This window comes from Streptomyces sp. NPDC015032, from assembly GCF_043080425.1.
Taxonomy (GTDB): Bacteria; Actinomycetota; Actinomycetes; order Streptomycetales; family Streptomycetaceae; genus Streptomyces.
This window is the reverse complement of record NZ_JBIBVN010000022.1, coordinates 57672-101529: the sequence shown is the minus strand read 5'-3', so window position 1 is coordinate 101529 and position 43858 is coordinate 57672. Positions and strand designations below refer to the sequence as shown.

Sequence of the window (43858 nt, the reverse complement as noted above, 5' to 3'; positions counted from 1 at the left end):
GTCTTTCCCCCCCCGGGGGGGGGGGGGGGGTTTTTATTTTAAACCAAAACACCCCCCCCCCCCGGGTTGGGTTGGGGGGTGTTTTTAACCCAAAAACCCCCCCCCCCACCGCAGTACACACGCTTCAGAGCGCTCGCTCGGCACGGCTCCACCGGAACAGCGGTGCGGCGACGGCCGCATAGAGCATGGCCACCCCGGTCACCACCATGAACGACTGCCCATCAGGAGGCAGCATCAGGGCGGCGACCGCGGCAGCGCCCACGAACGCGACATTGAACAGCACGTCGTAGAGGGAGAAGACCCGGCCGCGGAAGGCGTCGTCCACCGAGGTCTGCACCACCGTGTCGGTCGCGATCTTCGCCCCCTGAGTGACGAGTCCGAGGATGAACGCCGCGGCGAGTATCGGCGCAGGAATGAACCAGAGCCCCAGCGCGGGTTCGAGGACAGCGGCCGCCGTCGCGCATACGGCCATCCAGCGGAACCGCCCGAGCCGTCCCACTGCCCACGGTGTCAGCACGGCCGCCGCGAAGAACCCCGCACCGGATATGCCCACAGCCAGCCCGAGGAGGGCCAGGCCCTCGGATTCGCTGTCGGACCAGGCGTACCGGCACAGCATCAGCACCATCACGGTCAGCGCCCCGTAACAGAAGCGCATCACGGTCATCGCGGCCAGCGCACGGGTGGCCTGTTTCCGCTTTGCCAGATGACGCAGTCCGTCGGCGAGTCCGCGCGCCGTGATGGCCAGAGCCTTCCGCAGCCGGATCCGGCGCCCGTCCCGATCCGGTCCGAGAAGCCCAGTGGCAAGGCTCAGGGAGGCCAGCGCCGAAGCGAGGTAGAGCGCCGCGCCCAGCAGCACCACCGCCGCGTCGGAGTCGGCGAGCCCCAGCCGTACGACGAAGGCGAGGCCGCCGCCGGCCGTGGCAGCGAGTGTGCCCGCAGTTGGTGAGAGCGAGTTGGCCAGCACCAGCCGGTCCTTGTCGACGACACGCGGCAGCGCGGCCGAGAGTCCGGCCAGCACGAAGCGGTTGACCGCGGTGACGCACAGCGCCGAGACATAGAAGAGCCAGTCGGGTGCGGACCCCAGGATCAGGAACGCGGTGCAGCAGGCGAGTGCGGCGCGCAGCAGATTGCCGTACAGAAAGACCTGACGGCGTGGCCAGCGGTCCAGTAGGACGCCGGCGAAGGGGCCGATGAGCGAGTACGGCAGCAGGAGCACGGCCATGGCGGAGGCGATGGCCCCCGCCGACGCCTGTTTCTCCGGGGAGAAGACGACGTGCGCCGCCAGCGCGACCTGGTAGACGCCGTCGGCGCACTGGGAGAGAAGTCGCACGGCGAGCAGACGACGGAAGTTCCGAAGGCGCAGCAGTACGCGCAGATCACCGACGACGGGCATGTGATCAAGGGTCACATACGTTGAGAGTCCCCGGCGGATGGGCGGTTTCCAGGCATCGTCGCAACACGTGGTCGGTCTGATCAGGCCGCACCATGTCTCTTCACGGCTTGGGCCGGGACCGACGGGCTTCCGCACGAGCCTGGGCGGCACGGGGAGTATCGCCCGTTGACCGGGTGCCGGTCGCGGCGGCTCTCGCGGCGGACCTTGGACGGGCTGCGGCCCGGTTCTGCCGTGATGGTGTGGATCGTGGCCTGTTCCCGCAACCGGTCGGCCATCTGGGTGCGGTCCGCCTTGCACCGAGAGCCGGGACGGCCCGGAGGGCGGTACCCACCGTATGGACCGGTGGTACCGCCCTCCGCCTGCCAGAGGCATGCCCGCCTCGGACGCCTCCGTTTCCCTGTCGTTCCGACTCAATGGTGCGGAAGGGAAGGAGCGGTGCCGCTCCGTACCGGACCACGTCGGCGCGCCGTATCGGGGCGTGTCAGTTGGCGACGTCGCCCTTGATGAACTTCTCGACGTTCTCGCGGGCCTCGTCGTCGAAGTACTGGACCGGCGGGGACTTCATGAAGTACGAGGACGCGGAGAGGATCGGGCCGCCGATGCCGCGGTCCTTGGCAATCTTCGCGGCGCGGACGGCGTCGATGATGACACCGGCGGAGTTCGGGGAGTCCCAGACCTCCAGCTTGTACTCCAGGTTCAGCGGAACGTCACCGAAGGCGCGGCCCTCGAGGCGCACGTACGCCCACTTGCGGTCGTCCAGCCAGGCCACGTAGTCCGACGGACCGATGTGGACGTTGTCCTCACCGAGCTCGCGGTCACGGATCTGGGAGGTGACGGCCTGCGTCTTGGAGATCTTCTTGGACTCCAGGCGCTCACGCTCGAGCATGTTCTTGAAGTCCATGTTGCCGCCGACGTTCAGCTGCATCGTGCGGTCCAGGATGACACCCCGGTCCTCGAAGAGCTTCGCCATCACGCGGTGCGTGATGGTGGCGCCGACCTGCGACTTGATGTCGTCGCCGACGATCGGGACACCGGCCTCGGTGAACTTGTCCGCCCACTCCTTGGTGCCGGCGATGAAGACCGGGAGAGCGTTGACGAACGCGACCTTGGCGTCGATGGCGCACTGCGCGTAGAACTTCGCAGCGACCTCGGAACCGACGGGCAGGTAGCAGACGAGGACGTCGACCTTGCTGTCCTTGAGGACCTGGACGACGTCGACCGGGGCCTCGGCCGACTCCTCGATGGTCTGGCGGTAGTACTTGCCCAGGCCGTCGTGGGTGTGGCCGCGCTGGACGGTCACGCCGGTGCTGGGAACGTCGGCGATCTTGATGGTGTTGTTCTCGCTCGCACCGATGGCGTCCGCGAGGTCGAGGCCGACCTTCTTCGCGTCGACGTCGAAGGCGGCGACGAACTCGACGTCCCGCACGTGGTAGTCGCCGAACTGGACGTGCATCAGACCGGGCACCTTGCCGGCCGGATCGGCGTCCTTGTAGTACTCGACGCCCTGGACCAGCGAGGCGGCGCAGTTGCCCACGCCGACGATGGCTACGCGAACCGAACCCATTCCGGTTGCTCCCTGTGTGTAATGGATGTTCCCGATGAAGCCCCGCGGATCTGCGGGGACCTCACTTTGAGGTGTCGTCGGACGGATCCGGCAGGGTGTCACCCCGGTGCCGGGGCAGGCCGTCCGTCTCTCCTGCTGTGTTCTGCGGAGCTTCGCTTCCGGGGGAGGATCGTCGCTGATCCCGTCCCGACCGCTCGCTCTCGATGAGCTCGTTCAGCCAGCGCACTTCGCGCTCCACGGACTCCATGCCGTGTCGCTGCAGCTCAAGTGTGTAGTCGTCGAGGCGCTCACGGGTGCGGGCCAGAGAGGCCCGCATCTTCTCCAGGCGCTCCTCCAGCCGGCTGCGCCGGCCTTCCAGCACCCGCATCCGCACCTCGTGCTCCGTCTGCCCGAAGAAGGCGAAACGCGCTGCGAAGTGCTCGTCCTCCCAGGAGTCGGGGCCGGTGTGCGAAAGCAGTTCCTCGAAGTGCTCCTTACCTTCTGCCGTCAGCCGGTAGACGATCTTGGCGCGGCGCCCGGTCAGTGAGGAGGCGGGGGCGACCGCACGGCCGGTGGCGGGCGGAAGAGCGGCCGGGGCGGTTCCCGGTTCCTCGATCAACCAGCCGCTGGCGACCAACGTCTTGAGGCAGGGGTAGAGGGTGCCGTAGCTGAAGGCGCGGAAGATGCCCAGCGAAGTGTTGAGGCGTTTGCGCAGCTCGTACCCGTGCATCGGGGATTCGCGGAGCAGACCGAGGACGGCGAATTCGAGGATGCCGGAGCGTCTGCTCACTCTCGTCTCCTCCTTGTCCGAGTGTCCTTGCGGAGCCCTGTGCCGAGCTGATGTACCGAGCTGATGTATCGACTCGATACATCACGACGATAGATCGGTCCCCACGCTGCGACAAGAGGGGTCATCGTGAACGGCGTCACATCGTGAATTCGTAGGCACCGACTTGCGTTGTTTGCGGTGAAGTTCGGCCCTAGGAGGGTTTTGACCGTGCGTAGTCTGTGCGGCATGCAGACCACCGGGAACCGTGAGACGGCCGCGCGCGTCAGTCTTCGCGGACTAGCCGGATGCGCTGCGGATGAGCCTGTCGCAGGGCTGGTCCGTCATTCGGGGGGACCGGATCTCAACTGCCGCTTCCAGGCGCTCTCGCCTGCCCGAGGAGTAGTCGTTCCATGAGCGAGCACCGTCGCAAAACGCCGCAACCGCAAGGTGGCGGGCGTGCAGCGACCAGACGAGCCGCCCAGCAGTCCTCAGGACGCCGCGCCGCTCCGTCACGCGGAGTAACTTCGGAGTCACCTACCGGTTCGCAGGGCGGGGAAAGCCCGTACGGCGGGCGTGCGGCGGCCAGACGGGCCGCCCAGCGAGGTGGTGGCCGCGGTGGCGGCGGTGGCCGTCGGCGCGGAGGCGGTGGCGACAGCGGACATGAGGGGCCGGGCCGGGGGCATGGCCGTGGTGGTCAGCGTCCCGCCAAGAAGCGCTTCCTCGACTACCCGCGTGCCGGGAAGTACGGCGCGCGGCGCTGGGTGCCGTCGTGGAAGCTCGTCTCCGGGCTCTGCATCGGCTTCCTCGGCCTGCTGATGGGTCTGGCCGGCCTCGCGTACGCGATGGTTGAAACGCCCCAGGTGAAGGACACCGCGAAAGCACAGAACAACGTCTATTTCTGGGACGACGGCACGCAGATGGTCGCCACGGGCGGTGAGGTCAACCGTCAGATCATCGGCTACGAGCAGATCCCCGAGGCGATGCGGAACGCGGTCATCTCGGCCGAGAACAAGTCCTTCATGCATGACAGGGGCATCGACCCCATGGGCATCGCCCGTGCGCTGAAAAACATGGCGACCGGCGGCCAGACCCAGGGTGGCTCGACGATCACCCAGCAGTACGTGAAGAACTCCTTCCTGTCCCAGGACCAGACCCTGAGCCGGAAGTTCCGGGAACTCTTCATCACGCTCAAGGTCACGAATGAGAAGGACAAGAAGGACATCATCCGTGACTACCTCAACATCTCGTACTACGGGCGAGGTGCGTCCGGGATCCAGGCGGCGGCCCGTACGTACTACAACAAGGACGCCTCCGATCTGAACCCGAGCGAGTGTGCGTTCCTGGCCACGCTGCTCAAAGGCGCTACCTACTACGACCCGGCGGGCGCTCCCGAGATCGATGCCGAGGCCTCCAAGGCGAAGAACACCGCACGGGCCGAGGAGCGGTGGAAGTGGATCCTCGACGAAGAGGTGAAGGACGGGCGTCTTTCACCCGAGAAGCGCGCCGAGTACACCAAGTTCCCGATGCCTGATCCGCCGAGGAAGAACGCCCAGCTGGGCGGCCAGACCGGCTATCTGGTCGACCTCGCCAAGTCGTACTTCCTCAACAACAACAAAGAGGGCGTCACGGCGGAGAAGCTCGCCCAGGGCGGCTACGAGATCCACACCACCTTCAACAAGAAGAAGGTCAAGGAGCTCGACGCCGCGGTCCAGAAGGTCTACGACGACAAGATCAAGCCGAAGCAACGTCCCGAGACGGACACCCACGTCCAGTTCGGCGGCGGGTCGGTGGATCCCAAGACCGGCGCCATCGTGGCGATCTACGGCGGTCAGGACGCGACCAAGCACTACACCAACAACGCCAACCCCACGGGTGCGCAGGTCGGGTCGACCTTCAAGCCGTTCGTGCTGGCGGCGGCGATGGAGTACGGCAAGCGCGACCCTTCGCTCCCCGCGGACCAGGATCTGTCGCAGCGTGAGCGGGTCTCGCCGCTGAGCATCTACAACGCCGACGACATGCTGAAGATCAAGAAGTACAACGGCCAGATCTGGACCGATGAGAACGGCAAGGAGTGGCTGCAGGCCAACGACGCCCATGAGTCGAAGGGCAACATCACCCTTCGTGAGGCGATGCAGTGGTCCGCCAACTCCCCGTACGTACAGCTCGGCATGGACGTCGGCACCGACAAGGTGAAGGACATAGCCATGGCCGCGGGGCTCAAGGACGACAACAACATGGCCGACTCGAATGTGCCGTCGTTCTCCATCGGTACGTCCTCGCCCAGCGCGATCCGTATGGCCGGCGCGTATGCGACCTTCGCCGCCAGCGGGCAGCAGCGCGAGCCCTACTCGGTCACCGAAGTGAAGTACGGGGGCAATGTCATCTACCGGCACAAGGAAGAAGCCAAGAGCGCTTTCGGTGCCGACATCGCCGACAACGTCACCGATGTCCTGAAGAACGTCGTCGAGAAGGGCACCGGTACTCCCGCTCAGCTGCCCGGCCGCGACGTGGCGGGCAAGACGGGTACGACGGACGACAACAAGTCGGCCTGGTTCGTCGGCTACACCCCGCAGCTGTCGACGGCCATCAGCATGTACCGGCTCGACGACAACGAGAAGAACGCGAACCGCAAGTTCGAGAAGATGTACGGCACGGGTGGTGAGAAGACGATCCACGGTGCTTCGTTCCCGGCCCAGATCTGGCACGACTACATGGCGGGTGCGCTGAAGGGCCAGCCGGTCCTGACCTTCCCGAAGCCGTCGCCGATCGGTGAGAAGGTCTACGGTGGCGGCGCGCAGAGCCCCAAGCCGACGCCCACCACGGAGAACTCGCCCTCGCCGTCCAACACGCCGTCCGAGTCGTCCTCGAAGACCCCGTCCCCGCCCACACCCGACCCCAGCGAAACCTGTAACCCGTGGGAGGACTGGAAGTGCCAGAACAACAACGGCGGAACCAACAACGGTGGTGCGAACAACGGCGGCATCGGCGAGCCCGGCACCAGCCCGTCGACGACTGCCCCGCCACCGGGCAGCGGCAACGGTAACGGTAACGGCAACGGACATGGTGGCGGCAACGGAGACGGCGGCGGGATCATCGGGGGTCCGGCCGGCTGACACCCGTCCGCCCGGACGGACCGGCGACCCGACCCGGTCATGAGGGCCGCCGCACCACACGGTGCGGCGGCCCTCGTCGTTCCCACAGTCCCGTACGGCAGGATGAGCGGCATGCCAAGCGCAGAAGACACGAGTGTGCACGAGGAACGGCCTGTCGTACGGCCCACGCACCAGGACGAGATCGCCGCGGCCGGCAGTGAGCTGATCGGCGGGCGGTCGGGACGCTGGGCACGTCTCGGCAGCACGGCACTCACGCCCGTGGGCGTCGTCGCGCTGGTGGCCCTCGGGATGTTCGCGCTCGGCATGGTGCAGAAGCTGCCCTGCTACAACTGGGCGTGGTTCAGGGGTGCCGGTTCGCAGTACACGCACGCCTGCTACTCGGATATTCCGCATCTCTATGTCGCACGTGGCTTCTCCGAGGGCCTTGTGCCGTACTTCGACCGGCTGCCCGGCGACATGCAGTACCTGGAGTACCCCGTTCTGACGGGGGTGTTCATGCAGATCGCGTCCTGGCTGACGCCGGGCGGATCCATTCAGCACCGTGAGCAGATGTACTGGATGGTCAACGCGGGCATGCTGATGATCTGCGCCGTGATCATCGCGGTCTGTGTCGCCCGTACGCACCGGCGCCGCCCCTGGGACGGGCTGCTGGTCGCCCTCGCGCCGGCCTTCGCGCTCACCGCGACGATCAACTGGGACCTGCTGGCCGTCGCGCTGACGGCTGCGGCGATGCTCATGTGGTCCCGCGGCCGGACGGCGGCGTTCGGCATCCTCATCGGGCTTGCCACGGCCGCCAAGCTCTACCCGGTGTTCCTGCTGGGCCCCGTCCTCGTGCTGTGCTGGCGGGCCGGTAAATGGCGGGAGTTCGGTGTGGCGACGCTCGGTGCGGCCGTGTCCTGGCTGGTGGTGAATCTGCCGGTGATGATCTACGCCCCCGAGGGGTGGAAGAAGTTCTACACGTTCAGCGAGGAACGGGGCATCGATTTCGGCTCCTTCTGGCTGATCATCACCCAGCGCACCGGGGAGCCCATCGAGGTCGCGACCGTCAACACCGTCTCGACCCTGGTGACGCTTCTGCTGTGCGCGGCCATTGGTGCGCTGACGCTGATGGCGCCGCGCAGGCCGCGTTTCGCGCAGCTCGCCTTTCTCGTCGTCGCCGCGTTCATCCTCGTCAACAAGGTCTACTCGCCGCAGTACGTGCTGTGGCTGATCCCCCTGGCCGCCCTCGCCAGGCCGCGCTGGCGCGACTTCCTGATCTGGCAGGCGTGCGAGGTCATGTACTTCCTGGGCATCTGGATGTACCTCGCCTACACGACGAGCGGGGACAAGCACCAGGGGCTTCCCACGGAGGGGTATCAGCTGGCGATCGCCCTGCATCTGCTGGGCACGCTGTACCTCTGCGCCGTTGTCGTACGGGACATCCTCATGCCGGAGCGGGACGTCGTACGACGCGACGGGTCGGACGATCCGTCCGGCGGAGTGCTCGACGGCGCCCAGGACGTGTTCGTGCTGGGGCGGGCGGCGCGTCCGCCGCGCCCCGCCGTGGCCGCCGTGGAAGGGCCGCAGGTGGAATGGGGCAGGGCGCACGGACCGGTCGCCGACTGAACGGGGCGCTCCCCGGATCCCCGGAAAGCGCCCCGTCGCCCTGCCGCTCGTCGGCGGTCGGCGCTACTGGTCGACGAGGCGGTCGAACTGAGTGGTCGTGTGGCGCAGATGGGCCACCAGCTCGTCGCCCACCTTCGGCTCCTGGGCGTCCGACGGGACGAACAGGATCGACACCTGCATGTGCGGCGGCTCGGCGAACCAGCGCTGCTTGCCGGCCCAGACGAACGGGGACAGGTTGCGGTTGACGGTGGCCAGACCCGCGCGGGCGACGCCCTTGGCGCGCGGCATCACACCATGCAGGGCCTTCGGGGCCTCCAGGCCCACACCGTGCGACGTACCGCCCGCCACGACCACCAGCCAGCCGTCCGAGGCAGCCTTCTGCTGGCGGTAGCCGAAACGGTCGCCCTTGACGACACGCGTGACGTCCAGAACGGCGCCCCGGTACTCCGTCGCCTCGTGGTCGCCGAGCCACAGCCGGGTGCCGATGCGGGCGCGGAAACGGGTCTGCGGGAACTGCTGCTGGAGTCGGCCCAGCTCCTCGGAGCGCAGATGGCTGACGAACATGGTGTGCAGCGGCAGCCGGGCCGCGCGCAGCCGGTCCATCCAGCCGATGACTTCCTCGACCGCGTCCGAGCCGTCCGTGCGGTCCAGCGGCAGGTGCAGGGCGAAGCCCTCGAGGCGTACGTCCTCGATGGCGGCGTGCAGCTGCCCGAGCTCCTCCTCCTTGACCCCGTGGCGCTTCATCGAGCTCATGCACTCGATGACGACCCGCGCGCCCACCAGGGCGTGCACGCCGTCCACGGAGGAGACGGACCGGATGACCCGGTCGGGGAGCGGCACCGGCTCCTCGCCCCGGCGGAACGGGGTGAGGACCAGCAGGTCGCCGCTGAACCAGTCCTTGATGCGGGCCGCTTCATAGGTGGTTCCGACGGCGAGCATGTCGGAGCCGAAGCGGATGGCCTCGTCGGCGAGGCGTTCGTGACCGAAGCCGTATCCGTTGCCCTTGCAGACTGGGACGAGGCCGGGGAACTGGCCGAGGACGGATTTCTGGTGCGCCCGCCAGCGCGCGGTGTCGACGTAGAGGGAGAGCGCCATGGCCGGTCCGGAACCCTTCTGGTGGCTGCGGTGTGTGGGAGGTGTGCGGAGTCGAAGCCCCATTGAAACGAATGAAGCCGGTTGCGTCAGCGGGACGACGCGTATCAGCGGCGCGACATGTAGATGTCGAGTGCCTTGTGCAGCAGCTTGTTGAGCGGGAAGTCCCACTCACCGAGGTACTCGGCCGCCTGCCCGCCGGTGCCGACCTTGAACTGGATCAGACCGAAGAGGTGGTCGGTCTCGTCCAGCGAGTCGGAGATGCCGCGCAGGTCGTAGACGGTGGCCCCCATGGCGTACGCGTCGCGCAGCATCCGCCACTGCATCGCGTTCGAGGGCCGGACCTCGCGCTTGTGGTTGGCGGACGCTCCGTACGAGTACCAGACGTGCCCGCCGACGATCAGCATGGTCGCGGCCGCGACGTTCTCGCCCTCGTGCCGGGCGAAGTACAGCCGCATCCGGTTGGGGTCCTCATTGTTGAGGGCCGTCCACATGCGCTGGAAGTAGCCCAGCGGACGAGGACGGAAGCGGTCCCGCTCGGCGGTGATCTCGTACAGCCGCTGCCACTCGTCGAGCTCCGCGTAACCGCCCTGTACGACCTCGACGCCGGCCTTCTCGGCCTTCTTGATGTTGCGTCGCCACAGCTGGTTGAAGCCCTTGTGGACGTCTTCGAGCGACCGGTTCGCCAGCGGCACCTGGAAGACGTAGCGAGGCTGTACGTCACCGAATCCGGCGCCGCCGTCCTCGCCCTGCTGCCAGCCCATCTTCCGCAGCCGGTCGGCGACTTCGAAGGCGCGCGGCTCGATGTGGGTGGCCTCGACGTCACGCAGCCGCTTCACGTCCGGGTCCTGGATGCCCGACTTGATGGCGGTGGCGTCCCAGCGACGGATGATGACCGGCGGGCCCATCTTCACGGAGAAGGCGCCCTGTTGCTTGAGATGCGTCAGCATCGGCTGGAGCCAGTCGTCCAGATTCGGGGCGTACCAGTTGATGACCGGGCCCTCGGGCAGGTAGGCGAGATAGCGCTTGATCTTGGGCAACTGCCGGTAGAGCACCAGGCCGGCGCCGACGAGCTGTCCGCTCTTGTCGAACCAGCCCAGGCTCTCCGAGCGCCACTCGGCCTTCACATCTGCCCATGCCGGGACCTGCATGTGACTCGCCGCGGGCAGGTTCTGGATGTACGCCAGATGCTGCTCTCGGCTGATGGTCCTCAGGGTCAGGCTCATGCGGGGCGCTCCTCGGCAGGTGTGTCCCCATCGGTCAGGGGCTCCGGCTCTCGCGCCGAAGCCTACTGCGACCGGGAAGCGCGGCGTCTGGCCCTATGGAACCTTGCCGGTCCGTCCCGGCCGGAACGGACCGGCAACGTCCTGGGCCTTCCGGGGAGCGGATGGACCCGTTCCCGCACGATGCCCGGCGCCAGGGCCCGAAAGGGTCCTCGCGCCGGGCATCGTGCTACCGGCTGTATCTGGTCGTGTCTGTCGCGGATCAGCCCACCAGGCCGCCGAAGAGGCCGCCGTGGGCCATGCCCAGGAAGAACCCGATGGCGGACGCGCCCATGCCGATGATCAGCGGGAACCGCTCGCGTGTGGTCACCGAGATGTACTGCCCGTACGCACCCGCCAGGATCCCGATGAGTCCGGCCCACGAACTGATCAGATGCAGGTTGTGGAACATCGCCGTCACGAAGGCGAGTGCTCCGAGGACGAGCGTCACCACCACCAGGGTTTGCTGGAGCGGGTGAGGCCTGCCGTCCGTGGCGAGAAGGGAAATCCGGGGACGGGGACGGGATCGTATTGCCTGTGCCATGGAGACCTCCTGGCCGGAAGGTGGCGCGTTGTGGCGCCACTCACATCCGATGTGTCCAGATTGCGTCTCCTGAGCACCGGATTTCAACCGGAAGCCGGTGTGCGGGTACTCTGTACGGTCTGCACCGGTGTCTGCCCAGGCCAGCACGTCAGCCCCTCTCGACGGAGGGTGTTGTCGGTGGTGGCTGTTCCACTCGGAGACACTGATGCTCACGCATCACGACCCTCCTGCCACGGAACGACCGTGGCCGCTGAGTCCAAAGGAGGTGGGTTCCACATGCGTCACTACGAGGTGATGGTCATCCTCGACCCCGATCTCGAGGAGCGCGCTGTCTCCCCGCTGATCGAGAACTTCCTTTCCGTCGTCCGTGAGGGCAACGGAAAGGTGGAGAAGGTCGACACCTGGGGCCGTCGTCGTCTCGCTTACGAGATCAAGAAGAAGCCCGAGGGCATCTACTCGGTCATCGACCTGCAGGCCGAGCCTGCGGTCGTCAAGGAGCTCGACCGCCAGATGAACCTGAACGAGTCGGTCCTCCGGACCAAGGTCCTCCGTCCCGAGATCCACTGAGCATCTAGCTCAGCGGTCATCGGGTCCGAGTAGCAGCAAGCAGCCAGAAGCAATCCCCGCCGAGAGGTTCACCCATGGCAGGCGAGACCGTCATCACGGTCGTCGGCAATCTCGTCGACGACCCCGAGCTGCGCTTCACCCCGTCCGGTGCGGCGGTCGCGAAGTTCCGCGTCGCGTCCACTCCCCGCATCTTTGACCGGCAGACCAATGAGTGGAAGGACGGCGAAGGCCTGTTCCTCACCTGCTCGGTCTGGCGGCAGGCGGCGGAGAACGTCGCCGAGTCGCTCCAGCGAGGCATGCGCGTTGTCGTGCAGGGCCGGCTGAAGCAGCGGTCGTACGAAGACCGCGAGGGCGTCAAGCGCACGGTCTACGAGCTGGATGTCGAGGAAGTCGGCCCCAGCCTCAAGAACGCCACGGCCAAGGTCACCAAGACCACCGGTCGCGGTGGTCAGGGCGGCCAGGGTGGATACGGCGGCGGCCAGCAGGGCGGCGGCAACTGGGGCGGCGGTCCCGGTGGCGGTGGCCAGCAGGGCGGCGGCGGCGCTCCCGCCGACGACCCGTGGGCCACGAGCGCTCCGTCCGGCGGTCAGCAGGGCGGAGGCCAGCAAGGCGGAGGCGGTTGGGGCGGAAGCTCCGGCGGCTCCGGCGGCGGCTACTCGGACGAGCCCCCCTTCTAGGGCGGCTCGTACCCCCACTTCTTGATCACACAGGAGAAACACCATGGCGAAGCCGCCTGTGCGCAAGCCTAAGAAGAAGGTCTGCGCGTTCTGCAAGGACAAGACCCAGTACGTGGACTACAAGGACACGAACATGCTGCGGAAGTTCATTTCCGACCGCGGCAAGATCCGTGCCCGCCGCGTGACCGGCAACTGCACGCAGCACCAGCGTGACGTCGCCACGGCCGTCAAGAACAGCCGTGAGATGGCGCTGCTGCCCTACACGTCCACCGCGCGATAAGGGAAGGGTGACCGAATCATGAAGATCATCCTCACCCACGAGGTCTCCGGCCTCGGTGCTGCGGGCGACGTCGTCGACGTCAAGGACGGGTACGCCCGTAACTACCTGGTTCCGCGTGGCTTTGCCATCCGCTGGACCAAGGGTGGCGAGAAGGACGTGGCGCAGATCCGCCGCGCCCGCAAGATCCACGAGATCGCCACGATCGAGCAGGCCAACGAGATCAAGACCAAGCTCGAGGCCGTGAAGGTTCGTCTGGCCGTTCGCTCCGGCGACGCCGGCCGTCTCTTCGGCTCCGTGACCCCGGCCGACATCGCCTCGGCGATCAAGGCCGCCGGTGGCCCCGACGTCGACAAGCGTCGCGTCGAGCTCGGCTCGCCGATCAAGACGCTCGGCGGACACCAGGTGTCCGTGCGTCTGCACCCCGAGGTCGCTGCTCAGCTCGGCATCGAGGTTGTTGCTGCCTAAGGGCATAGCTCATCAGAGCAGGTGAAGGGCCGTACCCAGTGGGTACGGCCCTTCACTGTTTCACGTGAAACGGGGCGTGGGCCGCCGGGTCAGCGAGTGGCGCCGGTGATGATCCACCTGCCCGACCGGGTGCGCAGCCAGAGTGTCGCCATGCGGACGGTCATCATCAGGCCCATCGCCCACCACAGCGCGGTCAGGCCGCCGCCGACTGCCGGCACCAGCAGAGCCGCGGGGGCGAAGGACGCCAGAGTGATGAGCATGGCCCAGGCCAGGTACCGGCCGTCCCCGGCTCCCATCAGCACTCCGTCCAGGACGAAGACCACTCCGGCGATCGGCTGGGACAGCGCCACCACCAGCAGCGCCGGGAGCAGGGTGTCTTGTACGGACCGGTCGCCGGTGAACAAGGGCACGAACAGTGGCCGGGCAAGGACGATCAGGGCCCCGAACACCACCCCGGAAACGATGCCCCACTGCACCATGCGACGGCATGCCTCACGTGCTCCCCTGGTGTCATCGGCTCCCAGATAGCGGCCGATGATGGCCTGCCCCGCGATGGCGATGGCGTCGAGCGCGAAGGCCATCAGGCTCCAGAGCGAGAGGATGATCTGGTGCGCGGCGATCTCGGTGTCGCCGAGACGGGCGGCGACGGCTGTGGCGATCATCAGGACGGCGCGCAGTGACAGGGTGCGGACCAGCAGCGGAACGCCCGCCCGGGCGCTGGCCTTGATGCCTGCGGCGTCGGGGCGCAACGAGGCGCCGTGCCGGCGCGCCCCCCGTACCACCACGATCAGGTACGCGGCGGCCATGGAGACCTGCGCGATCACTGTGCCCCAGGCCGACCCGGCGATGCCGAGTCCGGCGCCGTAGACGAGTCCCGCGTTGAGGGCCCCGTTGGCCGCGAAGCCCCCGACGGCGACATAGAGCGGGGTTCTGGTGTCCTGCAGACCACGGAGCACGCCGGTCGCGGCCATCACCACGAGCATGGCCGGGATACCGAGACTGGAGATCCTGAGGTACGTGGTGGCATAGGGGGCTGCTGTGTCGGAGGCGCCGAAGATGTCCACGAGCCAGGGAGCTGTGGGGAGTGCGAGAGCGATGACGACGATGCCCAGCAGGAGGGCCAGCCAGATGCCGTCCATGCCCTGCCGGATCGCGGAGGCCGCATCGCCCGCTCCGACCCGTCGCGCCACTGCCGCCGTGGTGGCGTACGCGAGAAAGACGAAGATGCTGACGGCGGTGGTCAGCAGGGCGGCGGCGACGGCCAGACCGGCCAGCTGCGGTGTGCCGAGATGGCCGACGATGGCGCTGTCGACCATCACGAAGAGCGGCTCGGCGACGAGTGCGCCGAAGGCAGGGACGGCGAGCGAGATTATCTCGCGGTCGTGCCGTCGACGACTGGGTGGCGAGCTCGCCGGGGCCTGGGTCACAGGGGTCAATCTAATCTTCCACAGGTAATAGATGCAATGCCTTGGCGGTCCTTACGTTTGCTCAGGATCGGCGTTCTCCCGTGCGCTGTTTGTCGTGATCTTGTGCCGACTCGGAAAGTTTTTCTCCCCCACAGCCCGTGGATGGAGAAACTCCAGGTCAGGGCGCTGATGGTTGGGGGGCTATGAGTTTGTCCACAGTGCTGTCCCCCGCTCCGTGCACAGGTTCCGCAGACTTCTCCACAGCATCTGGTCCGTCGTCCACATGCCCTGTGGATAACCAGATTGGCTGACGGTGCTGAGCGGCCTAACGTGGTCCGGCGCCCGCACCCTGTTCCGGCCTTGGAACCCCGTAGAACTCGACGCGCCGGAACCGGAGTCGGGCGTCTTGTTTGTCGGTGCTGTGCCGTAAGAAAGAGTGGCACGGCGAGGTCCGCGGAGCGGACGGGAGGAGGTGGCCCGGTGAGCATTCCCGAGCCTTTGGACGACCCCTGGGCCGACACCGGTCCCAGTGATCGTCTGCCCGTCACCCGCCAGCGCCGGGGCGGGGGCCGGGACCGCGGAGAGCAGCACGAACGCGGCAGGGAGAGCGACGGATGGGAGGGCGGCTCCCCCGGTTTCGAGCGGGTGCCGCCCCAGGACCTCGACGCCGAGCAGTCGGTCCTCGGCGGCATGCTCCTGTCCAAGGACGCCATCGCCGATGTAGTGGAGATCATCAAGGGCCACGACTTCTACCGCCCCGCCCACGAGACCGTCTACCAGGCGATCCTCGACCTCTACGCCAAGGGTGAGCCGGCCGACCCGATCACGGTGGCGGCCGAACTGGTCAAGCGCGGTGAGATCACCAAGGTCGGCGGGGCCCCGTATCTGCACACCCTCGTCCAGTCCGTGCCGACCGCGGCCAACGCCTCGTACTACGCGGAGATCGTCCACGAGCGGGCGGTTCTGAGGCGTCTCGTCGAGGCCGGGACGAAGATCACGCAGATGGGATACGCGGCCGACGGCGATGTCGACGACATCGTGAATTCCGCGCAGGCCGAGATCTACGCCGTCACCGAGCAGCGCACCAGCGAGGACTACCTGCCGCTCGGCGACATCATGGAGGGCGCTCTCGACGAGATCGAGGCGATCGGTTCGCGCAGCGGCGAGATGACCGGGGTGCCGACCGGCTTCACCGACCTCGACGCCCTGACGAACGGCCTGCACCCCGGCCAGATGGTCGTCATCGCGGCCCGTCCGGCCATGGGTAAGTCCACGCTGGCGCTGGACTTCGCGCGGGCCTGTTCGATCAAGAGCAATCTCCCCAGCGTGATCTTCTCCCTCGAAATGGGGCGCAACGAGATCGCGATGCGACTGCTGTCGGCCGAGGCACGGGTCGCGCTGCACCACATGCGCTCCGGCACCATGACCGACGAGGACTGGACGCGGCTGGCCCGCCGGATGCCGGATGTTTCGGCCGCCCCTCTCTACATCGACGACTCCCCGAATCTCTCCATGATGGAGATCCGGGCGAAGTGCCGTCGCCTGAAGCAGCGCAACGACCTCAAGCTCGTGGTCATCGACTATTTGCAGCTGATGCAGTCCGGCGGTTCGAAGCGTGCCGAGAGCCGCCAGCAGGAGGTCTCGGACATGTCCCGAAACCTCAAGCTGCTCGCGAAGGAGCTGCAGCTTCCGGTCATCGCGCTCTCTCAGCTGAACCGTGGCCCCGAGCAGCGCACCGACAAGAAGCCCATGGTCTCCGACCTGCGTGAATCCGGATCCATCGAGCAGGACGCCGACATGGTGATCCTGCTGCACCGCGAGGACGCCTACGAGAAGGAGTCCCCCCGCGCGGGCGAGGCCGACCTGATCGTGGCCAAGCACCGTAACGGCCCGACGGCGACGATCACCGTGGCTTTCCAGGGGCACTACTCGCGCTTCGTGGATATGGCACAGACCTGAGCGAGCCATGTGTAGCGTCTCAAATTTGGTGTCGGAATCTCACGGCTGGTGCCGGACAGAAGCCGGATCCGACACGGCACTGAGATGGGCAGCTCGCGCCTGTACCTCGGTCGCTCGCGCCGGTACCTCGGTCGAGTAACCACTCCGGCGGCCCCGAGTGGGGTCACCGGAGTGTTCGAGCCGTGAGGCTTGTTACGCCCTCTTCGAGCTGGGCGCGTTGAGCCCCCGGTCAAGGGCCGGCGGCCGGTACCCGGGCGCCAGGCGGTGAGCGCGACCAGGCCCACGGTTGTCAGGGCACGGTGATGACGATCTTGCCGCGCGCGTGGCCGGTGGCGCTGACGTCATGAGCCGTGGCGGCCTCCTTCAGCGGGAACACGGCGTGCAGTGGGACGGTGAGGCGGCCGTGGTCGGCGAGGTCGGCCGCCAGCGGCAGTCCTGCCCAGCCCGGCGACTCTCCCGCTTCGGAGCGGGAGTACCGTACTCCGTGCCGGCCGGCATCGAAGTCCGCGATGGTCACCACGCGGCGCGGGTTGCCGGCAATGGCCACCAGTTCGGCAAGAGAGCCCTTACCGGCCGCGTCCAGAACCACGTCGATGCCGTGCGGAGCCAGCGGGGCAAGGCGATCGGCCAGCCCCGCCCCGTAGGTGACCGGTACGACGCCGAGCTGGCCGAGGAAGCCGTGGTTGCCTTCGCTCGCGGTGCCGATCACGGTGAGGCCGCGAGCCCGGGCGAGTTGCGCGGCGATGGTGCCGACGCCTCCGGCGGCACCATCGATCAGCAAGGTCATGCCTTCGGCGGCTTCCAGCGCGTCCAGTACACGCGTGGCTGTGTCGATATTGCCCGCGGCGCCACCCGCTTCCTCGAAAGACCATGACTGAGGCTTGGACGCCCACGCCTCCAGCACGGCGTACTGGGCCGCGGCGCCTCCCTGATCCACGAAGGGGACGAGGCCGAAGACCGCATTCCCCACGGCGGTGCTGGTCACTCCCTCTCCCACCTCGTCGACGATTCCCGCGGCATCAATGCCGGGGATGTGAGGGAAGTCCACGGTGGTGATGTCCCGCAGCATCCCTGAACGCAGGTACCAGTCAGCAGGGGTGACACCGGTGGCACGTACCGCGATGCGGACCTGACCTGGCCCGGCGTGCGGCTCTTCGACCTCCTCCATACAAAGGACCTCGGAACCGCCATAGCGGTGGTACTGCACAGCAAACACGAACAACCTCCGTAGGCGTGGCAAATCGTTCAGCAGGGGAGCTTGCAGTCACTCACCTCTGCGGCACTGTCAGATCCCCCTTGTTCTCGGCCGGTGAAGAAATTGATCACCTCTTGGGGGGTGGGATTGTGGGCGACTGCGGCGGCGGCTGCCGCGCTGCGCGGGAACAGCCCTCGCTCGTACTCCGTGAGGGCGGTCTCGATGTCATCGGGGCGTGCGGCGAGGGCCTTTCCGAGTTCGGCGCCGTCCAGCATGGCCAGGCCGGCGCCTTCACCGTTGGGCGTCGAGAGATGGGCGGCGTCGCCGAGCAGGGTCACTCCCGGCACCCGGTCCCAGCGGTGCCCGACCGGCAGGGCATGGAGGGGACGCAGGACCGGCGCGGTCCGGCCGGCGGTGATCAGGGCGGTGAGTTCCGGTGCCCAGCCGTCGTACTCCTGCGCGATCCGCGCGGTGGCTGCTGCGGCGTCGGTGAAGTCGAAGGTGGCGAACCAGTCCTGCGGCTTGGCCAGTGTGATGTAGGCGTGGAGGGTCCCGCCCTTCTCCCGGTGAGCCACGAGCCACTTCCCGTCCCCGTCCGGGTCGAGCGCGACGAGCGTCCCGCCGCCGACCGCTTTCGCGGTGGCCGGGTGTCGGGTGTCGGCGTCGTGCAGGCAGGTCTCGACGAAGGACCGGCCGACGTATTCGGGTGTGGCGTCGGAGAGCAGCGGTCGGATTCGTGACCACGCGCCGTCCGCGCCGACCAGGAGGGTTGTGACGACGGCGGTGCCGCCTGCGAAGGTCACCTCGTGGCGGCCCCCGGCGAGGGCACGGACGCCGGTGGCCTTGTGGCCCCATCGGACGGTGCCGCCGGGAAGTGCGTCGAGCAGGATCTGCCGCAGCTCGCCGCGCTGTACCTCGGGGCTTGTGCCCGTGCCGTCGTCGGTCTGGTCGAACAGGACGGCCCCGTCCCGGCCGAGAAGCCGCACCGCTTGGCGGCCCTCCAGGATGAGGCCACGGAACTCGTCCATCAGGCCGGCTGCCTTGAGGGCGAGTTGGCCGTTGTAGTCGTGGATATCGAGCATCCCGCCCTGCGAACGGGCCGCCGGGGAGGGCTCCGCCTCGTAGACCGTGACCGGGAGGCCGTGGAGGCGCAGGACGCGGGCCAGGACGAGGCCGCCGAGTCCGGCGCCGATGATCGTGACAGGAGTGTGCATGGGACTCCTTGGGCGTCGCGCACCTGCCGGGTGGGCCCCGGCAGGACTGCTGGAAAGAGGGCAGCCTGCCGGGCCGTGCGACCGGGCAGGAAACGGTTCAGACGACTACGACCCGGCGCCCGCACGTGTGACCGGCCTGGCTGTCGATGTGCGCTGCCGCGGCCTCGGCGAGCGTGTACGACTTCTCGACCGGGATGTGGAGCTTGCCCTGCGAGATGAGGCCGACGGCCTCGGCGAGCGCTTGCGGCACGTTCCCGGTCACGCCGGAGTACCGGACACCGAGCTCCGGTGCGCCGAGATCGGCGATGGAGATCACCCTTTGCCTGTCCCCGGTCAGGTCGACGAGTTCGCGAATCACGCCCGAGCCGGCCAGATCGAGAGCCGCGTCGACCCGGCCGAGCCGCCGCACCCGCTCCGCCCAGCCCTCGCCGTATGTCGTGGCGAGGGCGCCCAGGCTCCGTAGAAAGTCCTGGTTGGCGGCCCCGGCCGTGCCGATCACCGTGATGCCGCGGTCCCGGGCGATCTGCAGCACCGCCGATCCGACTCCCCCGGACGCACCGCTGACCAGCAGCGTCTGCCCGGGCCGCACACCGACCTCGCGGATGACGCGCAGCGCGGTCTCCACCACGGAGGGGTACCCGGCCGCCTCTTCGAACGTCAGGCCCTCGGGCATACGGGCCCAGGCCGACAGGACGGCGAACTCGGCATAGGTGCTCGAGCCTCGCCCGAACACGTGGTCGCCGGCCCCTACCCCGTCGACGCCCTCGCCGACCTTGTCCACCACCCCGGCGGCGTCCTGCCCGACTCCGGCAGGCAGCTCGATCGGGCGGACCTTCTGGAACTGGCCTTCGCGGATCCTCCAGTCGACGGGGTTCACGCCCGCCGCCCGCACGGCGATACGTATCTGACCGGGGCCCGCGTGGGGTTCCTCGGCGTCTTCGAGGTGGAGAACGTCGGGACCGCCGAACTCGGCGAAGCTCACTCTCTTCATGCGACCGACCGTAACACTAACGGTTAGTGTTTTATATCTGTTATTGATTCGTATTTGGTAGTGTCAGGGCATGACCGTGCCGACCGGACGCCGTGAACGCAAGAAGGCCGCGACCCGCCAGAAGATCGCTGACGCCGCCCTGCGGCTCTTCCTGGAACGCGGGTACGACGCGGTGGGCATCCGTGACGTGGCCGCCGAGGCCGATGTGGCCGTCACCACGCTCTTCTCCCACTTCGCCTCGAAAGAGGCCCTGGTGTTCGAGCAGGACGACAACTTCGAACAACGCCTCACCCGTGCGGTCACCGACCGGGCACCGCACGAACCGCTGATCCCCGCACTGCGCCGCGAGATCCGGGCCATGGTCCGGCACTGCACGGCGGACGGCGCCGCCTCGATCTACCGCATGATCGACGAGTCACGTGCTCTGCGGGAGTACGAGGAGTCGATGCGGCTGCGCCATGCGGAGTCGCTGGCCACGGCCCTCGTCGCCAATCCCGGCCTGTCACAGAGCGCAACGGCCTGCCGGGCGATCGCGAGGTTCGTGATCGACGCCTTTGCGCTTGCCCGCGAGGCGGCCGACCCGCAGGCCGCCGTGGATGAGATCTTCCAGATGATCGAGGCGGCCTGGGAAGTCACCTGACCTTCTGCGAGCAGCCGCCAGGGTCGCGGTTGGCCGCGGCCGAGGGTGGGTGAAACGCGTCGGCCACCGCGGCGGCGCACGAAGCCGACGCCGCCGAGGCAGGCGACGACGAGCCGCTCGAACTCGCTGTCGGCATGCAGCGTGATGGCAATGATGACCACTGCGCGAACATCACCCGCGAGGTCGGGCCCACCCCAGCGGCAGGCCCGAGAGCGTCAGGATCTCCTGCAGAACATCTTGACACGACCATGACGCTGAAGCTACGTCGATCGGTGTGAGACGACACGAGAACCCGCAGGTCACTGGGCGATCCATGGCGCCGCCCGCGAGCTCCTCCACCATGGGCAGGGTCTCAGGTTTCGTGTGGGAGGAATCCGGTCGCGCTCCGGTTGCGGAATCGACAGGATGCGATCCATGGCTGACGATCTCTTGCTTAATCGCGCCCGGGAGCTGTGGGCGGAGCTGGCGGACGCACCGGTCGAGTTCTGCCCCTCGGGAGGGGCGAAGGTCGTGGTCGCGCCCGGGTCGCGGTTGTCGCCGTCGTCGTGGACCGGGGTCGTACGGATCGGTGACGCCGTCATCGTCACAGCGCCGAGTGCGCGGGCCGCCGGGATGGTGGCCGAGGCCGCGCGGAGGATGTCCCACAACGAGCTCGTCGACATCGCTCGTCTGCGCTCGGTGCTGCCTGTACGCGATGTCCTCGGGCCGGCTTCGCTCTTCTATCTCGGCCGAGACGGCTTTCTCCCCGCCCATGAAGGCACCGAGGTCGAACAGTTGCCGATCGGTGACGGCGGCCTGGCCGCGCTGCCGGCCCGGTCCGGGAAGGAGGAGGCCGGCGAGAGCGGTCTGGAGGATATTTCCTCTCCCGCGTTCTGCCTTCGCCGGGGCGGCGAGGTGGTCGCCGCGGCCGGTTACCGGTCCTGGCCGCTGTCGGTGGCCCACCTGAGTGTGCTGGTTGCCCCACAGTGCCGGGGCCGGCGCCTGGCCCGGGCCGTGGCGTCCGCAGCAGTGGCCCATGCCCTCGATGCCGGGTTCCTGCCGCAGTGGAGAGCACGGCTCCGTCCATCACAGCGTGTGGCTGTAGCTCTGGGGTTTCAGGAACTGGGTACCCAACTCAGCGTGCTGCTGTAGCTCTGGGGTTCCAGGAACCGGGTACCCAACTCGGGGTTCGGCTGGGCGACATCCTCTTCAGCGGGCGGCGTCGAACTGGCGCACCACCTGGGGGCAAGGCTTTCAGGACCGTCGTGGAGTGGTCGAAGTCGCCGATATCGGTGAGCTGCCGTCCGGACCGGTGGCCACCACCCTGATCAATCCGTCGGGTCCGTCGGGGCCGGGGCGGCTCAGGACGGCGGGATGACGTGTGTGACCACCAGTTCCACCAGCCGGTCCACCGTGCCCTCGGCCTCGGGATCGCCCTCGGGGCCGGCGAGAACGGCGGGCAGTGTGAAGTGCTCCAGCAGCAGGCCCGTCATGGCCAGGTAGAGCACCAGGAAGGCGTCTGCGTCACCCGGCAGACCCGCCTCCCGGTGGAACCGGGCGCTCTCCTCGACGTTGGCGCGGACGGTCTGCGTCAGACGGTCGCGGAGCGCCGGGCGGCGGGTGGCCTCCAGGCGGAGTTCCAGCATGGCGAGGTAGCCGGTGCGGTCGTCCGCCATGCGCTGCACCAGCCATCGCATCAGATCGGTGACCAGCTCACGTGAGGGAGCCGGGCGCATGGCTTTCTCGACCCTGGCCGGGTCCGGTGTCATCCGGACGGTGATGCGGGCGGCTGCCTGCATGAACAGGTCGTCGCGGTTGGCGAAGTAGTTGGAGGACGTGCCCATCGGCACGCCCGCGCGTGCGTCGACGGCGCGGAACGTGAGCCCGCGCGCGCCCTCGCCCGCCAGCACCTCGATGGCGGCATCGACGAGCGCTGTTCTGCGCTCGGGGTTCCTGACCATGCCTGGCCTCCCTCGTCTTCTCTTCGGATCCTTCGCGGAAACAGGTTGCATAACCACTACACATGAAGCACTCTAGTTGAAGTGGTTGCGGCTCGGATACGCCGCAGCAGAACGGGGATCCTGTGCGAAAGCTGACCTACTTCATTGCCTGCTCCATCGATGGTTTCATCGGAGACCCGAGCGGTGACGCCTCGTCCTTCCATCAGTTCGTGAACGAGGAGTTCCTCGAGTTCCTGAAGACGCGGTACCCGGAGACGGTAGCGACCGAGGGCCGCAAGGCTCTCGGCTTCCACGACGCCGAGAACCAACGGTTCGACACTGTGATCCAGGGGCGGGCCAGCTACCAACTGGCACTGGACATCAACATCACCAGTCCGTACGCCCAGCTGCGCGAGCTCGTGGCTTCGCGGACCCTCAAGGAGTCACCTGACCCGAACGTCGAGCTCGTCTCCGACGACGTGGTCGCAAGGGTCCGGGAGCTCAAGGCGGAGGACAGCGAGCTCGGCATCTGGCTCTGTGGCGGCTCCCAGCTCGCCGGAGAGCTGATCGAGGAGATCGACGAGCTGGTGATCAAGACCTACCCGGTCGTCTACGGTTCGGGCATGCCGATGTTCGGCTCGGATTTCGCGCCCACCGTCTTCGGGCTGGAGTCGGTACGCATCTTCGACAACGGCGTGCTGGTCAGAATCTACAACCGGACGCGCTGACCAGGCAGTTGGTGGCTGCGGCGGAAGACGGCCCGGACAGTACGGCCCGGATGCTGCGAAATGCGTTCGCCGTAGCTCGGGTTCTGCGGGTAGATGTTGAACATGACCTCCCTATCTGAACAGTTGCTCCCCGGTACCCGGCGCGCTCTGCTGCACCGCATCGCCACCGCACAGTCGGAAGGCCGCGCGCCTTCGCTCGTCGCCGCGGTACAGAGGCAGGGGCAGACCGTCTGGAGCGGCACCCGCAGCTGCGTGGACGGCCACGCCCCCGACGCCGACACGCAGTTCAGGATCGGATCGATCACCAAGACGTTCACCGCGGTGCTGGTCCTGCGGCTGCGCGACGAGGGACTCCTGGACCTGGACGACCCGCTGGAGAAGCATCTGCCCGGCACGGGGGTTGGTGGAGTCACTGTCCACCAGCTCCTGGGGCACAGCGCGGGACTCGCTGCCGAGTCGCCCGCCCCCTGGTGGGAGAGGACCCCGGGCACCCTGCGGCCCGAGCTCGCCGACGTACTCGGTGAGCGGACCAGGATGCACACTCCGGGCCACCGCCACCACTACTCGAACCCCGGCTACACGCTGCTGGGCGCGTTGGTCGAGAAGGTGCGCGGAGCGAGCTGGGCGGAGCTGCTCCAACGCGAGATCCTGGAACCGCTGGGCATGCACCGCACGAGCCCCCAGCCGCAGGCACCGCACGCAGGCGGCTGGGCCGTGCACCCCTGGGCCGATGTCATGCTGCCCGAACCGGCCGAGGATCTCGGGCTGATGGCCCCGGCCGGCCAGCTCTGGTCCACCACCGGCGACCTCCTTCGCTTCGCGGCCTTTCTTGCCGAGGGGGACGACCGGGTGCTCCGTGCCGCCTCCGTGAAACAGATGCGTGAACCGTCTGCGCCGCCCGAGTCCGGTGCCTGGGAGTTGCAGTACGGCCTCGGCCTTCAGCTCGTCCGGACGGGCGGTCGCACACTCTTCGGGCATACGGGCTCGCTGCCCGGCTTCCTGGCCGCCCTGTGGTTCGACGTCGAGAACGATGTGACGGCCGTTGCCCTCACCAACACCACGTCGGGGCCGGCGATCGGAGGTGTCGCCGCCGACCTCGTGAAGATCGTCGCCGAGGCCGAGCCCCGCATTCCGGAGCCCTGGCGCCCTCTGCCCGGGGCGGATACGGAGCTTCTCGCGCTGACCGGCCCCTGGTACTGGGGCACGCACGCGAACCTCCTGCGACTGACCCCGGACGGTGGTCTGGAGCTTGAGGCCCTGCGCGGCAACGGCCGAGGCGCCCGTTTCGCCGTACAGTCCGACGGCACCTGGGTCGGACTGAACGGCTATTACGCGGGGGAGACGCTGCGTGTCGTCCGCAACGCCGACGGCAGCCCGAACCATCTCGATCTGGGTTCGTTCGTCTTCACGCGCGAGCCGTACGACCCCGCGGCGGCCGTGCCCGGTGGTGTGGACGAAGGTGGGTGGCGGGGCCTTCGAGCCTGAGCCTCATGTCGTCCGTTCTCTGCCGTTTCACGTGAAACGGCAGAGAACGGAGATGCCGTCGTCCGAGTCCGATCCTGTGCTGTTCGTCGCTGATGCGGTGCACGATCAACCCCTCGGACTCCGGACTGCGATTCAGAGCGCGAGCTTGAAGCCCACGTGGCTGGCGGTGAAACCCAGCCGCTCGTAGAAGCGATGAGCGTCGGTCCGGGTCGCATCGGACGTCAACTGGACCAACTGGCAGCCCTGGCGCCGGGATTCGGCCACGGCCCATTCGATCAGCCGGGTGCCGAGACCGCTGCCGCGTTCGTCGGCATGGATGCGGACGCCCTCGATGACCGAGCGGGTGGAGCCTCGTCGGGAGAGTCCGGGGATCACGGTCAGTTGCAGGGTTCCGACGACGCGGCCCTTCCGCACGGCGACGACCAGGTGCTGGTTCGGGTCGTCCGCCAGTCGCCGGAAGGCGGCGCGGTACGGAGCGAGGTCGTCCGGCGACTCGCGCTGTGAGCCCAGCGGGTCGTCGGCGAGCATGGCCACGACCGCGGGGATGTCGGCGAGAGCCGCAGGGCGTATTTCGAGATCGCTCATGATCGGCAGACTACGCAGGGCACGAACATGGCGCAGGCATTCCCTGGCCTCTGTGGCGGCTCACGCGGCCTGTACCGGGGCCTTCAGCTCTTCGACCGCCCTGACGAGTGGGGCCAGCTCGGGGTTTCTGGCGGCTTCGTCGAGTGCGGCGCGCAGCGCGGTGTCATTGGTCGGCCGGGCCTCTGCGAGCAGGGTGAGGCCGGCCTCGGTGACATCGGTGTAGATGCCCCGGCGGTCGGTGTCGCAGAGATACCGGGTCAGCAGTCCGCGGTCCTCGAGCCGGGTGACCAGACGGGTGGTGGCGCTCTGACTGAGCACGACGGCGTCCGCGACCTGCTTCATCTGGAGATGGCCACCGGGACCGCTGTGCTGCCGGCTCAGGACGTCGAGCAGGGAGTACTCCCGCACACTGAGCCCGTGCCCGGTCTGCAGCGCCCGCTCGACACGGGCCTCGATCTTCCCGTGGAGCAAGGAGAGAGCGCACCAGCCCTGGGAGAGGGCGGTCAGTGCGGGGTCTGTCGCGGTCATGGAGTCTCTCCTCCGTCTCGGAGCTGCTTGGGTCCAGGATAGGCGACCCGTGCAATAGCGCTTGTTTGCAAGCAATCGGCGTCTGCAATTATTGTGATGCGTGCACGGCGCAGAAGCAATCTCGAGATCGCGGCGGCCGTCACCGTCGTCCTGATCGGGGCCCGGGCTTCGCCACCGTGCCGCCGCCGCAGAAGCGGGTACTCGACCAGGCGGCAGGCGCTCCCGCCCTCGCCTCCCCGGTCGTCTCCGGCGTCTGGAACGTCGCACGGTCACCTGGAGCCGACTTGTTGCCCCGGCACAGCCCCGAACCGCTCGCGATACCCGCGGCCCGGCGCTGACTGCCCTCACGCCGCCCCCGCCCACACACCAAGATCCCACCCGCGCACCGCACTGCACTGCACCAAGGAGTCACCCCGTGAAGGCTCTCGACTGACGACCGTCACCGTCCACAGGGTGGTGACGGTCCAGCAGCCGGGTGCGTCAGCCCGTCGCCACGGTCAGCGGAGCGTAGCGACGGGTCCGGTCGCCCGGCAGGTCCGAAGTCCCGTATGTCATCACCGTGGTCCCCGGGGCCGTGTGCAGACCGCACTCCTTGAACCAGGCGAGCAGGTCCGCGTGGCATGTGTCGATGTCCGCGCGCAACGGCAGATCCGTCGCCCGGGCGAGCGAGGCGACGAGTGCCTGAGCCGTGGCGGTGTCGGGAGCGATCAGCGGGCCTATCACGTGGGTACGGCCGCTCGGCCAGACCGCCGTGTATCCGACGAGCTGTCCTTCGTCCTCCGCGATCCGGATGTGGTCGGCGAACGCGGGCAGGCGGGCGAGGACATGCGTTCGGTCGGTGCCGAAGACGTCCGAGTCCAGCCGGACGATGGACTGCAGGTCGTCCGCCGTGGCCGGGCGAACGGTCGTGGCGGACGCTCTGTCGTTGGTCGGCCGGAAGAATCCGGTGACCCGCTCGACGTGGCCCACGACCGAGAACCCGAGCTGTTCGTAGAGCGGTTGTCCCGCCGGTGTCGCGTACAGACTGAGGGGGGTGCCCGCGGCCTCGTCGATCACGTGTCGCATCAGGAGCCGGGCCACTCCCTGTCGCGCGTACCGCTCGGCGACGAGCAGCATGCCGATGGCAGCCAGTTGCGGACCGTAGGAGGTCACGACACAAGCGGCCATCAGGCCTTTGCCGCCGGGATCATCCAGGCCGTAGCCGGTGCCTGCGGCGAGGAGCAGACCCCATCGGGGCTCGTCGCGCGGCCAGCCCCGGTCCTCGCAGAGATCGGCGCAGGCGACCAAATCGCCCGGGGTGAGACGCCGGACAGACAATTCGGCGAGTGGACGAGGCAGCGAGATGGGCATGAGGGTCAGGCTGTCCGACGTGGCGACCGTTCGTCCACTCCTTTACCGGACCCGATTTTCTGCCCTCTGGCCGCACCGCCCCTGGCAGAGACGCGGAGCCGTCGGCCGCGCCGGGGCATTCCCCAGGGCTTCAGCACCGATATCGCGGTGATGAACAGATACGTTGCCGTCGCCACCGACGGAGCGACGACCAGGTCGATGTCGGCAGAGCCGCGCGCCGCCGCCTCGTCGATGCCGGAACGCAGCGAGAAGACCGACAGCGCCGCGGTGATCAGGGTGAGCCAGAATTTCGTCCAGACCCATCGGTGCCTGGCCAGCCCCCACGGCGTACCGAGCGCCAGGACGAGGCCGCTGAGCAGGGAGAGCAGGGCGATGGGGACGACGAGCCAGTCCCCGAAGATCTTCATGGCGCGGGTGGCGGCCTGCGCGGTGGCGGGGTCGCCGGTGCGGAAGGCCGTGATGCCGAGCGTCAGTAGTCCGACAGTCAGCCCCAGCCAGCTCACGGATATCGAGACATGCGCGACGAGGAGGGCGCGGCGGGCGGAGCGGTTGAGTGGTTTCACGTGAAACACCGTGCCGGGAACGGGGCGTTCGGGCGTCCGACGGCGGGAGTAACCGCGCGTACTGGCCTCGGCGTACGGAGCACGCTTCGTGCGGCCGTCCTGGCAAAGGCAGATTGGTGTGCCTCCTCCTGCGGCCTTTCTGGTGGGGGCAGTTGAGGCCCGGTGCTGCGGAGACGGGTGGTGGCGGATTCACGGCTCGCCCATGGGGCAGAGGAGCGGAGCAGGAAAGCCGATTCGGATACCCGGACTTCCCGCTGTTTGTCCGGTCTGTGGCGAGGCATGCTGGGGCGAGGAGCCGCGGTCGGGCGGCGGCCGACGACCGGGGCGGAATCCGGCCACGCCCGTAGGCGGGGGCAGCGGGCCGCGTGGGTGCACAGGCGACCAGAAGACGTTCGAGGCGAGGCACAGTATGGATGCTCCGGCCACCAGGCGGACCGAAGGCGGATCGGGCAGGTCTCCCGATGCGACCTTGATCCACCGCACCTTGACCGAGATCGCGCCGGTCGCGGATCAGGCGACTTCGTACTTCTACGCCCTGCTCTTCATCCGGCACCCCGATCTGCGTGCTCTGTTCCCGGTCGCGATGGACGTCCAGCGCGACCGCCTCCTGCGTGCGATCCTCACCGCGGCCGACCGGCTGGACGACGCCCAGGCGCTCGCCGAGTACCTCGGTGGACTGGGCCGGGGGCACCGCAAGTACGGCACACTGCCCGCGCACTACCCCGCGGTGGGCGAGGCGCTTCTCGGGGCGCTGAGCCGCTACGCGACCACCACTTGGGACGCGGAGACGGAAGCGGCATGGGTCCGGGGCTACACCGAGATATCGCAGATCATGATCGATGCGGCCGCCGATGACGAGGAGCGTGCTCCCGCCTGGTGGCACGCGGAGGTCGTCTCGCACGATCTCAGGACCCGGGACATAGCGGTCCTCACGGTCCGTCCCGACCAGCCCTATCCCTTCCTCGCAGGCCAGTACGCGGCGATGGAGACTCCGTGGTGGCCCTGGAACTGGCGGCACTACTCCTTCGCCTCGGCGCCCCGCCCCGGGGGTCTGCTCACCTTCCACATCAAGGCCGTCCCGGCGGGCTGGGTCTCCAACGCCCTGGTGCACCGCGCCCGCCCCGGCGACATCCTGCGCCTCGGCCCGCCCACCGGCTCGATGACGGTCGACCACTCCACCCACAGCGGCTTGCTCTGCCTGGGCGGCGGCACGGGCATCGCGCCGATCAAGGCGCTCGTCGAGGAGGTCGCCGAGCACGGCGACCGGCGTCCCGTAGAGGTCTTCTACGGGGCCCGCAGCGATTACGACCTGTACGACATCGACACGATGATGCGGCTCCAGATGACCTATCCCTGGCTGGCGGTGCGGCCGGTGGTCTCCTCCGGCCCGGGAACGGAGGGCGGTCTGAAGGGGCTGCTGCCGGAGGCGGTGCGCGCGTGCGGGCCGTGGCACGGGTACGACGCCTATCTCTCGGGCCCGCCCGGCATGATCCGCAGTGGTGTGGACGTGCTCAGGGGCATCGGCATGCCGGCCGAGCGCATCCGGCACGACTCCGTCGAGGAACTGGCGGCCACCGGCCCCGTCTGACCCGCCGAGCGGCCCCGATCCCCCGGCCCCGGGCCCGGACGCGCCGAGGCCGGGCCCGCCCCCGCGAACAGCGGCAGATCAGCCCAGGTCGGGGGCGTGCATCGCCCGCACGCCCTCGATGTTGCCGTCCAGATAGTGCCGCAGCGACAGCGGTACGAGATGTACCGCGGCGATTCCCATCCGGCTGAACGGCACCCGCACGACGTCGTACTCCCCGCAGGGGGCGTCGATCTCGGGGCCGTGGCGCCGGGAAAGATCCATGGACTCCAGTCGGCAGACGAAGAAGTGCTGGACCTTCACGCCCTTCACCCCGCCGCCCTCGATGTGTTCCACGGTGTCGACGAAGCAGGGAACCACATCGGTGATCTTGGCGCCGAGCTCCTCGTCCAGCTCGCGGTGCAGGGCGTCGACGACCGTCGCGTCCTCGGCCTCGACGCCGCCGCCCGGTGTGAGCCAGTACGGATCGACCCCGGGCTTCGTGCGCTTGATGAGGATGAGGTCGTTGCCGTCGAGCAGAATGGCGCGTGCGGTGCGCTTGACCACTGGGCGTTCGGTCATGGCAAGAGAGTGGCCCACGGAACCGGTTCTGAAACACCTGACCCGCGCCGGACTGTCCTGCGCTCACCAGGCGGCGGCAGCGCGCAGCAGCCACTCGTGCGCCCGCGCGATGTGCGGCAGTGCGAGTGTGCCGGTCCGCACGGCCAGGAAGTAGGTGCGCAGCGGAGGCACGGGAGGATCGAGGAGCGCCACCACCTCGCCCCGTTCCAGCGCCCCCTCGCACAGATAGCGCGGCAGTACGGCGAGTCCGGCGCCCGCCGCGGTGCACTCCAGGACCGCCCGCAGATCCGGTGCGATGACGGTTCCCGCGACGGCGGGCCGACCGTCGAAGACGGTGGCCCAGTAGCGGGAGACGAGCGGCAGGCTCTCGTGCACCTCCACGACCGGCAACTGGTCCAGCACCACGGGCCCTCTGTGCCGCAAGGTCCCGGGCCCCAGGCGCCCGGCCCAGCGGGGCGCGGCGATCAGTACGTGTTCTTCGTCGCAGAGGGGAGTCGCGGTGAGCAGTTCACCGCGCGGGCGGGCCGTGGCAATGGCCAGGTCGTGATGTCCGGCGGCCAGTCCCTCCAGCGCCTCCCCGGCGTCGGTGAGGAACGAGCTGCGCAGAGCCAGACCCTCGGCGGTGAGCGGGGTGAGTGCCGGCAGGGCGCGCATCGACGTGAACTCGGGCGGCCCGGCCAGATGCAGGGTTCGTACGCCCGACTCCTCGTCGAGCCCGGTCCCGGCGATCTCGATCAGTGCGTCCAGATGGGGCGCCGCCCGATGCGCGAGCTCGTCGCCGATGGTCGTCGGGGTCACGCCGCGGGCCCTGCGGACGAAGAGCGGACGGCCCAGCTGCCGCTCCAGGGTGCGGATCTGCGAGGTGACCGCGGGCTGGGAGAGGCCGAGCAGGGCGGCGGCCCTGGTGAAGGAACCGGCTCGGTGCACCATGACGAATGTGCGCAGCAGGGCCAGGTCCATGTCCTGTCCTCTCCCACCCCTCGCGATGCTCCGGACTCGTACAACTATAAATATGTCGATAGGCCGCTGTCGCTACCGTGATTGGACACTGACGGAGAGTCAACTAGCCTTGTAGGGGCGGTTCTTCACGTGGAGAACCGGGACGGTCCGAGCCACGAGGGGGGAGGCTCGGACCGTCCGTACCGTCGGCGTTGGCTCAGCTCTCGCCGAGCGCCGCGTCCAGTGCCCGCTCCACGTCGGCCACCAGGTCGTCCGGGCTCTCGGCGCCGACCGAGAAGCGGATGAAGCCCTCCGGTACGGCGTCACCGCCCCAGCGTCCCCGCCGCTCGGCGGTGGAGCGCACGCCGCCGAAGCTCGTGGCGTCGTCGGCCAGTCGGAGCTCGGTCAGGAAGCGCTCGGCCCGCTCGCGGTCGGGGAGCACGAACGACACCACGGAGCCGAAGCGCCGCATCTGCCGGGCGGCGTTCGGGTACGAGGGGTCGGTGGGCAGCCCGGGATACCGCAGACCGGTCACCCCCTGGCGCCTGCCCAGCGCCTCGGCGAGGGTCAGGGCGGTGGCGCACTGCCGGTCGATCCTCAGCTCCAGCGTGGCCAGAGAACGGTGTGCGAGCCAGGCCTCCATCGGCCCGGGGATCGCGCCGACGACCTTGCGCCAGCGCCGTACCCCCGCTGCCAGCTCCGGATCGCGGCAGCTCACATGGCCGAGCAGGATGTCTCCGTGCCCGGTCATGCCCTTGGTGTCACTGGCCACCGAGAAGTCGGCCCCCAGTTCCAGCGGGCGCTGGCCGAGCGGTGTGGCGAGGGTGTTGTCGACGGCCACCAGAGTGCCGGCCGCGTGCGCGGCCCCGACGAGCCGGCGCACGTCGCAGACGTCGAGCCCCGGATTGGACGGGGTCTCGATCCACAGCAGCTTGGCGCCTTCGAGGACCGCCAGCTGGGCATCGCCACCGGTCGGTGCGGTGCGCACCTCGACGCCGTACGCCTCCAGCTGCTCACGCACCAGCGGTAGCGCCTGATATCCGTCGTCGGGCAGCACGACCACATCTCCGGTGCGCGCCTGGGAGAGCAGCACGGCTGAGACCGCCGCCATTCCGGAGGCGAAGACGGTGGTCTCGACCGGCTCGCCCGGCGCCTCCAGCTCGCCGATGGCGCGTTCCAGGTGGGTCCACGTCGGATTGGTGTCCCGGCCGTAGGTGTACGGGCCGACCGGTTCACCGGAGAGATGGAAGTGCGCGGCGAAGACCGGTCCGGGCAGGGTGGGCTCGAACTGCTCCGGTTCGGGCAGTCCAGCCCGTACCGCCCGGGTTCCGTCACCCATGGTGTTCATACCGTTCCTCACTTCTCTCCCCGGTGTGGCACCGGTCCCGCCCCGCACTGTTCCCGTGGGTGTCGGGTCAGTCCTCGTCGGGCAGGATCACGTGCAGCGCCCACGACACGATCGAGATGATCAGGCCGCCGAGCACGGCGGTCCAGAAGCCGTGTACGTGGAAGCTCAGGTTGGACAGGCCGGCCAGCCAGGAGGTCAGCAGCAGCATGAGGGCGTTGACCACCAGGGTGATCAGCCCCAGCGTGAGGATGAAGAGCGGCAGGGTGAGCAGTTTCACGATCGGCTTGACCACGAAGTTCACCAGGCCGAAGAGCAGGGCCACCACGATCAGCGTGAGTACCTTGCGCCCGGTGCTGCCGCCGTTCAGCGTGATGTCCTGGAGCAGCCAGATGGCCACGGCCAGCGCACCTGCGTTGGCGATCGTCTTGACTACGAAATTCTTCATGTGTCTGATCGTGGCAGACATGATCGGTGGCGGACACCGACGGGGACAGAAGCAAGGGGCGGACGGGCCATGAAGGCATTCAGACTGGACGAACTGGAGGCGGAACGGGCCGCGAACGACGGCGCGTATCTGCAGTTCGTGAAGGAACAGAACATGTCCGTCGGCCTGTACGCACTGGACGCCGGCGCACACGACCCGCAGCAGCCGCACAAGGAGGACGAGGTCTACTTCATCGTCAGCGGCCGCGCCTCGATCACGGTCGGCATGGAAACCACGCAGGTGGGGCGGGGGAGCGTGGTGTACGTCCCCGCCGGAGTCGCTCACAAGTTCCACCACATCACCGAGGACCTGCGGGTCATGGTGGTCTTCTCCCCGCCGGAGGGCTGAGCCGCGCTCCCGGAGCCCGTGCCTCCGCGGAGCCGGGCTCCCGGCTCCGGGTTCCGGTCTCAGGGATCCCTAAGGGGTCGATCAGGGGACTTCAAGGGCTGCGGAAGCCCCATAGGCACGCCCCGCGCCTCTAGCATCGAGGTGTCGAAGAAGCAGCGGAACAGGAACTCATAGAGACGAGGCAAGGACGATGGCCGTGCGGGAGATATTCGCGGGGATGCCCTGGTGGGTGAAGTGGATCGCGGTGCCGGTCATCGCGATCGTCGTGTTCGGCGGTCTGATCGCCAGCGTGGTCGGATTCGTGATCGGTCTGCTGTTCAAGGTCCTGGTCTTTGTGATCCTGGTCGGCGGACTCGTCTTTGTCGTACGCAAGTTCATGTCGTCGTCCTCCTCGCGCGGCGACTGGTAGGACGATCGGAAGGCGGCCGCGGCGATTAGCCCAGCTGAGCTAAGTAGAAGACGAAACGACCCCCCTCGCGGATGCGGCCGATAAGGTGGCATTCCGCCGCCACCACCTGGGAATCAACTGCCGACACCACGCTGACCAGTGGTTTCTACGGCGTTCGATCTCCGAACCCAGTCATGCGGCGGCTTGTGGGGGCGGCCCCCACAGGCGGGCTGACCGCCCGTCACCATGCCTGGGGGTGACCGTTGACCACGGCATCGAGCACTGCTGTACCGACGTTGATCGGTTCGGTTCAGCGAGCGCTGAGGCTGTTGGAAGCCGTGGGCGCCCATCGACAAGGGGCGCCCGCGAAGCAATTGGCCAGGGAAGCGGGTCTTCCCCTTCCCACTGCCTACCATCTCCTGCGCACCCTGACCCATGAGGGCTATCTGCGCAGGGAGAGCGGCGTGTTCCTGCTGGGAACCGCGGCTGAGCGCCTGGTCGATGAAGGTGCGCTGCAGAATCGTCGCAGCAGGATGACGGAGTCGCTGGGCCGCTGGCGCGACACCATCGGCGCACCGGTGTGCTGCGCCGTCTACCGCGAGGGCGAGATCGAACTCATCGCGGTCGCCGGCACCCCCGCCGCCCCTGCGGTGGCCGAGCGGGCGTCCTTCCGGGAGACCGGGCATGCCCATGCGATCGGTCAGTGTCTGCTGAGCCAGCTCGACGAGAAGGCCCGCGAGGACCATCTGGACCGGCATCCGGTGCGGCCGCTGACCCGCTACTCGGTGAGGGACCGCGCAACACTCCTTGAGCGGTTGCGGTCAATGGAACGGACGGGACCTGTCATCGAAAGACAGGAGTACGCCTTGGGAACGGTCCGCGCAGCCATCCCGATCACTGCCGGATTCACCGCTGCCGCGGTGGCGATTTCGGTACCCCTGGAGCAGGAAGAGCGATTGCTCCCCGCAGTCGAACAACTACGTTATGAAGTGGCCGCCCTCTTGCGTTCGTTCGTGTTCTCTATCAGTATCTGAAAAATCACTCCTTGTGATCTGCTATCGCGTGCACCACGATGGCGTCAATAGGGCCACGGGGGATCATTCCTGGCCAGATTCATCTACTGCGGGGTTGAACGATGCGCGAGTCGGTTCAAGCTGAGGTCATGATGAGCTTCCTCGTTTCCGAGGAGCTCTCTTTCCGGATCCCGGTGGAGCTCCGGTATGAAGTGTGCGATCCGTATGCGATCCGGATGACCTTCCATCTGCCCGGCGACGCCCCCGTCACCTGGGCTTTCGGCCGTGAGCTGCTGCTCGACGGCCTCAACAGTCCCAGTGGCGACGGCGATGTGCACATTGGGCCCACGGAGCCCGAGGGGCTTTCCGATGTACACATCCGGCTTCAGGTGGGCGAGGACCGCGCCCTCTTCAGGGCCGGTACGGCGCCGCTCGTTGCCTTCCTCGACCGGACGGACAAACTCGTGCCGCTGGGGCAGGAGTGCACGCTGGGTGACTTCGAGGGAAACCTGGAGGAGGCTCTGGGCCGGATCCTCGCCGAGGAACAGAACGCCGGCTGAAGGGCACGGCGTCGTGGACCGGCGCGCCGGTCGAACATACCTGCCGAACGGGTGAATCGCTCTCCGTACAGGGGCGTTCAAGGCTTCGTCCTGCGACGGCGGCCTCTCCGGGTCCGTACGGGTGCCGAAGCTCCGGCTTCCGCGCCGAGCCCTGTGCGGTCCGCGGAGACGACCAGCGCGGCGAGTGCTGTGGTCACCGGCACCGAGGCGACCAGCCCGATCGAGCCGACCAGCGTCCGTACGATCTCCTCCGCCACCAGTTCGCTGTTGGCCACCGTCCCCACGCTGCTCTCGGCGATCGAGAACAGCAGCAGCAGCGGCAGTGCGGCGCCCGCGTAGGCGAGGACCAGCGTATTGACGACCGAGGCGATGTGATCGCGCCCGATCCTGATCGCCGCCCGGTAGAGCCCCCGCGCGCCCATGGCCGGGTTCGCCTGGTGCAGCTCCCAGACCGCCGACGTCTGGGTGACCGTCACATCGTCGAGCACTCCGAGCGAACCGATGATGACGCCGGCCAGCAACAGGCCGCTCATGTCGATGTGCGGGTACAGGCCGTGGATGAGGCCGGTGTAGTCGTCGGTGTTGCCGGTCAGGCTCGCCCAGCCGATGAAGAGCGATCCGAGCAGCCCGATCAGCAGGAGCGAGATCAGTGTGCCGACCACCGCGACCGAGGTGCGGGCTGTCAGGCCATGGCACATGTAGAGCGCGATCAGCATGATCGCACTGGCCCCGATCACCGCGACGAGCAGGGGATTCGAGCCCTGGAGGATGGCCGGGAGGATGAACAGGGTCAGCACGGCGAACGACACGGCGAGCGCGATCAGCGCCATCACCCCGCGCATCCTGCCCACCGCGACCACGACCAGGGCGAAGATCCCGGCCAGCAGTGCCATCGGGAACTTCCGGCTCGCATCCGTCACCGAGTACTGCAGATCACGGGGCGCGTCGGGGGCGTACGCCACGACCACGCCCTGTCCCTCGCGCAACTGACGTGGTGCGTCGGGCTGGACGATCTCGGTGAAGGCCCGGCCCTTGTCGTGACCGGTCGTCACCTCGACGGTGGCTTTCTCGCACAGCCCCGGCCCGCTCCCCGACGGCGGGGTGGCCCCGCCGTCGATGGGCATCTGGGCGGCGTTCACTTCCTTGCAGTCCACCTTGTCGACCTTCACCACCTTTCCCTGCTGGGTCTGCCGGTCGAAACCGACACCGGTCCGCTCGTGCGGGGGTGCACCGCCCGGCCAGAGCACCATCAGGCCGACGGCGATCGCGGTGGCGAACGGGATGAGTACGGCCGCGATCACCTTCCGCAGATGCTTGGAGACGGGCGCGGCGGGGCCATGACTGTGCGAGTGGCTGTGCTGATGGCCCTGCGGGTCGGAGGCGATATGGGGGGACGTCACCGGCCGATCATCGCAAGAAGAGCAGGACCCTCTGTTCATCGCGCCGGACGGGGCGCTAGCGTGGAGGGACCTTTGCACACGCGGGAGCTCGGAGCACCGGGCTGAGAGGGCGCTGATATCCGTACATCCGTACATCCGTACGGGCCGTACGGGACGGGCTGCGCCGACCGCCGAACCTGTTACCGGGTAATGCCGGCGTAGGGAGTAGGTCTCATGACCACATCGGACGCACGCACGCCTGCCTCGAACCAGAGCGACGAGGCCGGGAAGTCCATCGGCTGGCACAAGGGATACGTCCAGGGCTCGCTCCCGGACCTCCGCGTGCCGGTCCGCCAGGTGCACCTCACCAACGGCAAGGACGTGACGCTGTACGACACGTCGGGGCCGTACACCGATCCCTCCACGGAGACCGATGTCCGTCGCGGACTCGCACCGTTGCGGGAGAACTGGATCATCGCGCGCGGCGACACCGAGGAGTACCCGGGCCGTCCCGCCCGCCCCGAGGACGACGGGCTCAAGCCCACCTCGCCGCGAATGGGGTCTCCTCTGCGCAATCTCGACGCGGTCTTCCCTGGCCGGCCACGGCTGCCTCGCCGCGGCCGGGACGGGCGGCCGGTGACCCAGCTCGCGTACGCCCGCCGGGGCGAGATCACCCCGGAGATGGAGTACGTGGCGATCCGGGAGAGCGTCGAGCCCGAGGTGGTGCGCGAGGAGATCGCCGCGGGCCGGGCCGTACTTCCGGCCAACGTCAACCACCCCGAGATCGAACCGATGATCATCGGGAAGCGGTTCCTGGTGAAGGTCAATGCCAACATCGGCAACTCCGCGGTGACGTCCTCCATCGAGGAGGAGGTGGAGAAGATGACGTGGGCGACGCGGTGGGGCGCCGACACGGTCATGGACCTTTCCACCGGCCGCAACATTCACACCACCCGTGAGTGGGTTCTGCGCAACTCCCCCGTGCCGATCGGCACCGTTCCCCTCTACCAGGCCCTCGAAAAGGTCGACGGCCGGGCCGAGGAGCTGACCTGGGAGATCTACAAGGACACCGTCATCGAGCAGGCCGAGCAGGGTGTCGACTACATGACGGTCCACGCCGGCGTGCGCCTGCCGTACGTCCCGCTGACCGCTCGCCGCAAGACCGGCATCGTCTCCCGCGGCGGTTCGATCATGGCCGCGTGGTGCCTGGCGCACCACAAGGAGTCGTTCCTGTACGAGCACTTCGAGGAGCTCTGCGAGATCCTCGCCGGCTACGACGTGACGTACTCGCTGGGCGACGGTCTGCGCCCCGGTTCGATCGCCGACGCCAACGACGAGGCCCAGTTCGCGGAACTGCGCACGCTCGGTGAACTGAACACGATCGCCAAGCGGTTCGGCGTCCAGACCATGATCGAGGGGCCGGGCCATGTCCCGATGCACAAGATCAAGGAGAACATCGACCTCCAGCAGGAGATCTGCGAGGAGGCGCCGTTCTACACACTCGGCCCGCTGACCACCGATATCGCCCCGGCGTACGACCACATCACCTCGGGCATCGGCGCGGCGATGATCGCCTGGTGGGGCACGGCGATGCTCTGTTACGTCACGCCCAAGGAACACCTCGGTCTGCCCAACCGCGACGATGTGAAGACCGGCGTCATCACGTACAAGATCGCGGCCCATGCGGCGGACCTCGCCAAGGGACACCCGGGGGCGCAGGACTGGGACGACGCGCTCTCCGACGCCCGTTTCGAGTTCCGCTGGGAGGACCAGTTCAATCTGGCTCTCGACCCGGTCACGGCACGGGAGTTCCACGACGAGACGCTTCCCGCCGAACCGGCGAAGACGGCGCACTTCTGCTCGATGTGCGGCCCGAAATTCTGTTCGATGAAGATCAGCAGAAGCATCACAGAGCAGTTCGGCTCTGATGGGGCTGTGACCAGCGAAGATGAGGTCGCTGCCGGAATGCTCGCCAAGTCCGCCGAGTTCGCGGCGCAGGGCAACCGGCTGTATCTGCCAATTGCGGACTGATCTTCTGTCGTCTCAGCGTCCCCCGGCATACTTTCTGGGGGACGCTGTCGGTCTCAGAGGCGGTGCGCACTCGGCAGGATTCGAACCTGCAACCTTCTGATCCGTAGGATCGGGCTGGCCGTTGGGCGGGGGCTGCGCCTTACTCCCGGCTAATCGCTGGTGGTCGTGATCAGCAGCCTCTGTGTGCCGTCGTTGCCGTCCGCTCTGAACAGGGTGGCACCGGCTCGCAGCGTACGCAGCACTTCCGGCCCAGCCTGGCTGAGAGTTACAACTTTCTCTCCAGGTTCAAGGCACCCGGCTGCGCTCCGCTTCGCCGGGCGCGCTTCCCGGCTTTGGCTGCGCCCGCGCTCCTGCCTTCGGCCCGCTCGGCGCTGCCGCCGCCGACGCGCGCCCGCAGTGGATAGGCCCGAGGGTATGAGTCGAGAACCAAGCCCGCGGCTTCACGACATGCCTCCGGCGGGGGCGCTCAGACTCCGGGATGGATGGGGCGCCGTTCGCGAGTGCCGGCCGGAGCGTGGCGAGCGTCGTGGGCTCCCATCCCGACCACCTTCGACCCAGGCAGAGCCGAGCAGTCGCGACCCAGGGCGTCAAGGTCGTTCGTACAGTGGCGCGCTCCACCTTGACGCCCTGAACCACGCCCGCTCCACGATGTGTGGGCCGAAGGCGGACGGGATAGGGGCTGGGGTGAGTGGTGGGTTCGGGTATGTGGTGCATATGCGCCACGCTGGTGAAGCAAGCTCGCTACTGTGCAGCCAGACCACCATGGTAGGTCGCGCCCGTGCCCTGTCGTGCCCGATCAGACGGGAACTGAGGGGGAACCGCAGGAACGCCCGCTCGTGGGGTCACGCCTCGGCGAGGCCGAGTTGACGCAGCATGCCGAGTTCGTCACTGCTTCCCCAACGTTCGACGAGCTTGCCATCACTGTCGAAGCGGCTGATCTGCATGCCTCGGTAGCTCACCGTCTTGCCGGTCGCCGGGTACCCCATCAGCGGTCCCAGATGCGTCCCGGTGATGGTGTAGGCGAAGGCCACCTCGTCGTCGCTCGCCACCAGATGTTCCACCTCGACGTGCAAGTCGGGAAAGGCTGCTCGCAACTCGCCGAACATGGCCTTGTACCCCTCGGGTCCCGGCCCCTGCCGTGGGGCGGGATCATGGTCGATCGAGTCGAGCGCGACGATCTCGTCGAGGGTCTCGAGGTTGCCGGTCACGACGGCTTCTGCGAAGGCACTCTGTGCGGCGATGTTCGTTTGCTGGGACATAGGCACTCCTCGGGCGCGTGTCGCCACCGGTCTGTCCGTCGGCTGCGAAGACCACGCACCTACGCCGTATTGCGACCGTACACCGCTCGTACGCCCCCGGCATGTCTACGCGGAAGGCCTCCAGAGCAGCCGCTCTCCATCGGAGGCATGGTCCGCACAGCGTGGGAAGAGGGCGCAAGGTCTGCAAGAAGCGCCGGCTCCGGCCGAGATGCACGGGTGACATCGACGGGGCGAACACCAACGGTTCGTGCCGCACGCGAGCGGATCACCCAGGCCCCTGGACCGAGGTCGGCTGATCCCTGTGATCGACCTGATAAGGATGAGACCGTGCGGTGGCGGTACCGCAGGGAAGTACGGCAACCCCAGCAACCGGCAGCGCTACATACCGGCCCTCATAGGCTTCCCGGCAGCCTGTATGACCTTCAATGACCGACCTCTGTAGAGCTACGGATCAGAAGTTCCCCGTGCCACAACCGCGCCAGATGGGACGGGGACTCACGGGGAACCGCGGCTATCAACGGTGGCCACAGCCGGCGCACGCCCAAGTCCACGTTTCGCAGGTCAGGCCCCAACTCACCCCACCTCGCTCCTAAAGCGGGTGTCGCGGGTGCGATCAGCCGAGATAGGGCCGCTTACGGTGTTCCAGGAAATGACGGATCCGGAGCTGCTGCGTGTGGTGCATCGGTAGTTGATCAATCTCTTCTGGCTGGACGAACCGTAGCTCCGTTGACTCGTCGGAGATCGCGAGTCGGCCGCCGACCACGCGGGCGGTGAAGCAGACGTTGAACTGTCTGCGCACTTCGCCGTCCGAGTAGGCGATGACGTGGCGAGGGTCGGTGTATGTGCCCACGAGCCCCGTGATCTCAACGTCCAGACCTGTTTCCTCCTTCACCTCCCGGACGGCCGTTCCTGGGAGGGAGTCGGTCATCTCCATGCCGCCACCAGGGAGCGCCCAGAGATCGTTGTCCCTTCGGCGCTGAAGGAGCATGCGCCCTTCGTCGTCGGTCACCACGGCGGATGCGGCGACCACCAAGCTGTTCGGCTCAGGAGCCGCCGGATCGTCGTAGTACTCGGTGCGTGCCATGATCACTCTTCCCTTACCGGCGCCGCGGTCTCCCACACCGCGTCGAAGCTGCTGGCGTAGGTGTCGAACATGCCGCTCGCTCCGCTGCGCCGAAGGTGCCACACAGGCGCAGCGTAGGCGTTCACGCCTCAGACATGGGCATTGATCATCGCCTGTTCATCCGCACGATAGATCGAGTTGTAGAGCGTGGTGGCATGGGTCCGCACCTCGATGCCGGGTGCCCCGGCAAGGGGGCGATAGTGCATGAGAGCGAGACGGCAACGGGACTCGATTCCGTGGCCGAACCTCTCTTCTTTGCCGCGCTCTTGGACATTCGTGCTGTCGGGGTCGCCGACCGCAATGCGGACCGCGCACCCCTCAGCCGCTCGCTCTCGCAGCACGTCGTTGAGTCGCGGGTACGCCTCGTGCAGGAAGACGGCCGCATACACCAACACGTCGATGTGCTCACGGGCCTGCGTCAGCATGTCGACGAAGGTGGACACGGGGACGTCCGCCCGCTGATCGTAGAGAGCCACAAGTCCCGGACTGACGGCGCGGGCAGAGCGTGCCTGCCGGAGCGCTGGCCATAGAGCGTGCACGTCTTCTCCTAGCGTTTCCGCTGCCAGCATGGCCGTAGCACGGCGTGGCGTACGCCCCAAATTGACCTATCGTTCGACGGACTTGGGATCGACTTCGACCTTGTCCGCGAGGGCGGCGTACGTCCAGCCGCCGGCCGCCATGGCAGCACGTAGCCTCTCGTTCGGCATCCCAATCTCTCCCATCGTTCGGGGACGGCACTAGGGACGTTTTACCCGACGCGGGACGTCCCGAAGTGGTGTTTGGTGGAGGTTCCGACGTCCTCATGAACGGCAGCATGCTCGTGTCCATGGCGAGCAATCAGCAGGCCAGACCCGCAATCGGCGAACTGGCCAAGGACCAGAAGACCGGACGCATCGGCCTCGTCATGGGCGAGATCGGTGGCCGCGTTCAGATACGACCTGTGAGCGGTGGCATCAAGTGGGACGCCATGACCGGTGACGTGGCGGCACCCAAGGCGCGGGAGGAACTGAGCGCGCGCCTGGCTGTGAAGAACAACAACAGCCGGGTCGGCCTGTGATGCGCGCCATCGGCCGGTATGCCGGCGTCCTCTTCATCATCTGCATCAGCACTTCGTGCGGATTGGTGATCGGGGTCGCGCTCGGGACCGGTGCCTAGACCGGTCCGCCCTGGGCGGGTTTGCCGAATCCGCGGCTCCCCCGTCCCAGTTCAGAGCGGGCCAACAAACTCCCCCGGCGGTCTGCGAGCCGAGCTCGGTGGCCGGGACGGAGGTACTGCCCACGCACTTCTTCAACCCAAGGAGGACGTACGCATGACGGCAACGGTGAACGACCAGAGGACCGGCCGTGAGGTGGTCGGCGAGGAGCTGTTCAAGAGCCTCGCCTACTTCGTGGCCGTCCACAACGGGCAGACGCCCGAGCGTGCCGAGCGGATCGCCGATCAGGCCGTGGCCTTCCTGGTCACCGTGGCGACGGCGACCGTTCCGATGGTCCCGTCCGATGACGTGGACATGGGCCTGCATGCCCTGATCCTGCATACCAAGGAGTACGCCGAGCTCTGCGAGAAGCACGCGGGCCGCTTCCTCCACCACAACCCGAGGCCCGGCGGGGGACCGCGTGGCCCGAAGCTGGTCGCCGCTTCGGCTCAGGCCATGAAGGCCGGCGGGTTCATGGTCTTCGACGACCTGTGGACCGTGGATGGGGAGAACCTGGCCCAGTGCGACTCCGACTGCGGCCGGCCCTACGGTCAGGCGTAGCCCTCGGCGTCAAGGTTGCGGCCGGTCTCTGCGCGGGGTCGGCCGCACCCGTCTGGAACGAAGGAGAGAATCTTGTCCGGCCCACCCCCTGAACTGCCGGTCGTCGTGCTCGACGCGCTCATGCCCACCGCTCAGCGTCTCGTCCTCAACCGGCGTGGCTCGATGGTCTGGGACGTGGACAGCCACCGGGGCCGGTTCGCGATCAAGCTCGGGTACCCGATCGCGGCGACGCCCGAGTGGCCGGCCCAGCCCTGGACGGCCCTCGCTCCCGCACGGGAGGGCGCGGTGCTGTACCGCCTCGGCTCCGAGGAGATCGCCTACGGCGAGTGGGAGCACGGGACATGGAACATCCAGCCGTGGCGCGAGGGGCCCGACCTGTACCGCCTGTGGGAGCCCTGCCGAGCGGAAAGCGCGTCGCTCGAACCACACACGAGCGTCGCCCTCGGATGCGTGGAAGCCCTGGCGGAGCTGCACGCCAAGGGCTGGGCCCACGGGGACGTACAGCCGGCCCACTTCATCGTGGGGCCCGACCGGACGCACCTCATCGACTTCGCCCTGGCCCGTGGCGGCCACGTGCCTGCTGGGTACGACTTTCCGTTCCGTGGGTGCCTCGTCCACTACGAGGCACCAGAGATCGCGCGCAGCGTCCTCGCCACCGGCGTGGCCGAAGCGACACAGCCTGCCGACATCTACGCGCTGGGAGCCTCGTTGCTCATCTCGGCCACGGGCTGGCGGGCGGTCGAATACCCGGACGACGCGCCGCGTCCCGTGCAGCGACAAGCCATCGTCGACGGAAAGCGCCGGACCGTTCGGGTACCCGGCGAGCTCGGCGGCCTGGTCGAAGCCATGCTCAGCCCGGCGCCGGAGGACCGGCCGACCATCTACGAGGTGGGCAAAGCCCTGAGCTGAATGCCATGAGCTCTGCGCTGGCTGTTCCGCTCGGGGCTGCGAGAGCACAACAACGAAAGACCGGACCACCCCTCGCCTGGACAGCATCCGGGGTGGTCGTCGTGCCCTGAGAGGGGCCGATTCCAACCCCGCTCTTGAACTGTTGAGTTGGAGAGGGATGCGGGCCGTGCGGTTCGGCCGTCCTGGTTGTCCTGGTGAGGTGATGGGTGGTGCATGTGACATCGCGTCCGGCTGGAGCGGCTTTGGCCGGTGGCCTGCCCGGTCTGGGGTCGGGCATGTTCAGGGGGCCGTACGCTGGCCCGGCA

The 43858-nt window shown here is 67.9% G+C and carries 42 protein-coding genes, 2 pseudogenes and 1 riboswitch; of the genes and pseudogenes, 21 read left to right on the top strand and 23 right to left on the bottom strand.

The window, feature by feature from the left end; translation table 11 throughout:
- Nucleotides 1-124 precede the first annotated feature (124 nt).
- The 3 genes from ACF08M_RS26960 to ACF08M_RS26950 all read right to left on the bottom strand — a co-directional run bounded on the left by ACF08M_RS26960 (nt 125) and on the right by ACF08M_RS26950 (nt 3726).
- Complete coding sequence (locus tag ACF08M_RS26960; protein WP_392187843.1) at nt 125-1393, bottom strand: MFS transporter; 1269 nt, start codon at nt 1391-1393, stop codon at nt 125-127.
- Between the two features lie 481 nt (nt 1394-1874).
- Entirely contained in the window at nt 1875-2957 is a 1083-nt protein-coding gene (locus ACF08M_RS26955) for an inositol-3-phosphate synthase (RefSeq protein WP_392187842.1), read from the bottom strand.
- Between the two features lie 61 nt (nt 2958-3018).
- Complete coding sequence (locus tag ACF08M_RS26950; protein ID WP_392187841.1) at nt 3019-3726, bottom strand: helix-turn-helix transcriptional regulator; 708 nt, start codon at nt 3724-3726, stop codon at nt 3019-3021.
- Nucleotides 3727-4115: 389 nt separating this feature from the next.
- Between ACF08M_RS26950 and ACF08M_RS26945 the strand changes: the two genes are divergently transcribed.
- Together ACF08M_RS26945 and ACF08M_RS26940 are read left to right on the top strand one after the other, a co-directional pair.
- The gene (locus ACF08M_RS26945; protein ID WP_392187840.1) at nt 4116-6818 is read left to right on the top strand and encodes a transglycosylase domain-containing protein; all 2703 of its coding nucleotides are present in this window, start codon (nt 4116-4118) and stop codon (nt 6816-6818) included.
- Between the two features lie 111 nt (nt 6819-6929).
- A complete protein-coding gene (locus ACF08M_RS26940) occupies nt 6930-8423 on the top strand; it encodes a glycosyltransferase family 87 protein (protein ID WP_392187839.1) in 1494 nt (497 codons plus the stop codon).
- A gap of 63 nt (nt 8424-8486) precedes the next feature.
- On the opposite strand, the gene ACF08M_RS26935 is transcribed toward ACF08M_RS26940, so the two are convergent.
- From ACF08M_RS26935 to ACF08M_RS26925, 3 genes are all read right to left on the bottom strand, one after another.
- Nucleotides 8487-9518 carry an alanine racemase gene (locus ACF08M_RS26935; RefSeq protein ID WP_392187872.1) on the bottom strand — a complete coding sequence of 344 codons (1032 nt, stop codon included), beginning with the start codon at nt 9516-9518 and terminating at the stop codon, nt 8487-8489.
- Nucleotides 9519-9622: 104 nt separating this feature from the next.
- On the bottom strand, nt 9623-10741 hold the full coding sequence (locus ACF08M_RS26930) for a lipid II:glycine glycyltransferase FemX (RefSeq protein WP_392187838.1): 1119 nt from the start codon (nt 10739-10741) through the stop codon (nt 9623-9625).
- A 259-nt stretch (nt 10742-11000) separates the two neighbouring features.
- Nucleotides 11001-11321, bottom strand: coding sequence for a hypothetical protein (locus ACF08M_RS26925; protein WP_392187837.1), 321 nt, complete (start codon nt 11319-11321; stop codon nt 11001-11003).
- Between the two features lie 276 nt (nt 11322-11597).
- Here ACF08M_RS26925 and rpsF point away from each other — a divergent pair, with 276 nt between their 5' ends.
- From rpsF to rplI, 4 genes are all read left to right on the top strand, one after another.
- Nucleotides 11598-11888, top strand: coding sequence for a 30S ribosomal protein S6 (gene rpsF, locus ACF08M_RS26920; RefSeq protein ID WP_015609864.1), 291 nt, complete (start codon nt 11598-11600; stop codon nt 11886-11888).
- Between the two features lie 74 nt (nt 11889-11962).
- Complete coding sequence (locus ACF08M_RS26915; protein ID WP_384446688.1) at nt 11963-12565, top strand: single-stranded DNA-binding protein; 603 nt, start codon at nt 11963-11965, stop codon at nt 12563-12565.
- A 43-nt stretch (nt 12566-12608) separates the two neighbouring features.
- Nucleotides 12609-12845 carry a 30S ribosomal protein S18 gene (gene rpsR / locus ACF08M_RS26910; RefSeq protein WP_003967857.1) on the top strand — a complete coding sequence of 79 codons (237 nt, stop codon included), beginning with the start codon at nt 12609-12611 and terminating at the stop codon, nt 12843-12845.
- Between the two features lie 18 nt (nt 12846-12863).
- Nucleotides 12864-13310 carry a 50S ribosomal protein L9 gene (rplI, locus tag ACF08M_RS26905; RefSeq protein ID WP_266747338.1) on the top strand — a complete coding sequence of 149 codons (447 nt, stop codon included), beginning with the start codon at nt 12864-12866 and terminating at the stop codon, nt 13308-13310.
- An 89-nt stretch (nt 13311-13399) separates the two neighbouring features.
- Here the strand turns inward: rplI and ACF08M_RS26900 are convergent, their stop codons facing one another.
- Complete coding sequence (locus ACF08M_RS26900; protein WP_392187836.1) at nt 13400-14737, bottom strand: MATE family efflux transporter; 1338 nt, start codon at nt 14735-14737, stop codon at nt 13400-13402.
- A gap of 459 nt (nt 14738-15196) precedes the next feature.
- On the opposite strand from ACF08M_RS26900, the gene dnaB reads away from it, so the two are divergent.
- A complete protein-coding gene (gene dnaB / locus ACF08M_RS26895) occupies nt 15197-16675 on the top strand; it encodes a replicative DNA helicase (protein ID WP_392187835.1) in 1479 nt (492 codons plus the stop codon).
- A 289-nt stretch (nt 16676-16964) separates the two neighbouring features.
- Here the strand turns inward: dnaB and ACF08M_RS26890 are convergent, their stop codons facing one another.
- From ACF08M_RS26890 to ACF08M_RS26880, 3 genes are all read right to left on the bottom strand, one after another.
- Nucleotides 16965-17891: an NADP-dependent oxidoreductase gene (locus ACF08M_RS26890; protein WP_392187834.1), complete on the bottom strand. Its 927-nt coding sequence runs from the start codon at nt 17889-17891 to the stop codon at nt 16965-16967.
- Nucleotides 17892-17920: 29 nt separating this feature from the next.
- Complete coding sequence (locus ACF08M_RS26885; protein ID WP_392187833.1) at nt 17921-19084, bottom strand: FAD-dependent oxidoreductase; 1164 nt, start codon at nt 19082-19084, stop codon at nt 17921-17923.
- Nucleotides 19085-19181: 97 nt separating this feature from the next.
- A complete protein-coding gene (locus ACF08M_RS26880) occupies nt 19182-20075 on the bottom strand; it encodes an NADP-dependent oxidoreductase (RefSeq protein WP_392187832.1) in 894 nt (297 codons plus the stop codon).
- Between the two features lie 70 nt (nt 20076-20145).
- Here ACF08M_RS26880 and ACF08M_RS26875 point away from each other — a divergent pair, with 70 nt between their 5' ends.
- Together ACF08M_RS26875 and ACF08M_RS26870 are read left to right on the top strand one after the other, a co-directional pair.
- Complete coding sequence (locus ACF08M_RS26875; protein WP_392187831.1) at nt 20146-20715, top strand: TetR/AcrR family transcriptional regulator; 570 nt, start codon at nt 20146-20148, stop codon at nt 20713-20715.
- Nucleotides 20716-21129: 414 nt separating this feature from the next.
- A complete protein-coding gene (locus ACF08M_RS26870; protein WP_392187830.1) occupies nt 21130-21846 on the top strand; it encodes a GNAT family N-acetyltransferase in 717 nt (238 codons plus the stop codon).
- A 209-nt stretch (nt 21847-22055) separates the two neighbouring features.
- On the opposite strand, the gene ACF08M_RS26865 is transcribed toward ACF08M_RS26870, so the two are convergent.
- Nucleotides 22056-22655, bottom strand: coding sequence for a TetR/AcrR family transcriptional regulator (locus ACF08M_RS26865; RefSeq protein ID WP_392187829.1), 600 nt, complete (start codon nt 22653-22655; stop codon nt 22056-22058).
- Between the two features lie 122 nt (nt 22656-22777).
- Here ACF08M_RS26865 and ACF08M_RS26860 point away from each other — a divergent pair, with 122 nt between their 5' ends.
- Nucleotides 22778-23362, top strand: a complete 585-nt coding sequence (locus tag ACF08M_RS26860; protein ID WP_392187828.1) for a dihydrofolate reductase family protein — start codon at nt 22778-22780, stop codon at nt 23360-23362.
- Between the two features lie 102 nt (nt 23363-23464).
- Nucleotides 23465-24847 carry a serine hydrolase domain-containing protein gene (locus tag ACF08M_RS26855; RefSeq protein WP_392187827.1) on the top strand — a complete coding sequence of 461 codons (1383 nt, stop codon included), beginning with the start codon at nt 23465-23467 and terminating at the stop codon, nt 24845-24847.
- Between the two features lie 132 nt (nt 24848-24979).
- Here ACF08M_RS26855 and ACF08M_RS26850 read toward each other — a convergent pair whose 3' ends face one another.
- Together ACF08M_RS26850 and ACF08M_RS26845 are read right to left on the bottom strand one after the other, a co-directional pair.
- Complete coding sequence (locus ACF08M_RS26850; protein ID WP_392187826.1) at nt 24980-25432, bottom strand: GNAT family N-acetyltransferase; 453 nt, start codon at nt 25430-25432, stop codon at nt 24980-24982.
- A 60-nt stretch (nt 25433-25492) separates the two neighbouring features.
- The gene (locus ACF08M_RS26845) at nt 25493-25960 is read right to left on the bottom strand and encodes a MarR family winged helix-turn-helix transcriptional regulator (RefSeq protein ID WP_392187825.1); all 468 of its coding nucleotides are present in this window, start codon (nt 25958-25960) and stop codon (nt 25493-25495) included.
- A gap of 123 nt (nt 25961-26083) precedes the next feature.
- Here ACF08M_RS26845 and ACF08M_RS26840 point away from each other — a divergent pair.
- Nucleotides 26084-26241 (top strand): annotated as a pseudogene (locus ACF08M_RS26840) (MFS transporter); the annotation flags it as partial.
- Between the two features lie 199 nt (nt 26242-26440).
- Here the strand turns inward: ACF08M_RS26840 and ACF08M_RS26835 are convergent.
- Together ACF08M_RS26835 and ACF08M_RS26830 are read right to left on the bottom strand one after the other, a co-directional pair.
- Nucleotides 26441-27310, bottom strand: coding sequence for a GNAT family N-acetyltransferase (locus ACF08M_RS26835; RefSeq protein WP_392187824.1), 870 nt, complete (start codon nt 27308-27310; stop codon nt 26441-26443).
- Nucleotides 27311-27315: 5 nt separating this feature from the next.
- A complete protein-coding gene (locus ACF08M_RS26830; RefSeq protein WP_392187823.1) occupies nt 27316-27873 on the bottom strand; it encodes a DUF2269 domain-containing protein in 558 nt (185 codons plus the stop codon).
- A 202-nt stretch (nt 27874-28075) separates the two neighbouring features.
- Between ACF08M_RS26830 and ACF08M_RS26825 the strand changes: the two genes are divergently transcribed.
- Nucleotides 28076-29461 carry a globin domain-containing protein gene (locus tag ACF08M_RS26825; RefSeq protein ID WP_392187822.1) on the top strand — a complete coding sequence of 462 codons (1386 nt, stop codon included), beginning with the start codon at nt 28076-28078 and terminating at the stop codon, nt 29459-29461.
- A 78-nt stretch (nt 29462-29539) separates the two neighbouring features.
- On the opposite strand, the gene ACF08M_RS26820 is transcribed toward ACF08M_RS26825, so the two are convergent.
- The 4 genes from ACF08M_RS26820 to ACF08M_RS26805 form a co-directional block, all read right to left on the bottom strand.
- The gene (locus ACF08M_RS26820) at nt 29540-30019 is read right to left on the bottom strand and encodes an NUDIX domain-containing protein (protein ID WP_392187821.1); all 480 of its coding nucleotides are present in this window, start codon (nt 30017-30019) and stop codon (nt 29540-29542) included.
- Between the two features lie 63 nt (nt 30020-30082).
- Nucleotides 30083-30979 carry a LysR family transcriptional regulator gene (locus ACF08M_RS26815; protein ID WP_392187820.1) on the bottom strand — a complete coding sequence of 299 codons (897 nt, stop codon included), beginning with the start codon at nt 30977-30979 and terminating at the stop codon, nt 30083-30085.
- A 196-nt stretch (nt 30980-31175) separates the two neighbouring features.
- Nucleotides 31176-32306, bottom strand: coding sequence for a cystathionine gamma-lyase (locus ACF08M_RS26810; protein WP_392187819.1), 1131 nt, complete (start codon nt 32304-32306; stop codon nt 31176-31178).
- 67 nt (nt 32307-32373) lie between these two features.
- A complete protein-coding gene (locus ACF08M_RS26805; protein WP_392187818.1) occupies nt 32374-32751 on the bottom strand; it encodes a phage holin family protein in 378 nt (125 codons plus the stop codon).
- 69 nt (nt 32752-32820) lie between these two features.
- On the opposite strand from ACF08M_RS26805, the gene ACF08M_RS26800 reads away from it, so the two are divergent.
- The 4 genes from ACF08M_RS26800 to ACF08M_RS26785 all read left to right on the top strand — a co-directional run bounded on the left by ACF08M_RS26800 (nt 32821) and on the right by ACF08M_RS26785 (nt 35099).
- Nucleotides 32821-33138 (top strand): cupin domain-containing protein, encoded by a 318-nt coding sequence (locus ACF08M_RS26800; protein WP_392187817.1) that lies wholly within the window; start codon nt 32821-32823, stop codon nt 33136-33138.
- A 196-nt stretch (nt 33139-33334) separates the two neighbouring features.
- A complete protein-coding gene (locus ACF08M_RS26795) occupies nt 33335-33547 on the top strand; it encodes a DUF5326 family protein (protein WP_114249160.1) in 213 nt (70 codons plus the stop codon).
- A gap of 242 nt (nt 33548-33789) precedes the next feature.
- Complete coding sequence (locus ACF08M_RS26790; protein ID WP_392187816.1) at nt 33790-34560, top strand: IclR family transcriptional regulator; 771 nt, start codon at nt 33790-33792, stop codon at nt 34558-34560.
- A gap of 101 nt (nt 34561-34661) precedes the next feature.
- Nucleotides 34662-35099, top strand: coding sequence for an SsgA family sporulation/cell division regulator (locus ACF08M_RS26785; protein ID WP_266747352.1), 438 nt, complete (start codon nt 34662-34664; stop codon nt 35097-35099).
- Between the two features lie 77 nt (nt 35100-35176).
- On the opposite strand, the gene ACF08M_RS26780 is transcribed toward ACF08M_RS26785, so the two are convergent.
- Nucleotides 35177-36538: a YibE/F family protein gene (locus ACF08M_RS26780; RefSeq protein ID WP_392187815.1), complete on the bottom strand. Its 1362-nt coding sequence runs from the start codon at nt 36536-36538 to the stop codon at nt 35177-35179.
- Nucleotides 36539-36569: 31 nt separating this feature from the next.
- A riboswitch (TPP riboswitch) is annotated at nt 36570-36720 on the top strand.
- Here ACF08M_RS26780 and thiC point away from each other — a divergent pair.
- A complete protein-coding gene (gene thiC / locus ACF08M_RS26775; RefSeq protein WP_392187814.1) occupies nt 36713-38509 on the top strand; it encodes a phosphomethylpyrimidine synthase ThiC in 1797 nt (598 codons plus the stop codon). (Overlaps the previous riboswitch by 8 nt.)
- 842 nt (nt 38510-39351) lie before the next feature.
- Here the strand turns inward: thiC and ACF08M_RS26770 are convergent.
- The 3 genes and pseudogenes from ACF08M_RS26770 to ACF08M_RS26760 all read right to left on the bottom strand — a co-directional run bounded on the left by ACF08M_RS26770 (nt 39352) and on the right by ACF08M_RS26760 (nt 41598).
- Nucleotides 39352-39768 carry an ester cyclase gene (locus tag ACF08M_RS26770; protein ID WP_392187813.1) on the bottom strand — a complete coding sequence of 139 codons (417 nt, stop codon included), beginning with the start codon at nt 39766-39768 and terminating at the stop codon, nt 39352-39354.
- Between the two features lie 613 nt (nt 39769-40381).
- On the bottom strand, nt 40382-40852 hold the full coding sequence (locus ACF08M_RS26765; protein ID WP_392187812.1) for an NUDIX domain-containing protein: 471 nt from the start codon (nt 40850-40852) through the stop codon (nt 40382-40384).
- Between the two features lie 2 nt (nt 40853-40854).
- A pseudogene (locus ACF08M_RS26760) lies at nt 40855-41598 on the bottom strand (XRE family transcriptional regulator).
- A gap of 107 nt (nt 41599-41705) precedes the next feature.
- Between ACF08M_RS26760 and ACF08M_RS26755 the strand changes: the two are divergent.
- The 3 genes from ACF08M_RS26755 to ACF08M_RS26745 all read left to right on the top strand — a co-directional run bounded on the left by ACF08M_RS26755 (nt 41706) and on the right by ACF08M_RS26745 (nt 43553).
- Nucleotides 41706-41948 (top strand): hypothetical protein, encoded by a 243-nt coding sequence (locus ACF08M_RS26755; RefSeq protein WP_392187871.1) that lies wholly within the window; start codon nt 41706-41708, stop codon nt 41946-41948.
- A 252-nt stretch (nt 41949-42200) separates the two neighbouring features.
- The gene (locus ACF08M_RS26750) at nt 42201-42644 is read left to right on the top strand and encodes a glycine-rich domain-containing protein (protein WP_392187811.1); all 444 of its coding nucleotides are present in this window, start codon (nt 42201-42203) and stop codon (nt 42642-42644) included.
- 72 nt (nt 42645-42716) lie between these two features.
- Nucleotides 42717-43553 (top strand): protein kinase, encoded by an 837-nt coding sequence (locus ACF08M_RS26745; protein ID WP_392187810.1) that lies wholly within the window; start codon nt 42717-42719, stop codon nt 43551-43553.
- Nucleotides 43554-43858 lie beyond the last annotated feature (305 nt).

Coding starts and splice junctions, on each gene's coding strand:
- ACF08M_RS26960 (WP_392187843.1), bottom strand. CDS start 1,393: ATGCCCGTCGTCGGTGATCTGCGCGTACTGCTGCGCCTTCGGAACTTC.
- ACF08M_RS26955 (WP_392187842.1), bottom strand. CDS start 2,957: ATGGGTTCGGTTCGCGTAGCCATCGTCGGCGTGGGCAACTGCGCCGCC.
- ACF08M_RS26945 (WP_392187840.1), top strand. CDS start 4,116: ATGAGCGAGCACCGTCGCAAAACGCCGCAACCGCAAGGTGGCGGGCGT.
- ACF08M_RS26940 (WP_392187839.1), top strand. CDS start 6,930: ATGCCAAGCGCAGAAGACACGAGTGTGCACGAGGAACGGCCTGTCGTA.
- ACF08M_RS26935 (WP_392187872.1), bottom strand. CDS start 9,518: ATGGCGCTCTCCCTCTACGTCGACACCGCGCGCTGGCGGGCGCACCAG.
- ACF08M_RS26930 (WP_392187838.1), bottom strand. CDS start 10,741: ATGAGCCTGACCCTGAGGACCATCAGCCGAGAGCAGCATCTGGCGTAC.
- ACF08M_RS26925 (WP_392187837.1), bottom strand. CDS start 11,321: ATGGCACAGGCAATACGATCCCGTCCCCGTCCCCGGATTTCCCTTCTC.
- rpsF (WP_015609864.1), top strand. CDS start 11,598: ATGCGTCACTACGAGGTGATGGTCATCCTCGACCCCGATCTCGAGGAG.
- ACF08M_RS26915 (WP_384446688.1), top strand. CDS start 11,963: ATGGCAGGCGAGACCGTCATCACGGTCGTCGGCAATCTCGTCGACGAC.
- rpsR (WP_003967857.1), top strand. CDS start 12,609: ATGGCGAAGCCGCCTGTGCGCAAGCCTAAGAAGAAGGTCTGCGCGTTC.
- rplI (WP_266747338.1), top strand. CDS start 12,864: ATGAAGATCATCCTCACCCACGAGGTCTCCGGCCTCGGTGCTGCGGGC.
- ACF08M_RS26885 (WP_392187833.1), bottom strand. CDS start 19,084: ATGCACACTCCTGTCACGATCATCGGCGCCGGACTCGGCGGCCTCGTC.
- ACF08M_RS26880 (WP_392187832.1), bottom strand. CDS start 20,075: ATGAAGAGAGTGAGCTTCGCCGAGTTCGGCGGTCCCGACGTTCTCCAC.
- ACF08M_RS26875 (WP_392187831.1), top strand. CDS start 20,146: ATGACCGTGCCGACCGGACGCCGTGAACGCAAGAAGGCCGCGACCCGC.
- ACF08M_RS26870 (WP_392187830.1), top strand. CDS start 21,130: ATGGCTGACGATCTCTTGCTTAATCGCGCCCGGGAGCTGTGGGCGGAG.
- ACF08M_RS26865 (WP_392187829.1), bottom strand. CDS start 22,655: ATGGTCAGGAACCCCGAGCGCAGAACAGCGCTCGTCGATGCCGCCATC.
- ACF08M_RS26855 (WP_392187827.1), top strand. CDS start 23,465: ATGACCTCCCTATCTGAACAGTTGCTCCCCGGTACCCGGCGCGCTCTG.
- ACF08M_RS26850 (WP_392187826.1), bottom strand. CDS start 25,432: ATGAGCGATCTCGAAATACGCCCTGCGGCTCTCGCCGACATCCCCGCG.
- ACF08M_RS26845 (WP_392187825.1), bottom strand. CDS start 25,960: ATGACCGCGACAGACCCCGCACTGACCGCCCTCTCCCAGGGCTGGTGC.
- ACF08M_RS26835 (WP_392187824.1), bottom strand. CDS start 27,310: ATGCCCATCTCGCTGCCTCGTCCACTCGCCGAATTGTCTGTCCGGCGT.
- ACF08M_RS26825 (WP_392187822.1), top strand. CDS start 28,076: ATGGGGCAGAGGAGCGGAGCAGGAAAGCCGATTCGGATACCCGGACTT.
- ACF08M_RS26820 (WP_392187821.1), bottom strand. CDS start 30,019: ATGACCGAACGCCCAGTGGTCAAGCGCACCGCACGCGCCATTCTGCTC.
- ACF08M_RS26815 (WP_392187820.1), bottom strand. CDS start 30,979: ATGGACCTGGCCCTGCTGCGCACATTCGTCATGGTGCACCGAGCCGGT.
- ACF08M_RS26810 (WP_392187819.1), bottom strand. CDS start 32,306: ATGAACACCATGGGTGACGGAACCCGGGCGGTACGGGCTGGACTGCCC.
- ACF08M_RS26805 (WP_392187818.1), bottom strand. CDS start 32,751: ATGAAGAATTTCGTAGTCAAGACGATCGCCAACGCAGGTGCGCTGGCC.
- ACF08M_RS26800 (WP_392187817.1), top strand. CDS start 32,821: ATGAAGGCATTCAGACTGGACGAACTGGAGGCGGAACGGGCCGCGAAC.
- ACF08M_RS26785 (WP_266747352.1), top strand. CDS start 34,662: ATGCGCGAGTCGGTTCAAGCTGAGGTCATGATGAGCTTCCTCGTTTCC.
- ACF08M_RS26780 (WP_392187815.1), bottom strand. CDS start 36,538: ATGAACAGAGGGTCCTGCTCTTCTTGCGATGATCGGCCGGTGACGTCC.
- thiC (WP_392187814.1), top strand. CDS start 36,713: ATGACCACATCGGACGCACGCACGCCTGCCTCGAACCAGAGCGACGAG.
- ACF08M_RS26770 (WP_392187813.1), bottom strand. CDS start 39,768: ATGTCCCAGCAAACGAACATCGCCGCACAGAGTGCCTTCGCAGAAGCC.
- ACF08M_RS26765 (WP_392187812.1), bottom strand. CDS start 40,852: ATGGCACGCACCGAGTACTACGACGATCCGGCGGCTCCTGAGCCGAAC.
- ACF08M_RS26755 (WP_392187871.1), top strand. CDS start 41,706: ATGCTCGTGTCCATGGCGAGCAATCAGCAGGCCAGACCCGCAATCGGC.
- ACF08M_RS26750 (WP_392187811.1), top strand. CDS start 42,201: ATGACGGCAACGGTGAACGACCAGAGGACCGGCCGTGAGGTGGTCGGC.